We start from the raw sequence: 57671 nt of genomic DNA on the forward strand, positions 1-57671 counted from the left end.
CCGCCGCAGCCGGCCGGGGCCGTAGTAGTACATCCGCAGGCTGCGGGCGTCGCGCTCGCGTTCGCGTTCGGAGCGCTCGACGGCGAACAGCCGGTCCGGCGAGTGGTGCCAGTAGCCGCGCAACCGGCCGTCCAGAGCCCGGGAGGACCACAGGACCAGGAGTTCGCCGTCGACGTAGTGGTAGCCGGGGTTGTCGTAGGCGTCCTTGGCCGGGATGCGCAGGTCGTGGGTCAGGACCGGGCCGTCCGCGCCGAGCACCCGGACCTGCGTGGGACCCCCGACGATCAGGTGGGGCCAGGCGTCGGCGACGACCAGGTCCTCGACTTTCTTGGTCGAGGCCAGCTCGGCCGTCGCCTGCTCCCACGCCGGCCAGGAGAGCTCGTCCAGGAGCCCGGCGCGCAACGTGCGCACCAGCACCGGGGCCAGGTCGGTCCGCACCGCGGCCCGCACCTGCTCCTCCGCCAGCGCCAGCGCCTCGCCGGGCAGCCAGCTCAGCCGTCCCATCGCGGCCGGCAGCGCGGGCAGGCCGGTGGCCGCGAACTCACCGGCGACCGCCACGACCCAGTCGGTCAGCAGCACTCGGCCGCCCGGGGCGGCTATCAGCTTCTTGATGGCACGGCGGGTCGAGTCGTCGGCGCCGAAGGACTGCGTGCCCCGGGCGAACGCGGCGACGAAACGGCCGTCGGCTTCGAGCGCGACCAGGTCACGCTGGCCGTCGCCGGCTCCCCAGGCCTCCAGGGGCAGCGACAGGTGCTCAGCGGGGTCGGCGACCGGGATCTTGAGCGCCAGCAGCAGGTCCAGCAGGTCCAGGTCGCCCTGCGCGTCCAGCGTTCCGCCGCCGGCCTCCAACTCGTCGCGCAGCTGCGCCTGGCAGCGTTCGACCAAGGAGTAGAGCTCGGACATCCGCTCCCGCGCGCGCCATCCGGACCGCATCGACAGGAACCGCCGCAGCCACCCGGCGGCGCCGTCGTCGGGACGTACAGCGTCGGCCGGCGCGCCGTCGTAGAGCCCTTCGATCGCGCCGCTCTCGGTGAGGATGGCCAGCCACAGACCGGGCAGACCGGCGTCGCCGGCGGTGGGCATGACAGCCAGCAGCGCCCGCCGGATCTGCTCGTCCTCGCGCAGCAGCGTGACGATCGCCGCGCGGTGGCTCTTCCACCAGCCCTCCGGCGCGCGCAGCGTCGCGGACAGGGTGAGCAGGCCGGCCAGGTACTCGCGCTCGGCGGCTGCCGCGTCCGCGCCGGCCGCCTTCGCCAGCCGGCGCAGCTCAGTGGCCAGCTGCGCCGACGGGGTCAGCCCGCCGGCGGTGCGCCGCGAGCACAGGCGCGCGTACCGGTGCAGCGCCTCGTCGGCGGAGACCCGCGCCGACAGGGCCTTGCCGTAGTCGACCAGCGACTTCGCCGGCAGCGCGCCGGCCAGCGCGAACTCCAGGAAGACCTCGTCGAGCCGGTCCTCGTCCAGCTCCAGGCCGTGCGTGGACTCGGCGCGGCGGGCCTTGGTGAACATCTGCGAGGCGAAGGTGGCGCTCTCCGCGGCCAGGAACACCCGGCCGACCTGCTCGTAGTACGTCGGCAGGAAGTGCGGCAGCGCGGCGGCGAGCCGGTCGGCGATGCCCTGGTAGGCCTGAAGCGCCGTCTTCGGGCGGGACTTCGCCTGCTTCCCGGCGCGCTCCAGCTCCGGGAGCAGCGCCAGGGCCTGGTGCCCGTCCTCCGGGTGGTGCACCAGCACCCATTCGGGGAAGCCGAGCGAGGCCCGCAGGCCGAGGCCCACCTCGGCGGGCTCGCCGTCTGGCATCAGGCCGAGGAATCCGGCCGCGGCGTCCTCGGCCGCGCCCAGAACCCCCGGGGTGAGGCGGACCACGACGCGGTCGTCCAGGCCGGGATGCCGGTAGGTCCGCGCGGTCAGGGACACGGCGCGCTCCGAGCCGACGGCGGTGCCGGGCGGGAGGATCGCGCCGCCCGCCAGCAGATCCGCCGCCTCCTCTGGCGTCAGGGTGCTGCTTTCGGTGTTCGCGTCCTGATTCGTGTGCCGATTCGTGTGCTGCGAGCCGCTCACGCGTCCTTGCCCTCCTCGATCACGCGGCCCGCGTAGAGCGCCGCAGCCATCCGCATCCCCTCCGACCAGGCCACCGGGCCCACCTCGGACTGTCTCAGGGCTTTGCCTTCCTCGCCGTGCCAGGTGAGCGCGCCGGTCTCGCTGTCCTCGTCCCAGTAGGGCTCGCCGATCCACATCGAGGCCTCGACCGTACGGCCGCCGTCGCGCACCCGGCAGTTCGCGTAGCCGCCGCTGACCCGGTAGCCCAGCGACGTCGCGCGGGCGGCGAGCATGAAGCGGGACGGGAACCGGCCGCCGGCGAACTCGGTGACGCGCGCCGCCGCGGCCTTGGCCGCGTCGTCCTGTTCGGAGTCCTCCGGCTTGCGCCAGGTCGCCCGGTAGATCTGCTCGACCCGCTGCTCGACCCCGAGCTCCGCGGCGAACTCCCGCAGGTCGTCCAGGTCCGGCAGCAGCACCGGGTGCGGCAGCGTGACGGTCCGCGGGCTGAGCCGCACCGTCTCACCGTCCAGATTCACCACGCGCAGCCCGCCGTCCTCAGTGACGCCGCGCAGGAAGCCCGCCTCGTCCGGATCGTCGCCGACGAGGACCAGGTCCCGCAGCGCCGTCTGCCACGCCTCGTCCGGCCACACCCGCGCCACCAGCGCGGTGGGCACCGGCAGCGAGGAGACCATCCACGCGTCGACCTGCGCCACGCAACTCGCCGCGTGCCGGTCCAGCCATTCGGCCAGGCGCCGCAGCCGGTCCACCTCCGGATCGTCCCGGAGCGCCTTCGGCAGCGTCTTCAGCTGCCGGCCCGCACCGCGGCCCGCCGTGGCCCGCGCGGCCACACGCCCCTGGACCAGCGCTATCTCATATCCCTGTCCCGCGGCCAACCATGCCACCGGGCCCACCCCTCACTTGGTTCCGCCACCCGCATCCGGCGTGCTGATGGCGGACACGCTGTCAGTCGGCACCGACAGAGGGCAAAGCGTGAGGTCAATCACACATCAGCTCGATGCGAGCCACTCACCAGGGCCGGAAGATCGTGCTGAGCGCGAGGGCCAGCCCGGCGATCCCGATCCCGATCCCGGCGGCGGCGAGAGCCGCGGTACGGCGGCGCGTCGAATTCGCGCGCCGGCCTCTGGGCTTGCGCAACGGCGGATGCGGCTCTCCGCCGGTGATGGCCAGCGTGACGCCCGGGGCCGAGGGCAGGGCCCGGGCCGAGGGCAGGGCCGGCGGTTCCGAGATCAGCCACGGCGGGAGGTCGACGTCCTCCGGAGTCGCCGCGACCGGGTCGGCGTGCGCCCATCCGTCGGGCAGGATCAGCTCCCTGAGTCTCCAGGCCAGTTGTGCGGCACCGGCGGGCCGGGCCGCCGGATGCTTCGCCATGGCGGTCCGGATGACCGTCACGAGCGCGGGCAGCTCCGGGCAGTGCAGCACCGGCGGCGGCTCGTTCACGATGCGGAACAGCAAGGCGATGATCTCCGGGCTGTCCGCCCGGTAGAACGGCGGCTCGCCGGTCAACAGGTGGTGCAGCGTCGAGCCGAGCGAATAGACGTCGCCCGCCGCGGACGGCCTGGCTCCGGCCACCGTCTCGGGGGCCACGTGGACCGGGGTGAAGGCGTTCCCGCTGGTCATCCCGGACGAGGATCCGGGCGCCACCGCCACGCCGAAGTCGGCCAACGCCGGCTCACCGAAGCGCGATATCAGGATGTTGCTGGGCTTCACGTCGCGGTGCACGATGCCCAGGGTGTGCGCGTCGGCCAGCGCCCCGGCGATCTTCGCCCCGATGGCGGCGACCTCGACGGCCGGCAGCGGACCGGAGGCGTCCAGGCGGTCCTGCAGGGAGCCCTGCTCGTACAAGTCGGTGGCCATGAACGGCTGCCCCGCGGTCGTGGTACCGGCGTCAAGCGCCGTGACGACGTGCGGATGCCCGGTCAGCCGGCCGGTCAGCCGCATCTCCCGGACGAAGCGCCGCGAGGCGGTCTCGTCGAACTCCCCGGACAACACCTTGACCGCGACATAACGCTCGAATCTCGCCTGCCAAGCCCTGTACACGACACTCGTCCCGCCACGCCCGATCTCCACCAGGTCGCGGTATCCCGCTATCGACGCGCTCGGCTCATCCCCCACGGATGTCTCCCCCTTGTAGACCCCGGCGCCGGAGCCCCGACGCCGCACAGCGGGGAGCCTAGGATCGTGGCGGTATCTACTGCGGGGTAAACCAGAGTTTTGACTTACTTGTGATGCGGAGATTATGCCTGTTCACGCGTCGAATTCGCCGACCGCCACGCATGCGGGCCGAAAAGCAGTGGTCTTGAAATCAGCACCATGACTCAGACCCCCGCGACCGCGCTGGCGTGCAGGAACTCCTCTGGCGCCCAGGCAGCGCGGCCCGGCGAGACCAGTGACGGCCCGCGCCGCTATCCCGTTCTGCCGGAAAACCTCTTCGCCAGCTCCCGGAGCCGCTCCACGGCGTCGGCCACCTGGCCGTCGGTGACACTCATGCCGGGCCACGAACCGAGGCGTTCGAGCTGCTCAGCGAACGCCGAGTACTCCACGCATGCGTGCTCCCGACACGCGAGGCACGTCACGCTCTCCGGCCGAGAAGAGGTCATCGCATAGGGCACATCCAGCCCACAACCGGTGGCAACAACACTCGGCGCATCCGGCACCCGGCCCACCACCGACGACATCACGTTGCGGAAATCGGGCCCGCCCCTCAGCGCTCTCCGCTCGACGTGGATGTGCGGATCAATCTCGGCCATCCGTGAGCGCGCCTCCATCCATGTCGGTCCGATATGAGACTACTGACTGCGTCGGTCCGAAGTGCCACCGGCAGTAGCATGACGCGAGTGAACGACGTAGAGCGTCTCAGGGTCCTGTTGGACCAAGGACGCCACGCTGAGCTCGCGCGCGAGGCCGGGGAGGTCGCGGTCGGCTCGGCGGCCCGGGGCGAGGTCGATCTGTTGTGCGTGCGGAGCCGGTTCGAGCAGGGCTATGCCCGCGACGCTCACGAGATGGCGTGGGGGCTGCTCTCGGCTGGGGATGCGGGCTGCCGCCTCAGGTTGTGGGGCGAGTTCCTTGCCCTGTATGCCGAGCCGGATGCCGATGTGATGGCGCGGCTCGATGAGTTCGACCAGCTGTGCGCCGACTACGCCGCCAGCCCCGACGGCGCTGTGGCGGCGCTGACGGTCGACCTGAGCGCTCGGGCATGGACCGTGCGGCAGGTGCGGGCTGGTAAGGGTACTGACTCGCGGGTCGAGAGCATGCGCCGGATGGCGCGCGCCGCCGAGGTCTACGAGTCCGCCGGTCTGGTCCGGGATGCGGCCGACGCGTTGCGCCGTGCGGCGACGGTCGGGGCGGTCGGTCGGGCCGCTGAGCGCGCGGCCGCGTTGGATCTGTTGCGAGAGGCCGGGAGGTTGGCGGGCACCCACAGTCTGGACGTCGGTGCGGCCGAGGTTCGGCTCGCGGCGGCCACGCTCGCGTTCCGCGACTTCCTGGACGACCCCTCGGGGTCTGACGTCGCGCTGCTGATCGCCGAGTTCGACGGGGCCGAGGCCGACTTCACGGCGGCGGGGCACGCCTTCGGGGAGGCGAAGGTCGCCTCGGCAGTCGGACTGCTGCTTCTGACCTACGGGTCCGAGGAGGGGCTGGCGTTCGCCGAGACGGCGGCGCGGGGCTTCGCCGAGGCCGACGTCCCCCTGGGCGAGCAGCCGGTGTGGGCCGCGCTGAACACGTGGCACACGCTGCGCGGCGACCCCGCTGAGGCCCGGCGTGCGTCGGATCGGGCAACGACGCTGGCGCTGGCCAGCGGGGTCACGCTCGGGATCGAGGTGCGAGCCCTGGGCGAGGCGCACGACGCCCTGCGCGCCGGGGAGGCCGGGATCGCGCGGCCGCTGTTGGAGAACGGTAGTCGCGGCGGGAGAAGTGGCGACGGTGCGGGGGCGTTCCCGCTGGCGAGCCTGGTCCTGGCCGCGACGACGGCGAGCTCGGTCGGGCTGAAGGCCGAGGCGCTCGGGCACCTGGAGACGGTCGTGGCGACGCTTGCCGAGACCGGCGCGACGTTCGCCCTCACCGAAGCGCTGAGTGTGGCGGCCACATTGCTGACTACCCAGGGCCCTGATCGTGCCGCGAGGTTGCTCGCGCAGGCGGCTGACCTGGCCGAGGACGCGGAGACCTTCGCCGAACAGGCCCGTTATCTGGCGCAAGCCGCCTGGGACCGCGTGGTCGCCCGCCACGCCGCCGGGGCCGTGCCGCTCATCGACGACACGGTTCTCCGCGACTTCGACAAAGCCGAGGCGATCCTGTCTGCTCAGCGCACGCTGGCGGCGCGCAGCGAACTCGTCAACCTGTATCAGTTCCGCGGTCAGGCGGCGATGTTCGCCGCGGACTGGGACCAGTGCGGCCATTGGCTGACCGAGGCCGAACACGTCGCACGGATCTGCGGTCTGCTCCCTCAGCTCGCGGCGATCCTGTGCCACCAGGGTCTGACGCTCATCACGGTGGCGAGAAGGACCGGCCTCGAAACGTACGACCGCGCTGCGGGCCGGCTGGAGGAGTCCCTCGCGCTCTACCGGCAGACAGGGTTGCGTCCCTTCGTGTGGCAGGTGACGTTCCATCGCGCGCTGTGCGATATCGAGGCCCTGCGCTGGCCGCATCCGGACGGAGCGTCGCCGAGCCCTGAGGAACGTATCGCCCGGGCATCAGAGCTGCTGGAGGCGGCGTCGGAGGAGATCGACTACCTGCGCCGCTCCTCGGAACACGGCGCGGCCGGACGACGGCAGCAGGTCTGGTCGTCCTTCGCGGCCGACAAGCAGACGTTCTACGAGCAGGCGTTCCAGCTGGCCTGGGACGTACGCGGGGACGCCGCCGCCGCGTGGCTGTGGCTGGAGCGGGCGAAAGGACGCGCCCTGCTCGACGCGCTCGGCGAGCCGGCGCAGGCCGACGACAACAGTGACGGCAATGCCGCCGATGCCGCCGACGTCGCATCGACGAGCCCAGAAGTCCGCCGACTCGCCGCGAAGCGCTCGGCGCCCGCGGAGTTCAACGAAATCAGAGCCCTGTTGGCAGCGGAGGAAGCGGCGACCGGGCGCGGCATCGTGCTGGCCCAATACCTCTGCACGCGACAACGAACCCTGATGTTCGTGGCCACGACGCGGCACAGCCGGCCGCACGTCGTAGCCGTGCCGTTGGACCACGCCGCGTTGCGGAGCTTCGCGGGAGCCCACTTCCGCATTCCTGGCGGCGTGCGGATGATGGCGCAGGATCTGGCGGACGGCGGGCTGGCCGCATGGCACCGCTTCGCAGGGCTCGTCGAACCCCTGGCCGCCTTCGCCCGACCCGACGACGTCGTCTACCTCTCGCCGCACGGCGCGTTGAGCGACCTCCCGCTGCACACACTTCCGATCGACGGCGTGCCGCTGATCGAGCGCAACGCCGTGTGCTACATCCCGGCGGCCGCGGCCTTGCGTCACGCCCTGACCGGCGACCACGGGCCGGCGCGGACGGCGGCCGTCTTCGGTGACCCGCGCGGCACGCTTCCCAGCGCGCGCCGGGAGGCCGTGGACGTCGCATGGCAGCTCGGCGCGGAGCCCGTGCTGGGGCCGGACGTCGGCCGCGACCGGGTCCTGGCCGCACTCGCCAGCGCCGCCGTGGTCCACCTCGCCGGGCACGGCAGCGTCTCGGCCGCCGACGGATTCGACTCGTTCATGGAACTCGCCGACCAGGACACGCTGCGGGCCGCCGATCTGCTGCCGGTGCGCAGCGCCGCGCGGCTCGTGGTGCTGAGCGGATGTGAGACCGGGGTCAGCGAACAGCGGCCCGGCGAGGAGCAAGCCGGGTTCATCAGGGCCCTGCTGCTCACCGGAGTGACGACGATCCTCGCCAGCCAGTGGCGGGTCGCCGACGACTCGACCCGCGAGCTGCTCACCGCCTTCCACCGGCTGCGCACCGGCACGCCGGGGACGCCGGGGACCGCGAGCTCGCCGGGAACCGCTGGGACGCCGGGCCTCGGCCCGGCCGACGCGCTGCGCCGCGCGGTCCTCGACGTCCGGGCCCTGCCGGGCCGGAACCACCTTTACCATTGGGGCGCTTTCGTCCCCGTCGGCTCGTGGAGGTAGCCACCATGACTGAATCAGCGTTCGATGACGCGACCGAGCCCGGCGAGTCGGTCTGGGCCGATGTGCCCCTGGACGTCGACGAAGACGCGGTCGCCGAGCGCGCCGACTCGGCCTCCGTCGATGAGGAGCTGCGGCTGCTCGCCCGCTCGAACCGCCTGGCGCTGGTCCGGGAGAAGGCCACCCGGCACGCCGACGCGCACCAGGGGCTGGACGTCGTCGACGTGCCCCTGCGCTGCGTCGCCCACGCACACCCCTCGTGCCGCTTCCGCTGGGCCCGCGTCACGATCGACCTGTCCGGCACGGCCGGCGCGAAAGTCAGCGATCTGGTGCCGCGCGAGGAGATCAGCGACCACCCGGTGAAGATCACCACCACCTACCAGGGCGGCCTGTCCTTCAGCACCGCGCACCTGCCGGTCAAGTCGGACGCCGGCGGCACCCACACCACCGAGCGGGACGTGTACTACCCCACCGTCACCTCCTCCGGCATCGGCCTGACCCACGCGATCTGGGACTTCACCGCCCGCGACGGAAGCCCCCTGCACCTGGACCGCCAACTGCGCCTGCTGCTCACCCTCCCGGCGGCGGCCACGGCCATCGGCGCGGAGCTCAGCATGCGCGCGACGGTCGCGGTCAACGGCCTGATCGGGATCATCCCGCTGATCGGCAAGCACAAGGCCGCGATCCACCTGGACGACGTCATCGAGGCCTGAGGCCGCCCCGGGGGGCAGCACATCCGACGGCACCAAGGTCGACCAGTGGGCCGACTGATGTGGCGTGGCGGTTCGTGGTGGATCAAGGAAGATGAGAATAATTCAGCTCACCTCTTCCTACTTGCGGGTAGCTGGGATTACCCTTCCGGACACGGCTCGCTGTGACGACGGTCACAGTACCGGTTTTCTTCGCGGTTCTCCCCTGTCCCCAGGCTCGTCAGGAATCGATACCATGCGCAAATCAGTTCTCGTATTCGTCGCCGGCGCCGTATTGTGCGCCGCCGTCGCGGGGGTGATCCGGTTCAAGATGGTGCCGGACGCCGAGCGCGTCCAGAGCGACCAGAACACCGTCACCCACTACGCCGGGACGGCTTCGTACCTCGATCAGCACGCGGTGGCCGGCGGTGATCTGGCGCACGCGTTCGTGAAGGGCTCGCCGTTCACCGCGGTGGAGACCGTCAAGGCCATCGGGATGCACGGCGATGTCGCGGTGCTGTCGGACGTGACCGCTATCACCGGAGCCGGCGGGGTGCTCGGCAACCCGACCTCGACGTGGGCCGTGGATCGCAAAACATTGATGCCGGCGGCCGCGCCGACCGGCGTCACCGCCGACCCGCATCAGGGCCTGGCGGTGGGGTTCGCGTTCGCTCCCGGCAAGCACGACTACCCGTGGTGGGACGGCGCGACCGGTACCCAGGCCACGGCCAAGTACGTGCGCAGCGAGAACCATGTCGGGCGCTCCACGTATGTGTTCACCGTGGACGTCTCCGGGGCGTTGAAGGACCCTGGCACGCTGGCGCAGCTGCCGCAGGCGGTGCCGGTGTCGGTGCTCAAGGGGCTGGCCGCGACGATGGCGCCGGACATGCAGGGCGCGTTGGCGGCGTTGCTGCCGCCGGGCGGCGACAGCGTGATGGTGCCGCTGTCGTACACGTCCGCGACGAAGACCACGATGTGGGTGGACCAGCTGAGCGGGACCACGGTCGACGCCGACGCGCACCAGACGGTGACCGCGCAGATGGCGTCGAAGCTGGGGACGGTGCCGCTGACGGCGGTGCTGGACGTGGACACCAAGATGTCGCCGCAGGGAATCTCGGACGCGGTCAAGCAGTCGAAGGACGACGAGTCGAAGCTGCTGTGGGAGGGCACGGTGGCGCCGGCGGCGCTGGTGGTTCTCGCGCTGGCGCTGGTTGTCGCGGCGGTGATGACGGGGCGCCGGCGGAAGCCTGAGGTGGTCGGTTCGGACTCCGGCGCAGGTGCCGCGTCCGGCGGTGCTGGTGGCGCGGACGGTACTGGTGGCGCAGACGAAGGCACGCCGGAGTCGCTCGAACCATCCGCCACGGAGGAGTGAGTCGGCACTCGGCCGTCCTCGCGGCGGCGACGGCCACCATCGCGGTCAACCTCGGGCCGGCGGCCGCCGCCGGCTGACCGTTCGCCTCCGGCATGTCAGGCCACTGCGGTCGTCGGCACCGCTTGTCGGCGCGGTCTCATAGCATCCGGGAAACGGCGAACCTCAACGGTTGGATCTTGCGAAATGACTGATGGCGCAGTGACCGGCACGCCCGATGCGAGCGACTGGCAGCAGGTACTCTCCGACGGTTTCGGGGCCTTCCTGGGCCGTCCGCTGGACGAGCACGGTCCCGAAGCGGTGTACGGCGCGTACTACTGGGCCGGGAACTTCCTCGCCGACGTCGGTTTCGCCGACGACGCCGCCTGGGTGGACCCGGAAGCACTCGCCGGGCGCCTCACGGTCACCAACGAGGACATCGTCATGTACGACGAGGGCGAGGTCGCGCCGTGCTTCGACGCCGCCACGTCGATATTCGTGTTCGAAGACGAATCGGCCCTCCCGGCCGCATTCGCCGCCGACCTGAGCGCGGCGGCCTTCCCCTCCAGCGAGCCCGACAGCAGGCTGATACTCGGCCGGGACCTCGGCGCCCTGCTGGCCCGCCACGATGAGGTGGACCTCACCGACGAAGTGGCAGCCGGTACCTGGCACGTCCTCTACCCCCGCATCGCCTCGGACGGAACCCTGCGCGACGCACTGCGCGCGGCCACCAGCATCGGCGACGGCCCCGACAGCCTCATCGAGTTCCACGGCAAGCCCGAGGAACGGTGGCAGGCCGCCCTGTCCCGGGTGGCGCACCCGGGCCTGCGTGCCCATCTGAGCTTCGCCTGCCAGGAGATCGGCGCAGCGTCCCTGCACTACGTCGGCGAGGACGACCTCACCTTCTGGGGCCTGACCGGAGAGGGCTGCTCGGTCGTCGCCGCCTGGGACGAGACCGAGAACCAGGTCGAGGTGGCCGTGTTCCAGTTGGCCGGCGCGCTGTTGGCGAAGGGCTGAGAACCCCGGCCGGCACGACCAGGGTTCACTACTGGCTCGACGGAGGCCGTACCGGCGGAAGCCTGGTCGCACCGAACGAGAGCGATTTCAGCAGCCCAGGAGAACGGCCATGGCGACCAGGGGCAGCATCGGCAAGGGCCTGCTGGCGAAGGCGCTGAAGAGCACGATCAAGGAGATCGAGGCGCGCAACCAGCTGACCCGTGCCTGAGGCTGGTAGAGAGGTCAGGTAGTCCCGGGTCCGGCCAACGCGGTCGGAACCGGGAAGCTGCCGTCGAAAACCGGGGCGCGCAGCGGAACCTTGCCCCCGTCGTCGAGGAACCGCGCGACCGGCAGTGTCGCGGCGCCCCGGGCCACGGCGTCGCGGCCCAGGCGGCCGAGTTGGAGGCTGGTGCGGGAGAAGGGGTAGCGCAGCGAGTGGTCGCGGGCGACCTCGTGGACGCGTGGCAGGATCTCGTCGGCCAGGAGTAGGCCGGCCCAGCCGCCGACGATCACGCGCTCGGGGTTGAACAGGTTGATCAGGTTGCCGATGCCGACGCCGAGGTGTACGGCCGTTTCGTCGAGGACGGTTCGTGCGGCTCGGGCCCGCGGCGAGGTGGGGTCTTCGTGGGCGGCGGCCAGGATGTCCAGCAGCGCGGCCTCCTCGTCTGTCGGGGCGGGAGCGGCCGCGTGATCGGTAGCGGTGCCCGCCGCGGGTCCGGCGCCCGCCGCGGATCCAGTGCCGGCTGCGGTTCCAGTGCCCGCCGCGGATCCCGCGCCGGCCGAGCCGTACTCGTCGCCCACCACTTCGCAGAACCGCGCGATGATGGATTCGGCGCCGATGTAAGCCTCCAGACATCCCCGCGCACCGCAGCGGCACTGTCGGCCGCCGACCTCGGCGGTCACGTGGCCCCACTCCCCCGCGCTGGTCGTCGAGCCGCGGTAGGAGAGACCGCCGACGGTCATGGCGGATCCGATGCCTGAGCCGATCAGCAGGAACACTGTGTCGGCGGCGCCGAGGCCGGCGCCGAACCACATCTCGGCCTGTCCCATGGTGCTCACGCCGTTGTCGATGAGGACCGGCAGGTCTGTGACGTCGCGCATCAGGGCCGCCATCGGGACCGCGTCCCAGCCGATGGTCTGGCAGTGCACGACCGAGTCCGGGTGGCCGACGACGATGCCCGGCAGGCCGATGCCCACGCCCAGGACCGGGACGCCGAGGTCCGCGCCCGGCACGCCGACGGCGGCCAGCCCGGCCGCGATCTCGGCGACCACGGCCTCGGGCTCGTAGCGGCCCGCCACGACCGGGATCTCCGCCCGGGCCAGTTCGGTGAGGACCAGGTCGAAGCGCTCGACCCGGATGTGGGTCTCGCCGACGTCCACGCCGACCACCTGGAAACCGGGGGCGTTCACGTCCAGCAGGATGCGCGGCCGGCCGCCCTCCGACTCCACCGCGCCGGCCTCGACGACCTGGCCGCCCTCGATCAGCTCGGCGACCACGCTGCTCACCGAGGCGGTGCTCAGCCCGGTCGCGCGGCTCAGATCCAGCCTGCTGATCAGCCGGTGGAAGTACAGATGCCGTAACAGCAGGGACTTGTTCGACCTGCGGACGTCACGCACGTCGCGGACGTTCCTGCCGCCCTGGACCGCCATGAGCCTCCCTCGTCGTGCGCATCCCCGTCCCCTTGACGTCACCTTAAACCAGAAGTTAAATCGGAGCACGAACTTAGGCGTGAAAAAAGGCGGCCGGCCGCTCCCACGGCCTGTCGTACGGCACGAGGCCCGGTCCAACCCGCCACCTCCTTTGCACGACCGCACAGGGGGCGGGCACACCTCAGGAAGGTGTCCCAATGCACGGACTCGCTCATCGCCGCACCACCGCAACCATCACCGCAGCAGCTGTCGCCCTCCTGTTCACCGCGTGCGGCAGCGACACCAAACCGTCGACCACGACCACCGGCGGCTCTTCAGGCGCCCCGGCGTCCGGCCAGTCGATCACCTACTGGGCCAGCGACCAGGGCAGCTCCATCGCCGATGACGTCAAGGTCCTGACTCCCGAGCTCAAAGCCTTCACGGACAAGACCGGCATCAAGGTCAACCTGGAAGTCATCGGCTGGAACGACCTGCTCAACCGGATCCTGGCGGCCACCACCTCGGGCCAGGGTCCCGACGTGGTCAACATCGGCAACACCTGGTCCGCCTCGCTGCAGGCGACCGGGGCGTTCCTACCCGTCTCCGACGCCGTCATGACCCAGATCGGCGACACCGGGCGGTTCCTGCCCGGCGCGCTGGCCGCGACCGGCGCCACCGGGAAGCCGCCGGTGGGCGTGCCGATCTACTCCACCGCCTACGGGCTCTACTACAACAAGGCCGCGTTCGCCGCCGCCGGCATCGCCAGCCCGCCGGCGACCTGGGAGGACCTGGTCGCGGACGGCAAGAAGCTGAGCAACGGGACCAGTAAATGGGGCCTGACCCTGGAGGCCGGCCAGATCCCGGAGAACGCGCACGCCGCGTTCGTGTTCAGCGAACAGCAGGGCGGGTCGTGGTTCGACGACGCCGGCAAGCCGACGTTCACCACGCCGCAGAACGTCGCGGCGATCAAGCAGATCGTCGACTTCATGGGCGCCGACAAGATCGTTAACCCCAGCGACGCCGAGTCCTCCAACGGCACCGAGGCGCTCCAGGAGTTCGCCAGCGGCAAGGCCGCCATGCTCATGTGGCAGCCCGCCGGAGCCAACCTCGCCAAGTACGGCATGACCGCTGACCAGTACGGCGTCGCGCCGCTGCCGTTCCCGGCCAGCCCGCCGGCCGGCAGCAAGCACATCGACTCCATGGTCGGCGGCATCAACCTGGCGGTGTTCGCGAACACCAAGCACAAGGACGCCGCGCTGCAGTTCGTGAAGTTCCTGACGAGCCAGCCCGAGGAGATCACGCTCAACAAGGCCTACGGCTCGCTGCCGTCGGTGTCCGACGCCTACTCCGACCCGGCGTTCAAGAGCACCGACGACACGGTGTTGCAGAACGTCCTGGCCTCCTCGGCGACCGCGATGCCGGAGATCGTCCAGGAGAGCCAGTTCGAGACCACCGTGGGCACGGCCATGAAGACCCTGTTCGCCAACGCGGCCGGCGGCCAGGCGATCACCGACTCCATGGTCAGCGACGCGCTCAACCAGGCCCAGCAGAAGATGGAAGCAGGGGGCTGACCTACCGCGATACGGCGGCCGGACCGCGCCCCGTCTCCACGGGGGCGCGGGACCGGCCGCCGCGACCGGTCGGCGGTACCCCGTGTCCGGAACGGAAGGAAACCCGCTCACGATGACCGTAGCCACCGACAGCGATCGATCCCTGCGTCGGCTGGCGGCGGCCGATCGCCGCCGGTCGACGCGGCACAAAGCGCTGCCGTACCTGTTACTGCTCCCCGCGATCTGCTTCGAGCTGCTGGTGCACGTGATCCCCATGCTCGTCGGCGTCTGGATCAGCTTCAAGCAGCTCACCATCTACTTCATCCGCAACTGGACGGGCGCCCCGAGCGCGGGCCTGAACAACTATCGATTCGCGCTGAACTTCAACAACGCGGTCGGCAAAGCCCTGCTGCACTCGTTCTTCGTGACGCTGGGTTTCACGGTGCTGGTGGTCGCGATCTCATGGCTGATCGGGACCGGCGCCGCCGTCTTGATGCAGAACCCTTTCCGAGGCCGTGGTCTGCTGCGCACGTACTTCCTGATCCCGTATGCGTTGCCGGCCTTCAGCGCCACCATCACCTGGGAGTTCATGTTCCAGCGCGACCACGGGCTGGTGAACCAGGTCATCGTGCACGATCTGCATCTGACCTCGCACGCGCCGTTCTGGCTGATCGGGAACAACGCGTTCGTGTCCCTGGTCGTCACGGCCGTGTGGCGAACGTGGCCGTTCGCGTTCCTGGTGGTGACCGCGGGGATGCAGAGCATTCCCACCGACCTGTATGAGGCCGCTGTCATGGACGGCGCCGGGGTCTGGCAGCGCCTTCGGAAGATCACCCTGCCCTCGTTGCGGCCGGTGAACCTGGTGCTGGTCCTGGTGCTGTTCCTGTGGAACTTCAACGACTTCAACACGCCGTTCGTGCTGTTCGGGAACGTACCCGCGCCGCAGGCGAACCTGCTGTCGCTGCAGATCTATGACACGTCGTTCCAGAACTGGAACTTCGGGTCGGGTTCGGCGATGTCCGTGCTGTTGCTGCTGTTCCTGCTGGTCGTGACCGTGGTCTACCTGGCCGCCACCAGCCGGGGAAGGAAGGCTGCTGATGTCTAGCGCTCCCGGTCCGGCGAGCTCCCCCGGTCCCGCGAAGTACCGCTCCCCACTGGCTCCGCCGAAGTCGTTCCTCTGGACGCGGCGGATCGCCTTGACGCTGCTGGGGTTGTTCACTGCCACGCCGCTGTTCGTGATGATCAGCAGCTCGGTGAAGCCGTTGGTCGATGTGCAGGGGTCGTTCGACTGGGTGCCCTCACACCTGACGTTCCAGCCGTACGTGGAGATGTGGAGCACGGTTCCGCTGGCCCGGTACTTCGTGAACAGCACGGTCGTGGCGGCGTGTTCGACGGTGATCTCGGTGGTGATCGCGATCTTCGCGGCCTACGCGGTGAGCCGCTATCGCTTCCGAGGGCGGCAGGTGTTCCGCGTGACGGTGCTGTCCACGCAGATGTTTCCGGGGATCTTGTTCCTGCTGCCGCTGTACTTGATCTACGTGAACATCGGGAACGACACGGGCATCACGCTGTCGAACACCCGGCTGGGGCTGATCGTCACGTATCTGACGTTCACGCTGCCCTTCTCCATCTGGCTGCTGGCAGGGTACTTCGATTCGATTCCGCGGGAACTGGACGAGGCCGCGGCGGTCGACGGCAGCGGGCCGTTGGGGACATTGCTGCGGATCGTGGTGCCGGCGGCCCGGCCGGGGATCATCACCGTGGGGGTCTATTCGTTCATGACGGCTTGGGGCGAAGTCCTGTTCGCCTCGGTCATGACGGACGACAGCACTCGGACCCTCGCGGTGGGGCTGCGGAACTACGCCTCGGAGAACGACGTCTACTGGAATCAGATCATGGCGGCTTCGCTGGTGGTGAGCGTGCCGGTGGTGGTCGCGTTCCTGGCCTTGCAGCGATATCTGATCGCCGGTTTGACGGCGGGGTCGGTGAAGTAGGGGCATGTATGCTCGTGTCCTCCCGCCTTCGCCCAACCCGCGCCCCGGTCGGGAGCGACCCTTCAGCCAAGCTTTGAAACAACGAGGAGCCGATGCAGGGCCGGAGAAGCGGAACACTCAGGGATCTGCGACGCGAGAACCGGTCGGCGGTGCTGTGGTCGCTGTATTTCGACCGGCCTCGCAGCCGTCAGGACCTGGGTGCCGCGACCGGTCTGAGCCCCGCGTCCGTGACCAACGTGGTGCGCGAGTTGCTCGACGAGGGCATCGTCACCGAGGTCGGGTCGCAGGACTCTGACGGCGGGCGGCCGCGCCGGCTGCTGGACGTCTGCGCCGAGCACGGGTTCGTGATCGGCGTCGACGTCGGCGAAACGCGGGTGCGCACCACGTTGTACGACCTGACACTGGTCGAGCGTGCGAAGGCCGATCTGTCGTACGGTCCGGGCGAGTACGACATGGACGTGGTGGTACGGGCCGTCGCGGACAGCCTGCACGCCGTCCTCGCCGACGCCGCGGTGGATCCCGCGTCGGTTCTCGGCGTCGGCATAGGGGTGCCGGGCATCGTGGAGCAGGGTCCTGAGGCTGTGGTGCACGGCCAGAGCGTCCACTGGGACGCCGTGCCGCTGGAGCGGCTGCTCCGCGCCCACACCGACCTGCCGCTGCGGCTGGAGAACTGCGCCAAGACGACGGGCCAGGCCGAACTGTGGTTCGGTGCCGGACGCGGCGCGCGCACCGCGGCGGTGGCGTTGATCGGGACCGGCGTCGGAGCGTCGCTCGTCTCCGGCGGCAGCATCTACCGGGGCGTCAACTCCAGCGCGGGCGAGTGGGGGCACACGACGATCATCGCCGACGGCCGCCGGTGCCGGTGCGGCTCTTACGGCTGCCTGGAGGCCTACGTCGGTGCCGAGGCGATCCTGGACCGTTTCACCGGACCGGCGTCCGCGTCCGATTCCACGTCCACGTCCGAATCCACGTCCGCCGGAGACGAGGAGTCGGCGCTCGCGGCCCTGGTCGCCATGGACGACTCGCCCGCCGCACAGGCCCTGCTGGCCCAGACCGCGGAATACCTCGGCATCGGGATCGCGAACCTGATCAACCTGTTCAACCCGGAGCGGGTCATCCTGTGCGGCTGGGCGGGCCTACTCCTCGGCGGGAAGCTGCTGCCGGCGATCCGCTCGGCCGCGGAACGCTACTCGCTCCGACACCCGTTCGCGGCCACGACGGTCGAACTCGGCCGGCTCGGCCCGGAATCGGTCGTGCTCGGCGCGGCGACGCTGCCCCTGGAGGGCTTCCTCAACGGCGCCATCGGTCATCGGCCGTAGGCGGTTGTGCCCACAGCCGATGACCGGTGATCGATAGCCGGTGACGGGTAAATCAGCTCCCGTACACCTGGAACTCCCAGAGCGAGTACCCGTATCCGGTGGCCCGCTGCGTGCCGTACATCCGCACATAGCGGCCCGTGCCGGTCACAGCGAGGTTCTGCGTGCCTCCGGTCCCGGTCGTGGTCGAGTAGACCGTCGTCCAGGTGGTCCCGTCGTTCGAGGTCTGGATCTGGAAGGCCTTGGCGTACGCGCTCTCCCAGTACAGAACCACCTGCTTGATCGTGTGCACGGCCCCGAGGTCGACCATCAGCCACTGCGGGTCGGAGGCGGCGCTGGACCACCGGCTGTTGAACGACCCGTCCGTCGCGGCCGCGGCCGGAGTGCCGTTGCCCTCGATCGACGAGGCGTAGGCGTCGGCGTTCAGCGCGAGGTTCGTCCCGCTGAAGGAAGCCTCTCCCGGACTCGTGTAGACCTCGTTCGAGTCCGGCGAGACGCCGGTGGCGTTGTTCGCGGCGACGAAGTAGAAGTACGTCGTGCCGTTCTTCAAGCCGGTGTCGGTGAAGGTCGTACTCGTACCGGCGACCGTGGCGACCTGCGTGGTGGCCTCCCCGTCGGAGATGGTCGAGCCGCGGTAGACGCCGTAGGACGCCGCGCCGCCGCCGGCCGTCCAGTTCAGCGTGACGGACCCGCTGCCGGCGGAGGCCGTCAGGTTGCTCGGGCCGCCCGGTGCCGAGGCCGTAGCCGGGCTCACGGTCAGCTCGTCGACGCGCGAGACCCCGTGGCCGTTGGTGGCGCCCAGGGTGATCGAGTTCTTACCCGCGTTCAGATGGACCTGCAGCGCAGAGTGCTGATACACGTCGAAGCTGCCGGTCACGGGGAAGTGCTCGGTCGAGGTGATGACGGCGCCGTTCACCACGAGCTGCATGTCCCGGAAGTTCACCCCGGGGAACAGCCCTTGCGCGAAGGCGTACCGCCAGTCCAGCGTGTACAGCCCGGCGGTCGGCACCACGACGTCGTTGAACGTCATCGTGCCCTCCGCCGCGTAGGCCATGTCGACGACCTGGCCGCCCGGCGTGAGCGCGCCGGAGGAGCCGAGCAGCTGCGGGAACCAGCCGCTCAGCGTCGGGAACCAGTCGAAGCCGCCGAGCAGCGCGTCCTTGCCGTAGTAGACCAGCGAGCCGCCCGAGCCCGTGCCGGGCGTGTTCCCGCCGGTCCCGATCGGCGGCGGGGTCCGGGAGGAGTCCTCGGCCGACTTCGGCGACTCACCGCCGGCGTTAATCGCGGTGATCACGTAGAAGTAGTCCAGCGTGGTGCTCAGGTGGGTGTCGTTGTAGCTGGGGACGGTCGTCGTCGCGATCGGCGTGGCCGCCTCGCCGCCTGCCGCGGTACCGCGGTAGACGTGGTACGACGTCGCACCCGGCGTCTGATCCCAGCTCAACGAGAGCGAGGAGTCGGGGTTGGCGGTGATGCCCAGGTTGAGTGGCGCCGGCGGCGGCGTCCCGGCCGCGAACGCGGGGACCTGCGTCAGCCCCGCCGCGGCCAGGGCGCAGGCCGCGGCCAGGACCAGCAGACGGCGCAGCGACGTGCCCGCCGCGCGAGAGATTGTCTTCATGGCAGCTCCACGATCACTTGTGTCGTGCTCTGCGATGCCCCGGCCGACTGGCAGCCGTGTCGCACGGTATTGACGGCGAGGAGTTTCGTCAAGCTTTGAAACAAGTCGTGACCGCCGGACCCGGCCCGGACGCCCACGTCGGCCCGGAACCGGTACCGAAATCGGTTACGGAACCGGGTCCGGGATTGACACCGCGGAAACACCGGCGCAACATCAGCCACCAAGGGTGCCCTCCCGACTGGTGCACGAAGACTGATTCCCTCGCGACGCACGGAGCGCCGCCTCCTCGTGTACTGGAGAGAGCTTTGTCCTCAGCATCCATCGCCCGGGCCGCCCGCAGACCCCGCAACCGACCCCGTAGCAGACCCCTGACCATCGTCCTGGCGGTCCTGGCCCTCGTCGCCGGGTTGGCGCTGAGCCAGTCCGGCACGCCGAAAGCGGCGGCGGCCACCTGCAACACCGGCACCGATCTGGCGCTGAACCACCCCGCCACCGCCTCCTCGCAGGAGAACGCCAGCTTCCCGGCGGCCGGCGCGTTCGACGGGAACCTGAACACCCGCTGGTCCTCGCAGTTCTCCGACCCGCAGTGGGTCCAGGTGGACCTCGGCTCGGTGCAGTCACTGTGCCAGGTCGCCCTGCACTGGGAGACCGCCTACGGCAAGGCGTTCCAGATCCAGACCTCCACCGACGCGGCGACCTGGACGTCGATCTACTCGACCACGACCGGCACCGGCGGCACGCAGACGCTGACCGTCTCGGGCAGCGGCCGCTACGTCCGCATGTACGGCACCGCCCGCGGCACCCAGTGGGGCTACTCCCTGTGGGAGTTCCAGGTGTTCGGCAGCGGCAGCGGCACCGGCGACACCGTGACGGTGACTGATCCGGGCAATCAGAGCACTGCCACCGGCAGCTCGGTCAGCCTGCAGATCCAGGCCACCGACTCGGCCGCCGGCCAGACGCTGAGCTACAGCGCCACGGGCCTGCCGGCCGGGCTGTCCATCAGCAGCGCCGGACTGATCACCGGCACGGCGACGACGGCGGGCAGCTCCACGGTGACGGTCACCGCCAAGGACACCACCGGAGCCTCGGGGACCACGACGTTCAGCTGGACCGTGGGCACCAGCGGTACCGGCGGCGCTCCGCCGCCGGCGTTCTGGGGTAACACGTCGGCCATTCCGCCGGCGACCCACGTGCTGGAACTGTCGATCGTCAACCAGACCAACGGCCAGTACCCCGACAGCCAGGTCTACTGGAGCTTCAACGGCCAGACCAAGTCGATCGCCCAGCAGCCGTACGTCGACATGCCCGCGAACTCGGCCGGCCGGATGTACTTCTACCTCGGCACGCCGAACGGCCCGTACTACGACTTCATCGAGTTCACCGTCGGCACGACCTTCATCAACGTGGACACCACCCGCGTCGACCGGTTCGGCCTGAAGCTGGCCCTGCTGCTGCACGGCCACGACGGCTCCAACCAGCAGGTCGGCGAGAACTACGCCACGTTCCAGGAGTCCAGGGCGGCGACCTTCAGCCGGTTCCAGAGCTCGGTGCCCACCGAGTTCAAGGAGCTGGCGACCGACCAGGCGCCGTACGGCATCCCGTCGCCGGGCAACGACAAGGCGTTCCAGACCGGCGGCGCCTACGCGAACTACTTCCAGAGCTACGCCGCGGCCAACGGCGACACCAGCGATTCCACCGCGCAGATCTTCGGGTGCGGCGGCACGCTCTCGGCCAACCCCCAGCTGTGCGCCGGCCTGAACCGGCACGTGGCGCAGCTTCCGACGGCGCAGCAGTCGAACCCGGCGAACTTCTACCAGGCCGCGCCGGCCAACTACTACGCGCAGTTCTGGCACCAGAACGCCATCAACGGCGTCCAGTACGGCTTCCCGTACGACGACGACGCGGGTCAGTCCTCTGATATCTCGGTGACCAACCCGCAGTACATGGTGGTCGCGGTCGGCTGGTAGCCGCCGCACGGACGGCGGGCTCCCCCTCGTCGCGGCCGGGGAGCCCGCCCACCCAGGCGAGTTCCCCGGCCGCGGCCCTGTCTAAGGGGCATGTCAGATGCGAGCTTTCGTCCTGCCCGCGCCATCGGCCACACGACCGCGGCGGCGCTCCGTCCTCCTGAGTTGGTTCACCGCGCTGTTGGTGGTCGCGCAAACGCTGATCACCGTGAACCTGAGCGCCACGCCCGCCCACGCAGCGGCGGCGAACACCGCCGTCACCACGCTGCGCGACGACAACGCGCACAGCGGCCAGTATCCGAACGAGACCGTCCTCAACACCTCGAACGTCACCTCGTCCCAGTTCGGCAAGCGGGTCTCCTATCCGGTGGACGGCCAGCTCTACGCTCAGCCGCTCTACCTGCCGAACCTCACCATCAGCGGCGCGACGCACAACGTCGTGTTCGCGGCGACAGAGAACGACAGCGTCTACGCGTTCGACGCCGACGCTTTCACGACGACTGCCCCGGCTCCGTTGTGGAAGGTGAGCCTGCTGCCGGCCGGCGCGCAAGCGGTGCCGAGCTCCTTCCAGGCCTGCGGTGATCTGCAACCGATCATCGGCATCACCAGCACGCCGGTCATCGACCCGACCACGAACACGATGTTCGTCGTAGCCTACGACCAGGAGAACGGCAAGGAGGTCTACCGCCTGCACGCCCTGGACGTCACCACCGGCGCGGACAAGTGGCCGGCCGTCGTCATCCAGGGCTCGGCGCCGGGTACGGGCACCGGCAGCGTCGGCGGGACGATCGCCTTCGACCCCAGCGTCGAACGGCAGCGGTCCGCGCTCGTGCTCGCCAACGGCCGGCTCTACGTGAGTTTCACCTCGTTCTGCGACATCGGTGACTATCACGGCTGGATCTTCGGCTACAGCTACTCGAACAACGCCCTCACGGTCGCGTACCTTTACAACGACACCGCCAACGGTTCCCAGGCCGGGATCTGGGGCGGCGGCGCCGGGCTGGCGGCCGACCCCGCCGGCAACCTCTACTTCATGAGCGGGAACGGCACGTTCGACGCCGACAGCGGCGGCGTCGACATGGGCCAGAGCTTCGTGCGCCTGAACTCCTCGCTCCAGCGGCAGGACTACTTCGCGCCGTTCACCGCGAAGTGCGGTGGGGACAACGACCTCGGCGCCGGCGGCCCGCTGCTGATCCCGTCGGCGAACGAGGTGATCGGCGCGGGCAAGGAAGGGCGGCCCTATGTGGTGAGCACCACGAACATGGGCGGCTTCACGGCCGATCCCAACCTCGTCTGCGGCGGCACCGACTACAACCGCACGGACATCGACAAGATCGTCCAGGAGCTGCCGGTCGGAAGCGTCGGGTCGCTGTTCAGCACGCCAGGGTTCTACAACGGTCCGAACGGGCAGTACGTGTACTTCTCGGAGTCGGGCGGGCCGACCGTGGCCTACTCGTTCAGCGGCGGCAAGCTGTCGGCGACCCCGACCTCGAAGACGCCCGAGTCGTTCGGCGGCACCGGCGGCGACGCGGTGGTCTCCAGCAACGGGACCGCGGCGGGCAGCGGTGTCCTGTGGACCGAGGGCGGTGACTCGGTGCTGCGCGCCTACGACGCCACGAACCTCGGGAACGAGCTCTACAACAGCAGTCAGAACCAGGCCCGGGACGGCATCTCAGGGTACGTGAAGTTCACGTCGCCGGTGGTGACCAACGGCCAGGTCTTCGTGGGCCTGTCCGCCAGTCTCGCCATCTTCGGCATCGTCGCGAACCAGCCACCGCCGCCACCGCCGCTGCCGAACGGCGTGAAGATCAACGCCGGCGGCCCGGCGGTGTCCCCGTTCGTCGCCGACCAGTACTTCACCGGCGGGGCGACTTCGGGCAGCGGCAACGCGATCGACCTGAGCGGCGCGAACAACCCGGCGCCCGCAGCGGTCTACCAGACCAACCGCTATGGCAACTTCAGCTACAACGTCGGCGGGCTGCCGACGAGCGGCACGTACACGGTGCGGCTGCACTTCGCTGAGACGTACTGGAAGACGGCAGGCGCGCGCCTGTTCAACGTGACGGTCAACGGAACGCAGGCACTGAACTCCTTCGACATCCTGGCCACGGCCGGCGCCGCGAACAAGGCGGTCGTCGAGCAATTCACCGTCACCGCCAACAGCTCCGGAAGACTCACCATCCAGTTCGCCTCCGTCAAGGACAACGCACAGGTCAACGGGATCGAGATCAACCCGTCGTCCTCGACGCCACCACCACCGCCGCCCACGGCGGTCCAGATCAACGCCGGCGGCCCGGCCGCGTCACCGTTCGCCGCGGACGAGTACTTCACCGGCGGCGCGACGGCAGGCACCGGCAACACGATCGACGTGAGCGGAGTAGCGAACCCGGCGCCGACGGCCGTCTACCAGACCAACCGCTACGGCAACTTCACGTACACCATCCCCGGCTTCACCCCCGGCTCGACCCACACCGTGCGCCTGCACTTCGCGGAGACGTACTGGACGACGCCAGGCGCGCGCCTGTTCAACGTGCTGATCAACGGAGCGCAGGCACTGAACTCCTTCGACATCCTGGCCACGGCCGGCGCCGCGAACAAGGCAGTCGTCGAACAGTTCACGACTGCCGCCGACAGCGGCGGCCACATCACGGTTCAGTTCGTCACCGTCAAGGACAACGCGCAGGTCAACGGTATCGAAGTGTTGTGAGGCGCGAAGTACTAGAGAAGTCATCGATCGACTCGCCGAAGGCGGAACTGTTCAGCCAGTCGCCGCCTTCGGCCTGACGCTGGCCGGGACGCTGGGCTTGCTCGTCGCCGCACATCCGCGCCCGGGCGCGGCCGTGCCGTGGCGGGGCGGGAACTGGGTCCCGACCGCTTGTCAGCCGGTGGCCTTGGCGGCCCGGACGATCAGATCCTCAGTCTGGTCGGGGTGGGAGACCATGACCGCGTGCGAGGCGCCGGGGATGACGACCGTGTGCGCGCCGGCGCGCTCGGCCATGTACTTCTCGGTCGCGGCCGGGATCGCCTGGTCTGCTCCGGCGACCAGGTACCACGACGGGATGGTCTTCCAGGCCGGCGCGCCGCTGGCGCCCTGGAGGGCGGCCAGCGCCACTGGGCGCTGTTCGGCCGCCATCAGGTCGGCTGTCGCCGCCGGGAGGTCCGCGGCGAACACGGCGTGGAACTTCGTCTGGTCGACGTACCCGTCCTCGCCACCGCCTCCGCTGGCGTCTGTGTACGGCCGGATCAGCAGCGCCCCGCCGAGCTGGCTGCCGGGGTTCATCCCGGTGAGCTGCAATGCGCTCTCGCCCTGGTCCGGGGCGAAGGCCGCGATGTAGACCAGGGCTTTGACGTTCGCGTGGCCGACGGCGGCGTCGGTGATGACCTCGCCGCCGTAGGAGTGACCGACCAGGATGACCGGCCCCGGGATGGTGCTCAGGATGCTGGAGACGTAGGCCGCGTCGTTGTCCAGGCCGCGCAGCGGGTTGGCCGCGGCGATGACCGGATAGCCGTCGTGTTCCAGGCGGGTGATGACACCGTTCCAACTGGAGGAGTCGGCGAAGGCACCGTGGACGAGGACGACGGTGGGCTTGGGCCCGTGGTGCGTCGATACAGCGCCGGCGGCAGCGGGAGCCGGCGCGGCTGATGCCGCGGCGATGGCCGGTACGGCGAGGACGACTGCGGCGAGCACAGCCGGGATCGTCGCGCGCTTCCGGGTCACCTGGTGCGTACGCGTCCGATACGGGTTTCGGAGCATGGACAGACCTTTCTCGTGAGGCGGTTCTCGGACGAGGGCGAATCAAGCCGTCGGCGGCGGACCGGCGACCTTGACGTGGAAGTCGTCTGCGGAAGCGAGGATGCTCTCGATGTCGAAAGCCGCCGGCGCCTCGTCGAGCCGGCCGGCGGGGGTGCCGTTGGCGCTGAACCACTGCTCCACGCGCGACGGGCCGAAGACGACCGCCAGGCGTGCGCTCTCCGAACGGACCAGGTAGCTGTGCGGCACGCCGCGCGGCCCGTGCGCGATCTGTCCGGCGTGCAGGTCCAAGCGCTTGTCGGCGACGAAGAAGGAGACCTCACCGTCCAGAACGAGCCAGACCTCGTCCTCGTCGTCGTGGATGTGGCGCGGCGGCGCGTGGCCGGCCGTGTCGAGGAACTCCATGACGCTCAGCGTTCCGCCGGTCCGGCTGCCGGGCACCAGGATCCGGGCCCGTCCGCCGAGGAACCAGAAGGGCTCCGACTCGGCACCGGGAAAGGTGTCGTCGGGGAACGGCTGGATCATGATTTCCTCCCCAGGAAGTCGAGCAGGATGTGGGCCATCTCGGCGGGGTGTTCCTCGTACATCCAGTGGCCGGAGTCCGGGACCACGACGCCGGTGACGTGCTTGGCGTACTTGCGGACCTGGTCGGGCACGAAGCTGCCGAGGCTCCCCGAGGCCCCGATCGCCAGCACCGGCATGGCGAGCTTGGTCTTCTGGTACACGGCGTCGTTGACCATGTCCTGCGGCAGGGTGCGGAACCACTGGAAGCTCGCCTCCAGGTGCGCCGGGTCCTTCAGATAGCCGGCGAACACCGCGATGTCGTTCGGCGTGACGGCGCTCTTGACGACTTCGAGGTCGTCGATGAACTTGCCCGTCCACAGCTCTTCCCGGCCGCTGATGAGCTCTTCGGGCAGGCCGTTGGTGAGCGCGAAGAACCCGAAGTGCCAGGCACCGGGGCCGTCGGCGGTCAGCGACGCGAACGAGTAGATGCTCGGGTCCGGGATCGGCGCCTCGCTGAGCACGAGCTTGGTGACGTCCCGCGGATAGGCGGCGGCGTAGGAGTAGGCCACCATAGTTCCGATGTCGTGGCCGACCAGCCGGATGTCCTTGTCGTGCCCGATCTCGGCGAGCAGACCGTGGATGTCGGCCGCGAGGTCCACCTTGTCGTAGCCGGTGGCGGGGGCGTCGCTGCGGCCCGCGCCCGGAAGGTCGGGGGCGATGACGGTGTAGTGCTGGGCGAGGGTCGGCATGACCTCCCGCCACTCGTACCAGGTCTGCGGATAGCCGTGCAGCAGAACCAGGGTCGGGCCGTGGCCGCCGATCACGTAGTCGATGCCGATCGCACCGACCTTGGTCTTGTGCTCGCTGAATCCGGCCGGCAGCTGCTCGGCGGGAGCGGCGGTGGGAGACGACGCCGTCGTGGCGTGCGCCGCCCCGGGGGTGATCGTGGCGGCCGCGAGTCCGAAGGCCGAGGCCACGGCGAAGGCGAGCATGGCGCCCGGCCGGAAAACGGCAGGAGGTGTCGCACAAGGGGCTCCAGGGGTGTGAGACGTGCCCTACAGGGTGGTGACCAGGCCGCCGTCGATGACGAAGTCGGACCCGGTGATGTTGGCGGCGCGGTCGCTCGCCAGGAACAGGACGAGGTCCGCGACCTCCTCGGGGTGCGTGAAGCGGCCCGTCGGGGCGTCGCCCGCGGCCTGTGCGGCGACGTCCCGGGCGGTGGCGCCGGTGGCTTGCGCGACCTTGGCCGCGACGCCGTCGTCGGCCAGCCACAACCCGGTGGTGACGGGTCCGGGACTGACGGTGTTGACCCGGATTCCGCGCGGCCCGACCTGCTTGGACAGCGACTTGCAGAAGTTGGACAGCGCGGCCTTGGCGGCGCTGTAGTCGATGACGAGCGGGTCGGGCAGGAAAGCGTTGACGGAGCTCACGGTGACGACGCTTCCCGCGCGGCGCTCCAGCAGGTGGGGAAGTGCGGCCCGAGTGGTGCGCACGGCGGCGAGGAAGTTGACCGCCAGCGTCGCGTCCCAGTCCTCGTCGGTCACCGCCAGGAAGCCGTCCGTCCGCGGATGGACCGCTCCGACGTTGTTGACCAGGATGTCCAGGCCGCCGTGGGCGCGGACGGCGGCGGCGACGAGCAGGGCCGGGCCGTCCGGCGTGGTCAGGTCTGTCTCGACTGCCAGGACGGGCTCGCCGCCGGCGGCGAGCGCTTTCAGTTCAGGGGTGATCTCCCGTGCGCCGGCGACGACCCGCGCGCCTTCGGCCACCAGAGCCCGGGTGACGGCCAGTCCGATGCCGCGGCTGGCTCCGGTGACGACCGCGGTCTTGCCGGTCAGGTGCATGTCCATGTCAGGACCTTCCGCTCGCAGGGCCTTCTCCTCACAGAGTTCCGCTCACAGGTCCTGCTGCCGCAGCCACCGCAGCGCCGTGTCGGCGACCTCGCGCCAGCCGCTGTCGATGGTCAGCGAGTGCCCACGATCGGGGAAGTCGGTGAGGTCGGTGACCGCCTCCGAGTGCCGGTACTGCTTGAGCGTGGCCCGGGTGACGGCCTCGGGCACGGTGTGGTCCTTGCCGCCGGTCATCAGCAGCAGCGGCCCGCGATTCTCGTTGGCGGTGTCCACCTTGGCCGGCGAGTGCGGGTTGAAGTTGGCGGCGGCGGCCTCGAACAGCGGCTTGCCGGGCGCGGGGATGGACCACCGCTCGTACAGCGTGTTCGACTCCTCCGGGGAGACGGCGTTGCCGAACGCGAAGCGGAACTGCTCGGCGGTGAGGGAGACCGCCTTGTGCTTGTTGCCGGGGTTCTTGAACACCGGCAGCGTCGCGCGCAGCGCGGACAACGGCAGCGGGAGCACGCCCTTGATCTGGGCGGCGTCGATCGCCACGGCGGCCGCGGCCAGGTTCTGGCCGAGCAGCTTCTGGGCGATCATGCCCCCGAACGAGTGGCCGATCAGGATGGGCGGGACCGGCAGTTCCCTGATGATCGCCGCGTAGTGCTCGACGACGTCGTCGATGCCGTGGTCGGCGATGCTCTCGGGGTTGGCGCGGGCCTCCTCGACGGTGTCGGGGTCGCCCGGCCAGCCGGGCGCGGACGGGGCGTACCCCTCGTGCTGGAACAGTTCGGTCCAGAGCTCCCAGGACGTGGCGTGCAGCCACAGTCCGTGGATGAAGATGACGGGAGTCGGTGTCGTCATGGCAACCTCTCGATGCGGCTGGCGCTGGCGCTGTCCGGTGGTGCCGGGCGGATGTCCGGTGCCGGACCAGCTCAACACGCGGGTGGGGGTCTTCGTACTGGGGAAGGACCCCAGTCCTGACGGAGAGCGGCGCCTGTACCCCGAGTGGTCGAAGCGACAGGCGGCGGCTTCACGCGGTGGATTCGAGTCCTGTCTCGCCCAGCACGGACTCGATCTGCTTCCGTGAGGAGATGTCCAGCTTGCGGAACACCTTGTTGAGATGGAACTCGACAGTCGAGGTCGTGACGAACAGCCGGGACGCGATCTCGGTGTTGGTCAGGCCTGACGCGGCCAGCGACGCGACCCGCTGTTCTTGCGGAGTGAGGTCCAGCCGGGTCTCGACGGTGCGCTTGCGCGCCTTCTCGCCGGTGGCGAGCAGTTCGGCCCGTGCTCGCTCAGCGAACGGCACCGCTCCGCAGGTTTCGAAGGACTCGTAGGCGGCGCGCAGCTGGACTCGCGCCTCGGAGCGGCGCCTGCGGCGCCGCAGCCACTCGCCGAAGAGCAGACGCGACCAGGCGAGCTCCACCGCTACCGGAGCCTTTCCGAGCAGATCGATCGACTCCCGGTAGGACTCTTCGGCATCGTCGCTGTCGGCCATCAGGGCTCGGCAGCGGGCCAGCGACCCCAGCGCCCACGGCGTTCCGGCCAGCGTCGCACGCTCCTCCATACGTTCCAGGGCCACCGCCGCCACGGCCCGGTCACCGGTCCGGACACCGGCCTCGACGACGAGGGGCAGCAGGAAGTTGCAGTACGGCGGGGCGTCTTCGGCGAACGGCGGCAGCAGCTGGCCGAGCGCCTCTCGATGGCGGCCGCGGCCGATTTCGAAGACTGCCAGGGCGTGGGCCGCGAGGCGGTTCTGGGATCCCAGCCCGCAGCTCTCGGCCAGCTCGCGCATGACACCGGTCGCGGCGAGCAGTTTGTGCTCCTGACCCGTCCAGGCGTACAGCAGTGTCCTGGTGATCTCCCCGCCGCCGGCGAAGCCGGTCGCGGCGGAGTAGTCGTCCGCCTCCGCGTAGTACGCCTCGGCCGCGGCGAACCGGCCCTCGGACATCTCGGTGGTCGCGAGAACCATCAATGCCAGGGTGAGTCCGTAGAGTGCGCCCGCACTCCGGTCGACGGTCGCGAGCCGCCCGACGATCTCGCGCTTGGCTTCGATGTCCCACAGTTCGTCGGCCGCCATGGTGACGATCACGCTGAAGGGGCTGTTCAGCTCCCTGAGCTCAGCGGAGTCACGCAGCCGCCGCAGCCCGTCGCGAATGGCCGGGACACCCAGCGGGTGGCCGAAGGCGATCAAGCGCGCCAGCCCCAGCATCAGGGGGGCCGGGCTCCAGGACGGCGGGGCCGGATCACGCCGGGCGCCCAGGATCGCCTCGGCGACCTGCTTGCGGGTCGTGCCGACGAGGAGGTTTCCCCCCACCAGCGCAGCGTGCGTCGCTTCGTGCAGCAGCTCCCAGCTCATCGCGGGCTCGGTGTCGCCCAGCTCGGCCACCGCGTCCAGGAGCAGAGCCGGCACGGTGGCGACGCGGATGTGAAGCATCTCCACGGACGCCCGGATGCGCGTCGCCCGGGCGCGCGCCGAGCCGGTGAGATCGGGGGTGGCGAGATCGAGCAGGGACTGCGTCGCCGCGACGTCGCCGGACGTGAGGCTGGCGGCCGCCGCGCTGAGCAAGCGTTCGGCGCGTCGGGCGGGGTCCGTGGTGAGTTCGGCGGCGCGGGACAGGAACAACGCCTGCTCGGAATGCCCGCCTCGGGATCGGGCTCGCTCGGACGCGGCCTCCAGGTCCGCGGCCACCTCGTCGTCGGTGCCGTCGGCTGCTTCCGCGCGATGCCAGGCGCGGCGGTCGGGCGCGCTCGTGGACGCGAGGACGGCGTGGATCCTCCGGCGCTCGGCGGAAGATGCCGCCGAGTAGACGGCGGAGCGGATCAAAGGATGCCGGAACTCGGCGGTCCTGGCATGGTCCAAGACCCCCGCGGCCACCGCGGGCACGGCAGCCCGGAACGACAGCCCGAGGGCACCCGCGGCCCGCCACAGCGTCGCTCGGTCGTCGGCGGGCGTCGTGGCCACCAGCAGCAGCAGGCTGCGGGTGTCGTCGGGCAGGGCCATGATCGACCGCTGGAAGTGCCGCTCCAGCATCGAGTTCACCGGCAGGGGTTCCGGCAGCGGGGCCACGCCGGCCAGTTGCTCGGTGCCCAGTTGCGCGGCGAGTTCCAGCAGGGCCAGCGGATTGCCGCCGGTCCCGGCGACGATCTGGTCGGTGACCGCCTGATTCAGGAACCCCTCGACGGCGGAGGCGAGCAAGGTCCCCGCTTCCTCGGCGGGCAGCCCTCGGACGGGCACGGTCGTGAGGGCTTCGAGCAGAACGAGCTGTGCGGCGCCGTCGCGGGCGGCGAAGACCAGGCCGAGGGCGTCCGCGTGCAGTCGGCGGGCGACGAACGCGAGCGTCTCGGCCGACTCCCGGTCCAGCCAGTGCACATCGTCGACGAGGCACAGCATCGGCCGCTCGGAGGCGACGTCGGCCAGCAGCGTCAACGCCGCCAGCCCGACCAGGTAGCGGTCGGAGGGCACCGCCTCGGCCACGCCGAACGCCCCGTTCAGCGCGTCGCGCTGGCGTTGCGGCAGAACACTGAGTCTGGTCAGGAAGGGGCGGAGCAGGCGATGGAGCGCGCCATAGGCCAGCCGGGTCTCCGATTCCACACCGACCAGCCGGACGGCCGAGACATCGCCGGCCGCCCCCGCCGCCTCGGCCGCGTAGTCCAGCAGCCGGGTCTTGCCGACCCCGGGCTCGCCGGTCAGGACCAGGACTCCGCTCAGGCCTTCGCGGACCGCTTCCAGCAGCCGGCCTATCGCTTCCCGTTCACCGTGCCGGCCGACCATCGGCCGCTCGAAAGTGGGCTGGGCAGGCCGCCACACCATGGGATCCGTCCCCCTCCACGACGTTGCCTCCGCGACGTTGCTACGCGGGAAACGCTAGGTCGCGTGGGGCGGCGGGGGCGAGCGTCACGTGACGGTGGTCAAACAGGCGAGCGAGCGTCACGTGACGGTGTTCATCGCCGGGGCGCCGACCACGGTTCGCAGTTCGGCGCGGGAGACGACGCCGAGTTTGGGGAAGATGCGATGCAGGTGCGAGCTGACCGTGCGGTGCGACAGGTACAGCCGTTGTCCGATCTCGCGGTTGGTGAGGCCTTCGGCCGCCAGCTGGACTATCTGCAGTTCGTGGGGCGTCAGCCGGTCGCGGGCGTCCGGGTCCCGGCGGCGGCTGGTCTCGCCGGCCGCGCGCAGCTCGCGGCGGGCCTTCTCGCCCCAGGGGATCGCGCCGAGCGCGTCGAACATGTCGCGGGCGGTGCGCAGGTGCTCCCGGGAGTCCACGCTGCGGCGCCGGCGTCGCAGCCACTCCCCGTAAGCCAGGTGGGTTCGTGCCCTGATCAACGGCCACGCGGCGAGATCGGCGCGCAGCGCGGCCTCGAACAGGGCCCCGGCGGCGGCGTCGTCGGCCAGCAGCGCGCGGGCCAGGCGCAGGTCGGCGTGCAGGACCGGCGCCGGGGTCACGTCCGCCACCACCTCCAGCCGCGCCACGATCGGCGTGACGTCCGCGGCCCGGCCGCAGTGCGTCGCCGCGTCGACGAGGTCGCCGACACCGGTCAGCCGCAGCGCGATCTGATAGGCGGGATCGGCCGGATCGTGCAGCCTGCGCAAGTGGCCGAAAGCCTCCTCGAACTTGCCCGCGCCCAGCGCGGCCAGGCCGCGCGCGGCGATCGCGGTCGCGAGCACCGGCCGCGCGCCGACCGGCAGGCCGATCCGCTCGGCCTCGTCGGCCAGGCGCTGGGACTCCTCCGCCTCGCCGCGCAGCGCGGCGAGCTTCGCCGCGGTCGCCGTCATCAGCGCGTACATCATCGTCTGCCCCGTCTCGCGCGCGAGGCGGCGCGACTCCTCGGTCGCCGAGATCGCCGCGCCGAGGTCTCCGACGACGATCGCGCTCCACGCGTCCGCGCCGACCGTTCGGGCGAGCAGGCCGAGCCGGCCCTGGGAGCGCAGCTGCGCACTGCCGACCGCCGCGAAGGCGCGCGCCAGGTCGAACCCGCCGACCAGCAGCATCGCGGTGCTGAGCATCCGGTAGGCGCGGCCGTCGTCGCCCGGGCCGGGCGCCACTCGGCTCGCGCGGTCCAGGACGAACGCCCCGCGCTCGATCGGCGCGGCGTAGGCGCAGATGGCCAGGCGCCACGGATCGAGCTCGTCGAGTTCCAGCCGCTCGACCGCTTCCAGAACCCTTCGGCGTCCTTCCGTTCCGGGGTCGGACCAGAAGCACGATTGCGCCGCGCTCCACAGGATTCGAAGGGCCAGCGTCGGATCGTCGGCGGCCACTTCCAGCGCCAGTGCCGTCAGCGACGCGGCGCCGGAGGAGTGTCCGCGCAGTCCTTCGTCGAAGCTGTCCCGAAGCCATACCGCGGTGGCGTGCTGCCGGGACGACAACGGCCCGGTCACGGCTTGCTCCAGCAGCCGGTCCACGGTCTGCGGCCGGCCGAGTTCCACCGCGAAATCCGCGGCGCGCAGCAGCCGTTCGGCGCGGTGCCCGGGGTCCTCACTGAGCGCGGCGGCTTGTTCGAGCGCGGTGACCGCGGCCGAGACGGCGCCGCGACGGACGGCCCGGTCCGCGGCGTCCTGCAGGGCGGCGGCGACGGTTTCGTCCGGGGCGGTCATCGCGGCGGCCAGGTGCCGCACCCGGCGGTCCGGCTGGCCGTCCAGCACCTTCGCGAGCGCCTCGTGCGCGGCCTGGCGCCGGGCGGCCGGCATGACCTGTCGGATCGCCGAGCGCATCAGCGGATGCCCGAATCGCAGCTCGGACCCCGCCACGGTGATCAGCTGGGCCCGGACCGCGGGTTCCAGATCGGCGGGCCCGACGGCGGCTCCGGTGAGCAGCAGTGTCGCGCCGAAGATCTCCGGCAGGGACGACCCCTCGTCGAGGGCTGCGACCTGGAGCAGGCACTCGGTGTTCGCCGGCAGGGTCCTGAGGCGGCCGGTGAACGCGCGCTCAAGCCGCTCGGTGAGCGGCAGCCGGGCGTCGTGCGGGTCAGCGGTGACCGCGACGGCGCGCGACAGTTCGGTCAGGGCCAGGGGGTTGCCGGCGGCCTCGCTGAGCACGTGCAGGCGGGCAGCCGGTGACAGGTCCGGACCCGCGGCGGAGAGCAGCTCGGCCGCGTCGGCGTCCGGTAGCGGGTCGAGGACCAGCGTGGTGACTTCGTCCGGACTCAGCTGCGCTCCGTAGCCGTCCCGCGCGGCACCCACCATCATCACCGGCTCGGCCGCCACGCGCCGCGCCACGAAAGCCAGGGTGCTGACGGTGGCGTCGTCGAGCCACTGCACGTCGTCGGCCAGCACCAGGACCGGCGCGGCGACCGCGGCTTCGGCGACGAGGTCGAGGGTCGCAAGGCCCACCAGAAAGACGTCCGGCACCTTGGCCTCCTCCTGGCCGAGCGCGGCCCGCAACGCCGAGCGCTGCGGTGCGGCCAGGTGGGCCATCTCCGGGATGAGCGGACGCAGCAGCTGCTGAAGGCCCGCGTACGGAAGGCCGTTCTCGACTTCGACGCCGACCGTTCGCAGCACCCGGAATCCCAGTTCTTCGGCGGCGACGGCGGCTTCGGCCAGCAGCGCGGATTTGCCGATGCCCGGCGCACCGCGCACCAGGACCGCGCTTCCCCGGGTCCTGGTGTCAGCCAGCATGCCGCGCAGCAGTCCGAGCTGTTCGCCCCGGCCGACGAGCTCCACGCGCCCTCCCCTTCGACCGGGTCCACCGGACCGGCGTGCCTGGAAGTCAAAGGTACTCCAGCCTCTCGCGGGAAGATCACGAAAAGCCGCCGGGCAACCGCCGATCGACTGGGGTGTTCCCCCGGTGCGATCGGTCGGGGACGGGTCATCAGTTACGACCGACGCGGATTCGGCTGCTCCAGCCAACCCGTTGTCGGATACGACTACGACACCTTCGCCGCCGGCCGGGCTACTCTGCTCGCGTGACTCTCCTCGATGACGTGGCCGAACGCGACGGCTGGCGATGCTGGGTATGCGACGAACCGGTCGACCCCGACATGTCGGTGAACGACCCGCGGGGGCCCAGCGTCGACAGCCGGACCGCCGATCGGAAGGCCAAGGTCACCGAGCGTCTCGCGCACCGCGCATGCAACACCCGCAAGGGCGCGGTCCAGGTGGTCATCCCCTGGCCGGACAGCCTGTACGTGGTCGAGCCCGCGCCGCTGATCGCCGTCGCCGAGAGGCTGGAGCGCAAAGGAGGCCGCGAGGTGGTGGGTCGCTGCCCGACCAAGCAGGATGCCCAGGACGCGGCGGATTGGCTGGCGGACCGGTTCTCCCGACTGGTACCGGGAATGCCGGTGACCGCGGCCGTCGAGCCGGGCGGCGGCCAGTTCCTCGTCGTCCTGGCCGCCAGCCGCCGCTAAGCGGCGCGCACGCTTCTTCACAGGTACGCGGCAGAGGTCGATCTAGCGCCGGACGACCGCCTGGCACCCTCCATCGCCGCGGACGCCGAGCCGACCCGGGCTCGCGGTTGAGCCGCCGACCGGGATCAGGGGACTTCGACTCCCGGCAGCGCCGACGAGGCGGCGTTCGGGAGGCTCGCCGCGCGCTGACCGCGTCCGCCGATGCCGCCGTCGTTGGACGACCGGCTCCCTGGACGAGCGAGCAGCCCCGCCAACGGGCTGTCGCCGAGCGTGGCGAGGATGAAGCGTTGGCGCGGCGGGTCGGACGCGAGCGGCCGCCATGCCATCCCCGCGTCCGCTGTGATGCCGTTCCGGGCTCGCAGCGTGACCAGGTTCTGGCTGTTGCGCAGGTGGTGGCGGTACAGGGCTTGACTGTGCGCGTCGACGACATGCAGGCGTGGCGACCAGCCGTGGCCGGCGAGATGGGCCAGGACATAGTCGGCGAAGCGCGGGTTGCGCCTGGCGGGGAACCACAGGAGTTCTTGGTCTGCGAGGTCGGCCCAGGTCAGGACGGTGTGGTCGGCCAGCGGGTGGTCGGAGCGGAGCAGTACGCCCAGCGACTCGTCAGCAAGGGTCAGCGTGGCCAGTCCCTCGACCGCGTGGAAGACCCGCATCACCCCGAAGGCCAGGGTGCCGGTCCGTAGCAGGTCGAGTTGCTCCTGGGAGTCCGCCTCGGCGAACTCGACGTCCAGGGTTCCGTCGTCGGCGAAGATCCGCTCGACCTGCGCCAGCAGGTGCTCCGGAACGCTGCCGCAGACTCCCACCTGGACCAAGCGGCGTGCGTCGCGCGCCTGGACCAGCGAGGACTCGATCTCGGCCAGGGCACGGCTGGCGCTCGCGTACAGGATCCGGCCGCCCTCGGTCAGCTCCATCCCCGTGGACCTGCGGCGGAACAACGGGGCCCCGACCCGCCGTTCCAGAGCGCTGATCTGCTGGCTCAGACTGGGCTGCGCGATCCGCAGCACGCGCGCGGCCTCCGTCATCGTGCCCTCCTCGGCGACGGTGACGAAGTAGCGGAGATGGCGAAGTTCGACGCCCCGGTGGTCGTACACGGCCGCTCCTTACTCTCGCGATAGGCCCGAGCCTATGTCCTGGCCTCACGGGGCTATTGGCGCGGCCCGGACCCCGTGGGCTTTCCTGGAGCTGAGCCGCCGATCAGGTGCTGCCGAACGGACTTCGTCGCACTCGCGACCTCTCATCCCCGGCCAAGGAGCCCGCCATGTATCAGTTCGCCGTCAGCTTCACCGTCCCCGCCGACCGCCGCGAGGACTTCATCACCGAAGCCCTGCGGGACGCCAGGGGCTCGCTGGCCGACGAGCCGGGCTGCCTGCGCTTCGACCTCCTCGCCGACCCCGACGACCCGCTGGTGTTCCACCTCAACGAGGCGTACACGGACGAGGCGGCCGTAGAGCTCCACAGAGCCGGAGAGAACTTCCAGCGGTTCATCAAGGCCGTCTCGGAGTACGCCGACGGTCCGACGCGGCGCTTCACCGGGACGACCGTGGAAGACCCGGCTGCGGAGTGAGCGCAAATCCCTGGTCAGCAGGTTGGACGACACAGGGCGCCGGGCTCAGCCGCCATGACCTGCGGCCGAGCCCGGCTTCGCGAGAGGCGGTGGCAACGCGGTCGGGGTGCTGAACCAGCTGGCGGCGGCCGCCAGGGCTGCGGTCTGGTAGCGCAGGACGGCGGTGGCGGTGATCAGTTCGGCGGTGGCGCGGCGCAGTGCGTACAGGTTGTCGGGTGTGGGGTTGGCGCTGGCCGCGCCGGCGGCTACGGTCACGGCGCGGCCGACGGCGGTGAGGGTGTTCGTGGCGTGCGACAGGTGGGGTGCGTACTGGTAGATCTCGGCGGGCAGGTGCTGGCAGGCCAGAACTGTGTCGGTGTGGGAAAGGGTGGCTTCGTGGGCCTCGCGGGAGGCGTGGACGGCCGCCTCCAGCGCGGGCAGCAGATGATGGCGGCTGCTCATGGTGGGGACGGCGACCATTGACACGGTCATGGTGGTCACGGGAGTGGTTCGCGGCTGAGCGTGGGGCTGGTGGTTGAGCGGCTGGTGCGGCCCGTTGGTCGGGTGGGCCGCACCGCGTGCGTGCTGTGGCCGTAGGTGTCGCTACACCGTGTGGGCCAGGCGGTCGGTGAGCAGTTTCGCGAAGCGGGCGGGGTCGGGCAGGTCGCCGCCTTCGGCGAGTAGTGCGGTGCCCAGGATGATCTCGGCGAGTTCGGGCAGGGCCGGGTCGTCGGGGTTCTTGGTGTGGGCGTCGCGCAGGCCGGTGATCAGCGGGTGTTTGGGGTTGATCTCCAGGATGCGTTTGACGGGCTGGATCTGCTGGTTCATGGCCCGGTACATCTTCTCCAGCTGCGGGGTGATGTCGTGGTCGTCGCCGACGACGCAGGCCGCTGAGGTGGTGAGGCGGGAGGACAGCCGGGCCTGCTTGACCTGGGTGGACAGGGTGGCCGCGAGCCAGGGCAGCAGTGTGGCGAACTCGGCCTCGCGTTGGGCTTTCTCGTTGTCGTCGCCGCTGTCGTCCTGGTCGTCGAGGTCGACTTGGCCCTTGGCGATGGATTGGAAGCGGTGGCCGTCGAACTCGCTGATCTGGTCGACCCAGACCTCGTCGACCGGGTCGGTGAGGATCAGGACCTCGTAGCCCTTGGCCGCGAAGGCTTCCATGTGCGGGGAGTTCTCCACCGCGGCACGAGTGGCGCCGGTGAGGTAGTAGATGGCGTCCTGGCCGTCCTTCATCCGCTCCACGTACTCGCGCAGCGTGGTCGGCGCCTCGGCATCGTGGGTGGAGGCGGCCGAGATGACCTCCAGCAGCGCCTCGGTGTTGTCCGGGTCCTCGATCAGGCCTTCCTTCAGAACCCGGCCGAACTGGTCCCACAGCTTGGCGTAGCCCTCAGCGTTGTTCGCCTGCATGTCCTTGACGGTGCCGAGGACCTTCTTGACCAGGCGCTTGCGCACGCCGCGAATGTGCCGATCGTGCTGCAGGATCTCGCGGGAGATGTTCAGCGACAGGTCGTGGGCGTCCACGACGCCCTTGACGAAGCGCAGGTAGTTCGGCACCAGCGCTTCGCAGTCATCCATGATGAACACCCGCTTGACGTACAGCTGCACGCCGCGCTTGGTCTGGTGCGAGAACAGGTCGAAGGGGGCTTGGGAGGGGATGAACAGCAGCGCGTCGTACGCGAAGGTGCCCTCCGACCGCATGTGGATGATCTCGGCGGGGTCGGTCCAGTCGTGGCTGATCTGCTTGTAGAACTCGTGGTACTCCTCCTCGGACACCTCGGCGCGGGCCCTGGCCCACAGCGCCTTCATCGAGTTCAGCGTCTGCATCTCGGTGACGGACACGCCATCTTCCTGGCCGCGCTCGACCGCCATCCGAATGGGCCAGCGGATGAAGTCCGAGTACTGCTTCACAATCGAGCGGATCTTCCACTCAGCCAGATAGTCAGCCAGGCCGTCCTCACCGTCCGCTGGCTTCAGGTGCAGCGTCACCTCGGTACCCACCGGCAGGCCCTCAACAGTGGAGATGTCGTAGGTGCCCTCGCCGTCGGACTCCCACAAGGTGCCCTCGGCGGTGCCGACGCGGCGGGTACGCAGCGTGACCTTGTCAGCGACCATGAACGCCGAATAAAACCCGACACCGAACTGCCCGATCAGACTCTGCGCCGCCTCAGCATCCTTAGCGGCCTTCACCTTCTCCAACAGGCTCGCGGTGCCGGACTTGGCGATGGTGCCGATCAGCTCCACCACCTCCTCACGAGCCATACCAACCCCGTTGTCACGCACAGTCAGCGTCCGCGCGTCCCTATCGACCTCCAGCACAATGTGCAGGTCGGAGGTGTCGGCGTCGAGGTCGGAGTCGACCAGCGACTCCAGGCGGAGCTTGTCCAGGGCATCGGAGGCGTTGGAGATCAACTCGCGCAGGAAGATGTCCTTGTTCGAGTAGATCGAATGGATCACCAACTGCAACAACTGACGGGTCTCGGCCTGGAACTCCAGGGTCTGGACGCTGCTTTCCACCGGCGGGTTTCCTCTCGGGGCTAGATCTGATCAACAGAGTGGGGCTGGCGGGCCAGCCGTTGGTGGGTTCAGGCGGTGTCGGCGGGTTCGGGCATACCGAACAGTGGCGGCCAGTCCGCGGGGAGTTGCAGCAGCACCTGGGTCATCAGGTCGGGACCCGCGATGTCGGCCACCACCGACAGCACCGCGCCGATGTCCCACAGCGCCGTGGCCTCGGTGGCACCTTCGATCCAGGCGGCGGTGGCGCGCACGAAACGCTCGGCGTTCAGCGGCTGGGCGGCCGGCAGCGGGTTGAGCAGGATCAACGCGAACGTCTCCGGCAGCGACGCGGCCAGCTGCGCGCGGGTGCGGCCGATCAGGTGCGCGCCCAGCAGTGCCAGCACCACCCGGGCGGCTCGGTCCGCCTCATCAGGGCTGCGGTATTCACCGCGATCGATCACCTGCTCCATGAACGACTCGAAACGCACCATGATCAACCCTCCTGTCATAGACGCGACTGCCATAGACGTGACTTTCCGCGTGGCGCTTACGTGCCGGGCCGGCGGCTGCGGTCGGAGGCGGCGCGGACTTCGGCGATGCTGGCGTCCAGGGCCCCGACCTGCTCGGCCAGGCCCGGATGGCCGGAGGCCAGGTGGCCTCGGGTGTCGGCCAGCGGCCCCAAAAGGTCCGCGGCGTCGTCGCGGCCCAGGGCGGTGTGCAGCGCGGCGAGGTCTTCGTCGGCGCGCTCGCCCAGGTCCGTCAGGGCGCCGATCTGCCCGGCCAGCTGGCGGAGCCCGGCGGCGTTGTCCCGGGCCCACCCGGCGACGGCCTTGTCACCGGCCCGCCGGTCCCGCTCGGCGGCGACCCGCTGGTCTCCGGTGCCTTCCGCTCCGTCAGCGGCGGGGCGCAGCCGTAGGTAGCGTCGTTCGGCGGCCTGCCGGCTGGCGACGCCCAGGGCCGGGGCCAGATCGGCCCAGCTGGTGTTCAACGCCCGGGCGGCTTCGATCAGCTGCGGTTCCCAGCCGGCTATCTCCGTGCGCAGCTCGCGCAGCAGCGTTAAGGCGCCCAGCACCTGGTTCGCGCTCAACGCCGCCGGCGGCGGGGCTCCCAGAAGACCGGCCGGGGCGTGCATCGCGTGCATCGCCGCGGTGATCTGTCCCAGGGCGGCGCCGGTGTCGAACTCGGCGGCACCGGGCGTGGCCTGGCTGTTCGGTGATTCCTTCATCGCGTCATCTCCTCGGCGACGCCATCACTTGTCGTCGTTCCGATGACATGCTATACCGGTGTGTGTCAGCGAGTCGACCCCCATGGTCGACCACTCACCTGGAGGTGACCCCCATGTTGATGCGCACCGACCCGTTCCGTGACCTGGACCGCATCGCCCAGCAGCTCCTCGGGACCACCGCCGCGGGCACCTGGTCCCGCCCGAACCCGATGCCCCTGGACGCCTGGCGCGAGGGCGACGAGTTCGTGGTCTGCTTCGACCTGCCCGGCGTGTCCCTGGACGCCATCGACGTCGACGTCGAGCGCAACGTACTCACCGTCAAGGCCGAGCGCCGTCCCACCGCGGTGGGCGAGGCCAAGGTGGAGATCTCCGAACGGCCCCTGGGCGCGTTCTCCCGCCAGCTGTTCCTCGGCGACACCCTCGACACCGAGAGCATCAAGGCCGACTACGACGCCGGCGTGCTGACCCTGCGCATCCCGGTCGCCGAGAAGGCCAAGCCCCGCAAGGTCGAGATCACCACCTCCGGGGAGAAGAAGGCGATCAACGCCTGATCCGAGCGGCGTGCCGAACGACACGCCATCCCACGTCTGGCGGTGGCCGCCCCCTCCCTCTCCGGCGGCCACCGGTAGACCGGCCGGAGCGATGATGGACCCCGACTTCTACGCGATCCTCGGCGTCGCCGCCGACGCCGACGCCGAACAGATCAAGGCCGCCTTCCGGCAGCTGGCCCGCGCCCTGCACCCGGACGCCGCCACGGCGCACGCGACCGGGCGCGAGTCCAGCCCCGAACGCCTGACGCAGGTCGTGACCGCCTGGCGGATCCTGCACGACCCAGCCAAACGCGCCGCCTACGACCGCACCCGCGCCCAGGCGACACCCGACACCGCCGCCTGGCCCAGCCCGGGCGCGCACGAACACACCAACAGCGGATCCGAACACGGCCAGGCCCCGCTCATCGCCGGGCCGACCGTCATCCACACCCGGACCCCGCCATCAACCGGCCCGCACATCCGCGTCGGGCCGACGATCCGCCTGCACGACTGACCCCGCGTCCCGCCAGCGCCCGGGGTGTCTCGACAGGAATGAGCCAGGAGAAAGGAGCGCGGCGTCATGGCAGACACGCCGGCCCCGGAGATCCCTGACGACCTCATCGAGCTCAAGTACCGCTTCCTGGTTCTGGACGCCCAACAGGCTCAATTCGTCAAGACGCTGCCGGGCTCGATGGACATCGCTACAGGGAAGATGCAGCTGACCGACGAGCAGCGTGCCACCCTCACCGCGATGCAGGCCGAGCTGACCGAACTGGCCGTACAGATCCAAAGGCACCCGTTCCTGGTCGCCCTGACGCCAGCGCCAGTGGACCGGTATGCGGCAGATCGGGCGGCGACGAAGGCTGCCAGGGCATGCACCGAACGGAGCACACCTCACCCGACCGCTCGCGAAAATCTATAGCCGCCGGTGTAGACATTCGCGATCCGTGTGGGTATGGTTTCTCTCGTAAGCACAGCAAGCAGTCGATAGGCGCGACAGACACGAACTGGCGCGAGCAAGACGGCAATGGGGTTCCGAAGCCAGCAGTACAGGCGCAGGAACCGACAGCCGGGACGAGCCCGGAGCTGCCGAGCAGTACCGCATGTGTAGTACCCGGTCAGTAAAACCCGTAGAGAACAGGAGGAAACACCATCATCAGGATCGCCCGGACGGCACATCGTGTCCGGGTGGGCAGTTCAGGCCCCGGATTGGAAGGTGGTCCCCGGTCAGCAGTCCGAGATCCCCGCGCCACGGCATAAGCCCCGCGCGGAAAAGTAAGCCGACGTCATGTCGGTAGGCAGATGGTGTTAAGTCCCTCAGGGCCCGGTGCCGTACGGCACCGGGCCCCTTACCGCGTTCCGGCGCAGATGAGGTGCAAGTGACAGACAGTATCGACCCGACCCCGGCCGACCGGCTGGACGACGACGACTACCCGGCCTACACCATGGGCCGAGCCGCCGAGATGATCGGCACCACCCCCGCCTTCCTGCGAGCCCTGGGCGAAGCCAAACTGTTCGTCCCGCTGCGCTCTGAAGGCGGCCACCGCCGCTACTCCCGCTACCAGCTGCGCCTGGCCGCCCGCGCCCGCGAACTCGTCGATACCGGAACCCCCATCGACGCCGCCTGCCGCATCATCGTTCTAGAAGACCAACTGCAGGAAGCCCACCGGCTCAACGAGCAACTCCGCCAAGGCACCCAAGCAGGTCCCGCGTAGTGCCACAGCAGAAGACGTTCGCCCTGTTTGGCCGCCGACGCCGGGATGTCCTCTCTCTGGCTGAACAACCGTCACCTGAGCGAGCAGAAGCGTCGGCTAGGCCAACGGCGTCCGGTCGAGCCCGTCGAGCAGCTCACCGATCGAGGCGAACACCGCGGCAGCCCCGGCCTCACGCAGCTCCTGCTCCGAGAAACCGCCGGTCAGCAGCGCGACCGACGCGACACCCGCCCGGCGGGCGGCCTCACAGTCCCAGGTCGAGTCGCCGATCATCACCGGCCGCTCGGCATCCGGAACCTTCTCCAGCGCCGCGCAGATGATGTCCGGCTCCGGCTTGGCGGCCTCGACGTCGGCACTCGACGTCGCCCCGGCCAACAGGTCGTCCACCTCCAGCATCGAGCGGAAGTGCTCCAGGTCCTCCTTGCCGGCCGAGCTGGCCAGGACGACCGGGGTACCCCGGTCGTGCAGCACCCGCACCAGACGCCGCGCGTCGGGCATCAGCTCGACCTCGCCGATGAGCTCGTGGAAGTGGCGGCTGTGGTCCTTGCGTACCTCCTCGCCCAAGTCACGCTCGGCGTCCTCCCCCGCCACCGCCGCGACGAACTGGTCGCCGCCCATGCCGATGTGCCGGTGCAGGCGCCAGATCGGCAGCACGATCCCGTGGTCGTGGAACGCCCGGAACCAGGCGATCGCGTGCTGGTAGTTGGTGTCGACGAGGGTTCCGTCGAGATCGAGGAGCGCGGCCGTGGCCGTGGCCGTCTTCGAAGCAGATGTCATAGCCGCCTCACAGCTCGCGCAATGCTGGGATCAGTGTCTTCTCGGCCCAGTCCAGGAAGGGCTGCTGGGCGTCGCCTCCGACCTGCACCAGCGCCACCTCCGTGAAGCCGGCCTCGGCGTACGGCCGCACCGCCTCGACGAAGTCCTCCACCGAGTCCCCGCACGGGATCGACTCGGCGACGTCCTCGGGGCGGACGAACCGGCTGGCCGCGGCGAACCCCGCGGTCCCGGGCAGCTCGGCGTTCACCTTCCAGCCGCCGCCGAACCAGCGGAACTGCTCGTGCGCGCGGGCCACGGCCCGGTCCCGGTCGGTGTCGTAGCACACGGGGAGCTGGCCGACCTTCGGCTTGCCCCGGCCGCCCTCGGCCTCGAACATCGATACCAGGTCGGGCTTCGGCTCCACCGCGATCATCACATCCGCCAGCCGGCCGGCCAGCTCACAGGAGTCGCGCCCGGACACGGCCAGGCCGATCGGCGGCGGGGTGTCAGGACGGTCCCACAGTTTCGCGGCCTCGACCTGGAAATGCTCGCCGTGGTGCGTCACGTAGCCGCCGTCGAACAACCGCCGGATGATCTGGACCGCCTCGGTCAGCATCTCCTGGCGTACGCTCGCCGCCGGCCAGCCGCGCCCCACCACGTGCTCGTTCAGGTTCTCCCCCGAACCCAGCCCCAGGCGGAAACGCCCCTGCGACAACAACTGCACCGTCGCCGCCTTCTGCGCCACCACCACCGGGTGGTACCGGAAGGTCGGACACGTCACATACGTCATCAGCGGGATCCGCGAGGTGGCCTGCGCCGCGGCGCCCAGCACACTCCACACGTAAGGCGCGTGCCCCTGCTCGTCCAGCCAGGGGAAGTAGTGGTCGGACGCGACGGAGAAGTCGAAGCCCGCCCTTTCGGCGCCGACGAGGTCCTCGACCAGCTGTCGAGGGCCGGCTTGTTCGGTCATCATCGTGTAGCCGATCTTGATCATGCGCTCGCTGATGCCCCGGATAAGACGGAGGAAACGGTCGAGTCGAACACGGCGCGACAGCAGCGCTGACGTGCTGACACGCTTCGGGCTCGGTCGCCCCCGCTGCGGGGGCGACCGAGCCCGAAGGTTTCTCCATGTGCCGCTACCGGAGACAGATCACATCGGGTCGCGTCCGGTCGAGCCGTGCTGTGTCTGCGGGCCGACCTCGCCGCGCCAGGCACCGGTTTCGGTGTTGCGGTCCTCGATGAAGTCCTTGAACCTCTGGGCGTCGGCCTTCACCTGGTGGGTGTCCAGTCCGACGGCGCTGCCGGCCTTCTCGGCCAGTCCCGTCGGCTCCCACCCCAGCTGGATGGTGACGCGGGTGTGGGTGTCGTCCATGCGCTCGAAGCTGACGTTGCCGGCCTGCTGGACGTCGCCGGCCACGGTCTTCCAGCTGATGCGCTCGTCCGGCCGCTGCTCGGTGATCTCGGTCTCGAACTCGCGCGTGACACCGCCGACCTTGACCACCCAGTGGTTGTGCAGGTCGTCCAACTGGCGGACCCGCTCCACCCCGTTCATGAAATGCGGGAAGGACTCGAACTGGGTCCACTGGTTGTAGGCGGTGTCGATCGGGACGGCGACTTCCACAGACGCTTCAACGGTACTCACAGGTCACACTCCTTCTCTTCGCCGATGACGGTGGCCTCAGTACGAGACCGCCGAGGGCAACGAGGGCTCCGCGTGCCCGATCACCGCTGCCTCAAACGACTGCGATGAGACAGGCGGTCCCGGGCGCAGAGAGCTGCACAGTCAGCTCACCTGTTCCCGGGCTCCAATCGATCACGCTCTTCGTGTCCTGCGGAAACAGGACGCTGACGTCCAGATCGCGGCCCTTGAAGTGCGGCATCAGGAGCACCTGCTCGGCAGCGGACTCCTCGCCCGGACGGCGCCACACCGTCACGTACGTCCTCGCCCTACCACGCAACCCCAGCGCGATCCAGGGATCGGTCCAGCCCGGCAACCCCAGCGGCCAGAAGGGCACCGCGGCCGGGATGTCCGCGCGGATCCGCTTGTAGACGGCGATCGCGTCGGCGACCAGAGCACGCTGCTCCGGCGCCATCCGATCCAGATTCCCGGAAAGGTGGACGCGGCCGAGCAGCGCGTTGCACAGCGCGAACGCGTTCTCGTCGGCGCCGAACTCAGGCTGCGGATACGTCCAGCTCGCGGCCTGCTCCGGAGCTATGGCGGCCGGCGCGGCGGCGGCTATCGCCGGGTAGCGATAGTGCTCCTGCTGGTCACTCGTCGACTGCAGTTGCAGACGCGACAGCATCGCGTAGTCGCTGCGCATGCCCCCGGAGGCGCAGTTCTCCAGCGTCAGGCCCGGATGACGGTCGAGGACCCCGTCGAGCCAGTCCAGCAGCGCCCGCTCGTGGCCCAGCAGGCCCACACCGGCGCTGCCACCGAGGTCAGTGCCCGGCCCCGGGTTCACGTTGTAGTCCAGCTTGAAGTACCCGACGCCGTAGTCGGCCACGAGCCGGTCGACGACGGCGTCCAGGTGCTCGACGGCCGCCGGATGCCGCAGGTCGAGGTGATACCGGCCGTTGTCGACGACGCGCTCGCCGTCGCGCTGGAAGAAGGCGGCCCGCGGAAGGCTGCCGGCCGGCCCACTGCGCACGCCGATCACCTCGGGTTCCAGCCACAACCCGGGAACCATCCCGCGATCCCGGATCCGGTCGACGACCTCGCTGAGCCCCGCCGGGAAGCGGGTCGCCGACTCCTCCCACGCGCCGACCAGGTCCCACCACCCCTCCTCGCCGGCGTACCAGCCGGCGTCGATGACGAAGCACTCCGCGCCGACCTCCGCGGCAGCGTCGATCAAGGGCAGCAGGCGCTCGGTGGTCGGGTCGCCCATGACCGTGTTCATGAAGTCGTTGAAGATGACCGGCAAGCCCTCAGCGTCGGGGTGCGGACGCCGCAGAGCTCTGCGGTAGACGGTCATGGCCGCGACCGCTTCACTGAATCCCCCTGTGCCGTCACCACCACCACCCGGCGCGGCACCGATGGCGACCGCGGCCGGAACGGTCGTGAACGCCTCGCCCGGATCGAGCGCCTGCCGCCACTGATGGTCCCGGTCCGTCGGACCGAGCAGCGCCACGTAAGCCGCTTCGGCGAATTCGCCGACCTCCCAGCGCCATCCTCCGGGATTCTCCAGCTGCCACAGCAGAGTGCGGCTGTCGTCGCGGGCAGTGATCGCTCCCATCGGCAGGTGCCGTCCGGTCGACCACGTACCTTGACTCGCACGCCAGGCGCTGCTGCGTCCTTCCTGCCGGTGCCGGCCGTGGTTCATGTCGACGAGCACCTCGCGCAACGCACGCCGTTGCCAGCGTCCTTCGGCGAGCCATTCGTTTTCGGCGGACCACAAGTCCAGCCCTGCCACGTGGCCGCCGCTGTCCACGATGCCGCCGAGCGTGAAGCTGGTGACGGCGTCCAGGGTCAGCCGGTGTTCACCCCGATTGGTCAGGCGGCTCCAGGTCTGGACGGCGCCGACGCCGACGAGCGTCCGGAAGAAGGCCTCGGCGGCCAGACCGGACTCCGGATCGGCCAGGTCGACCCGCAACACCAGCCATCCGTCCTCGTGGTATTCCTCGTGGCCCTGATACGCCAGACGCTCTCCGACCACGGTCTGGATGAAGCGCTCATTGGCCAGCCACCGCCCGTACCCCGTCACGTGTACTTCGATCAGCGGAAGCCCCGCAGACCTGGGCAACTCCGCGCGTGCCGGGTCGTCGGCAGGCGCGGCCGGCGAACCGACCGGGGCGTCGGGGCCCAGGCCGACGATGCGCACCCGACGGGCGGAATCGACGAGGAACTCGACGCGCAGCGCCGCGTGGCCCCAGGAGAACGTTGATATCTCGGTCACGGTCGATTCTGACCGATCCCCACCTTCAGCGTCAAGAAAGTTTCTCCGAGATCTGGTCGCCGCTTTCTAACAACTCACAGGCATGCAGAGCCACCGTAAAACCTGATAAATCTCCCTCCATCCGGCTGCGGGACTGACACTCTAGCGCCGTCGACGAGCTACATCCTTGACCGACTTCCCGCCGGTCGCTAGCTTCGAGCTAAGAAACATTCGTGACATGTTGGCGAAACTTCCGCCGCCCGTCGCGCCACACCAATCCGAATCCCGTCCCCTTGGAGAGGCCATGCCCAGACCTGTCCGCACCAGATTCCTCCGCCTCGCCGCCGCCCTTGTGCTGACCTCGGCGGGCGCGGTAGCGGCGGTGACGCCACCGGCGTCCGCCGCCACCGATGCCGTGTCCGTCACGGTGAACGCCGGCCAGGCGCTGGCGACCATCCCGTCAGCAGGCGTCGGAACGAACGCAGCGGTCTACGACGCGAACATGAACGGCTCGGCGACCCCCGGACTGTTGAGCTCCGCGGGCATGAACGCCGTTCGATATCCGGGCGGCAGCTACTCCGACATCTACCACTGGCAGACCGGCACCGCCGAAGGCGGCGCCTTCATCGCCCCGAACACCGGCTTCGACGCGTACATGGCCACCGTGCGCGCCGCCGGGGCTCAGCCGATCATCACCGCGAACTACGGCTCCGGCACCCCGGACGAAGCCGCGGCCTGGGTGAGATACGCGAACGTCACCAAGGGCTACGGCGTGAAGTACTGGGAGATCGGCAACGAGATCCCCGGCAACGGCGAATACGGTGCCCAATGGGAGACCGACCTCCACGCCAGCCACAGTGCGACGACCTACGCCACCAACCTGTTGCAGTTCATCTCGGCGATGAAGGCCGTCGATCCGACCATCAAGATCGGCGCCGTGCTCATTCCGCCCGGGTCCTGGCCGGACGGCATCGTCGGCCCCGGCGACACCCAGGACTGGAACCAGACCGTCATGTCGATCGCCGGCCCGAAGATCGACTTCGTGATCGTCCACATCTACCCCAGCAGCACGAGCGAAGCCGACATGCTCACGAAACCCCAGTCCGTGGACCCGCCGACGATGAACGCCGTGCACTCGCTCATCACGCAGTACGCCGGAGCCAACGCACCCAACGTCGGCATCGCCGTGACCGAGACCAACGGCGGCCCCCACTACAGCGACACCGCCCCTCAGGGTCTGTTCGCACCCGACCAGTACCTCACCCTCATGGAGAACGGCGCCTTCACCATCGACTGGTGGGACCTCCACAACGGCACAGACTGCACCAACCTCACGACGGTCGACGGCGCCACCGACTACAACGACGGCGGCGTGGTCTCCAGCGGCGCCTCCTGCGAGCCGGCGTTGAACACCCCTTTCCCGACCTACTTCGGCACCGAGATGATCTCCAAGCTCGGCTCACCGGGTGACACCCTGGTGTCCGCGGGCAGCTCGACACCGTTGCTGTCCGTGCACGCGGTGAAGCGTGCCGACGGCGACGTGGACGTGATGCTCATCAACAAGGACCCGAACAACGCCGCCAAGGTGAAGCTCGACTACCACGGTTTCATCCCGAGCTCGTGCACGCCGACCGTGTACACGTACCTGAAGAACGGCACTTCGATCACATCGGCGGCCGGCGGCCGCGCCACCAGCCAGACGGTGCCGGCCTACTCGGTCGTGGTCGTGCAAGTGCGCCCCTGAGCTCCCGGCTTGAAAGAACCGCACCCGACCCCGTTCGTGTATGAATAGGGCGTGGCGGACGAGGAGAGGCAAGTGACGGACCTGGGAGGACAGCGCGAGCGGGGCTCCGTGACCATCGCGCACATCGCGGAGACGGCGGGCGTGTCAGTGCCGACCGTGTCCAAGGTCCTCAACGGCCGGTCAGGAGTGTCCGACCAGACCCGGGCACGCATCGAGGAACTGATCGAAAGCTCGGGCTACCGCAAACCGCCGGCCAAAGGCAACGACATCCTGGAGCTGGTGTTCCACGAACTGGCCGGGATGCAGGCGGTCGAGGTCATCCGCGGCGTCGAGCAGGTCGCACGCAAGCACCGGTTCGGCGTCGTGATCTCCGAGTCCGGGCCGGCCGCCGCCACCACCACCGCCGCCACCGCCGTGGACGACCTCGTCGAGCGCCGCCCGCGGGCCGTGCTGGCGGTGGCCCGGCTGTCCAAGGCCGAGCGCGACCTGCTCACAACCCGCGGTATACCGTTCCTGGTCCTGGACCCGGCCACCGAGCTGCCGGACGACGTCCCGTTCGTCGGCGCCACGGACTGGCGCGGCGGCCAGACCGCGACCAAGCACCTCATCCAGCTCGGCCACCGGCACATCGCCGTCATCAGCTCGGACCAACTGCCCTGCCGCGCGCGCCTGGCCGGCTTCCACTCCGCGATGCAAGCCGCCGGCCTTCCCACGGATCCGGACCTCGTAGTCGACGCCCCGCTCACCCGCGAGGGCGGCCACGCCGCCGCGCTCGGCCTCCTGGCGCGCGCCGACCGGCCCGCCGCGATCTTCGCCTCCAACGATCTGCAGGCACTGGGCGTCTACCGCGCCGCTCGCGAAGCCGGGCTGCGCATCCCGGAGGACCTGAGCGTCATCGGGTTCGACGACCTACCGGTCGGAGCATGGGTGGAACCGCCGCTGACCACTGTGCACCGGCCGCTGGCCGAAATGGCCGCAGCCGCCGCCGAGCTCGCACTCAGCCTGGGACGCGGCGAACAGCCAACGCAGACAGGCGTGGAGATGGCGACCACGCTCGCGGTCAGGGAGAGCACCGCGCCGCCGGCAACAACAGCCTGATGCCCACACTGGAATCGCTCGCCGAGGCATCAGCGGCACCGAATACACGACCACTGTCTCGGCCGGAGATCAGCGTCTATCCGTCCAACGGGCACGAAGGCGGAGGCGGGACCACGTCCCCGTGGTGTCCGCCTTCACTGCGCGCGTTATACAGCCGCCAGTGCGGCTGACCTGATCTCGACCGTTCCCTTGCCGTGATCGAGTACGAACACGAACTCCCCGCGCCGCACCGCCTCGACCCCCTCCGGGAGGCCGGGTAGAACCGATTCGACGCCCGCCTGTTCGCAGGCCAGCTCCAGCAGCCGCGCCATCACGCGCTCCTCGGGCAGCGTCGCCACGTACCAAGCCGTGCCCGCACCGTAGGCGTTGCGCACGATGGCGGGGATGCCGGCCAGCGGCCCGGAGGCGATCTCGGCGACCGCCGTCCCCGCGCCGGCGGTCAGCCACTCGGCCCACGACTGCGCGCTGAAGTCGCCGAACAGCTCCGAGCGCAGCGTCAGCGGCTCGTCGTCCGGCAGCGGCCAGTACTCCTCGATCCGCAGTCCCAGCAGGTCGCGGAACGGCGCCGGGTAGCCGCCGAGCCGGATGCGCTCATCGGGGTCCGACACGCCCGAGAACGGGCCGAGCACCAGATGCCCGCCGCCGCGGACGTAGCCGGTCACGTTCTCGGCGGCCGTGTCAGAAACCTGATACAGGTTCGGCGCCACGACGAGCTTGTAGCGGCTCAGATCCGCCTCGGGATGCACGAAGTCGACGGTCACGTTCGTCTTCCACAGCGGCGTGTAGTACTCGCGGATGCGGTCGACGTAGCGGAATCCGCTGTGCGGCTGGTGGTCCAGCTCGACGCCGCGCCAGGAGTCCCAGTCCAGCAGGATCGCGACCTCGGCGGCGACCGCGGTGCCCGGCACGTCGGTCAGGTCGCCCAGCTCCTTGCCCAGGTCGCACACCTCGCGGAAGATCCGCGAGTCCGGGCCGGCGTGCGGCAGCATCGCGCCGTGGGTGCGTTCGGCCCCCTGCTTGGAGGCGCGCCACTGGAAGTGCAGGATCCCGTCGGCGCCGCGCGCCACAGCTTGCAGCGACCACAGGCGGTTCAGGCCGGGCCGCTTCGGGGTCGCGACGTGCCGGAATCCGGCGCGGCCGGGGGTCTGCTCCATCATCAGCCACGGCTTGCCGCCGCCGACCGAGCGGATGAGGTCCTGGGCCATCGCGCCGTCGCACGCGGCCTGCGGGCTGTTGGGGTCGGGGTAGGAGTCCAGCGCCGTGAAGTCCTCTTCGGCACCCCAGGCCCACAGGTCCGCCGCCTTGAAGAAGGGCATGGAGTTGGTCGTCACCGGGACCGCGGGGTTGGCGCCGCGCACGATGTCCCGCTCCGCGTTGAAGCGCTCCAGCAGCAGGTCGGAGGCGAAGCGTTGGTAGTCGAGGTCCTGCGTGGGGTTGATGACGTACTGGACCTGGCGCGGCGGGATGACCTCGTCCCACTCGCAGTAGCGCTGCGACCAGAACGCGGTCCCCCAGGCCTCGTTCAGGGCGTCGAGGTCCCCGTACCTGGCCTGCAGCCAGTGCCGGAAGCGCTCAGCACACTGATCGCAATAGCACACCGTCCCGAACTCGTTGCCGATGTGCCACATCCGCAGCGCCGGGTGGTGCGCGTAGACGGAGGCCAGATCGGCGCTGATCGCGTCCGCGAAGGCCCGGTACACCGGGGACGACGGACAGTAGGCGTTGCGCGAGCCGTAGGTCCGGACCGTCCCGTCGGGGTTGCGCGGCAGCGTCTCGGGCCAGCGGTGGCCCATCCACGGCGGCGTGGAGGCGGTCGGCGTGGCCAGCCCCACGCCGATGCCGTTGGCGTGCAGCAGGTCCAGCACGTCGGTGAGCCAGCCGAAGTCGCGCTCGCCGGGCCGGGGTTCGAGCAGCGCCCAGGAGAACACGCCGACCGTGGCCAGGTTGACGCCGGCCTCGCGCATCAGCCGCACGTCCTCCTCCCAGACGTCGCGCGGCCACTGTTCGGGGTTGTAGTCGCCGCCGAACAGGATCCGGCCGCCGGTGGCGTCGCCGAGCGATGGCATGGTGATCGTTCCTTTCACGCAGCCCGTGGCCGGGCGTCGTCCAGCAGTTTGGCGGTTCGGCAATTCGGCGGTTCGGCGGTTCAGCCCTTGATGGCGCCGGTGAGCATGCCCTTGGTGAAGTGCTTCTGCAGGAAGGGGTAGACGACCAGGATCGGGATGAGCGTGAGCACGACCACGGCCATGGAGATGGCGAACGGCGCGGCCGCCTGGTGCTGGATGTCGGCCCCGGAGCCGCCGGAGTCCATGCCGGGCATCTTCGCGCCGAGGTTGACGTATTCGTAGAGCACGTACGACAGCGGCCACTTGTTGTTGTCGAACGGCGTGTACAGCAGGGTGTTGAACCACGAGCCCCAATACCCGACCGCGTAGAACAGGGTCATCACCGCGGTCACCGCCTTGGTCGTCGGCAGCACCACCGACCACAGGATGCGCCACTCCCCCGCGCCGTCGATCCGGGCCGCGTCGATCAGGTCCCGTGCGGTGGCCTGGTAGAAACCGCGCATGATCAAGATGTTGAAGACCGAGATGCAGCTGGGCAGGATCAACGCCCAGTACTGGTCGTAGCCGTGCAGCTGCGTGACCACGAGGAAACCGGGGATCAGGCCGCCGCTGAAGAACATGGTGAAGATCATCGCGCCCAGGAAGAACCGGTGCCCGACCGAGCGGGCCCGGGACAGGCCGTAGGCGCACAGGATGCTGAGCACCATCGACACCACCGTGCCGACGACCGTGATCCCCACGCTGACCAGCACCGCGCGGGTGACCACACCGTTGGAGAAGATCTCCCGGTACGCCGACAGGCTCAACCCGTCGGGCACCAACACCAGACTGCCGCCGGCGCGGGTGATCGCGCCCTCGCTGGACACGCTCGTCAGAACGATGGCGTAGAGCGGCAGGACGACCGCCAGTACCACGACGGTCAGGACCGCGCCCTTGCCGAACTGGCCGATGAAGCTCGGCTGCTCCTCCCAGACGGCGCGACCCTTGGCGCGCTTGCGGGGGACGCCGGCGCCCGGCTTGGTGCGGCGGCTGATCAGGGGTTCGAGTGTGCTCATTTCCGGTACAACCCGTCCTCACCGAGCTTGTGCGCCATCTTGTTGGCCGCGAAGATCAGAATCAGGGAGATGACGCCCTTGAACAGGCCGGCCGCCGCTCCGTAGCCGAAGTTGTTGCCGGTGATGCCGTAGTAGTAGGCGAAGGTGTCCAGGACCTCGGCGTGCTGCGGTCCGACCGCCTGGCGCTGGATGAGCATCTGCTCGAACCCGACGTTGAGCGCGTTGCCCAACCGCAGGACCAGCATCAGGATGACCATGCCGCGCATCCCGGGCAGCGTGATGTGCCACATCCGGCGCCAGCGGCCCGCCCCGTCCACCGCGGCCGACTCGTACAGCGCCGTGTCGATGGCGGCCAGCGCGGCCAGGAAGACGATGATCCCCCAGCCCGCTTCCTTCCACACCGCCTGGGCGGTGATCAGGTACTTGAACGCCGCACCGTTGGTCATGATGTCCCAGGTCGCCATGTGGTGCTGGCGCAGGAACTGGTTGAGCAGACCCGCGCCGCCGAGCATCTGGTTGAAGATGGTGATGACCAGTACCCAGGAGAAGAAGTGCGGCAGGTACACCACGGCCTGGATGAAGGACCGGAGCTTGGTGCTGATCACGGTGTTCAGCAGCACCGCCAACGCGATCGGGATCGGGAAGTACAGCACCAGCTGCACCAGGCTCAGCACCAGGGTGTTCTCGAACGCGTGCCAGAACGCCGAGTCGCCGAACAGCTGGGTGAAGTTCTGCAGACCGATGAAGTTGCTGTGGAAGAACCCGTAGATGGGGTCGTAGTACTCGAACGCCGAGACGCTCCCGAACATCGGCAGATAGTTGAAGACCAGCAGCACCAGCATGGTCGGGACGATCATGATCAGCAGGGACCTGTCCCGCCTGAGCCGCACTCGCAGGCTGATCTGCCGCCGCTTCGCCGGCACCGGTCCGCCGTGCTCGCGGTCCCGGGGCGGCGCCTCCGGCTCGGGCCTCGCTTCCCCGCCGGACATCGCGCCGTCCGCTATCACCGCCATCTGCCGACTCCTTCTCGTCTCGTCTGATCCGTCTGCCGTCACGCGGGGCCCGGCCGCCGCGACGACGCTCCCTCAAGCGCGCCTGGCGACCGGGCCCAAGGCCGGAGCCCGTCTAGCTCAGGCCCTTGTCGACGACGTTCTGCTGGTACCAGGTGGCCAGTGCGTCCCCGCCGCTCTTCTTCCATGTGGCGACAGCGTCCTGGTAGTGGGACATCGGCTGCTTGCCGTGCGCCACCGCCTGCGCCGCGTCCTCCACTTCGGTGCCGGCGGCGATCTTCGAGTACTGGTCCGGCACGGTGATGTTCAGGTTCCGGAACAGCACCGGGTACGCGTACTTGACGACGTCGGCGTACCAGGCCGCGTTGGCCTTGGTGACGTCCGGGTATCCGGCGTTGTAGAGCGTTTGCTGCGCGCTGCCGAAGAAGTTGTAGATCTGGTCGGCGGCGGTGTTGGAGCCCTCGGCGGTGCGCACCGGGCCGTCCGGGCTCATCGTGTAGTGCACGCCTTCGACACCGAAGTTGATGAGGTTGTACTCGTACGATCCGAACGGCGCGGCGAAGTAGTTCGCGATGCGCAGGCATTCCTTGATCTGGTCCGGGCTCAGGTTCTTGTTCAGGTAGCTGACCCAGCCGGAGGACCCGACCAGACCGATGGTGGGGGTCGACCCGTCATTGGAGAACAGCGGGAACGCCTGCCGCTGGTATCCCGGCTTCCCCGCGATGCCCTGCTTGGCGTCGCCGTCGTTCCAAGCACCCAGCCCGCCGCCTTCGATCAGCGTCTTGCCGGCCTCGAACCGGCTGGGGCTGGCGCTGACACCGGCCAGCGCGTCGGGGTGGACCAGCCCGGCCTTCGCCAACTGCGCGCAGTAGTCCAGGCACTCCAGCAGCTGCGGGTGGTCGTAGGCGGTCGCGACCTTTCCGTTGTTCATGTACCAGTTGTTCAACGGCACCTTGAACACCTGGTACAGGTACACCCGCATCTCGTCGAAGGCCCACACGCCGCCCTTGGGGTCGTTGAGCTCCTGGCCCAGCGCCTTGAAGTCGTCCGCGGTCTTCACCGCGGGAGTGATCCCCTTGGCGTCCAACAGATCCTTGCGGTAGAACAACGCGCCGGCGGTGCCCATGCCGTCGGTGTGGCACGGGATGCCGTAGAGCCGGTTGTTCCACACCCCGCACTGCCAGCCGCCGGTGGGGATCGCGGCCAGGTTGGGGTACTCCAGGACGGCGTCGCCGCCGAGGTAGGGCGTGAGGTCGGCGAGCCTGGTCCCGACCAGGCCGCCGATGTTGAACGTGGAGACCATCCAGCCGGGGACCTGCAGCCAGTCCGGCAGCTTGTTCGCCGCGATCAGCGGCGGGATGATCGTGTTGTAGGTGTTGCCGTTGCCCGGCTCCGGCTTGAAGGTCGCGCCCAGGGCCTTGTTGACGGCGTCGTAGTAGGAGTTGCCGGACGGCGGGATCGGGTTCCAGGACGGTGCGACCCCGGTGTAGGTGCCGCCGGAGCCGACCTGGCCGGTCACGGTCTTCGGCAGGGAGGTCGGGTACTTCAGGAAGCCGGGGTTGGTGAGAGCCCCGTTGGCTCCTTGCACCGACGGGAAGTCCGGCGTGACCCCGTTGGTCAGCGGCCTGAACGTCGGAAGTACCGCCTGGATGCCGGCCTTGGTGCTCGCCCCGCCCTTGCCGGCGTTGTTGCCGCAGGCGGCCAGCAGGGGCGAGGCAGCTATCGCGCCGCCGACGGCGGCGGAGGCCGAGAGGAAGCCGCGTCGAGTGAACGCGTTGGTGCTCGACATGGGAATCTCCAGTCAACGAGATGATTCGCGACCCTTGACACACGCCGGTGGAAGTCGGCCCGGTGTCCGGTCCGCGGATACGAGTAGTCGGGCTGTCGCTGTGCGGGCTGTACGCCGAAGTGCAACTGCGAGGACTGACTGTCGAAGCGCTTCAATATTGCGATGAGGTTAAGTCAGCATGATGAGTGACGCAAGGGTTGATGGTCACGTTTCGGTATCGGTGGCGGCCCTATACATCCCATCTCTCTGTCACGATCTTCAAAGAAGGGCAGGGAAGCGACCTGGTCTAAACCACACTGAGCTGCCAATACATTACGGACTTCCAGCCCTTCAGGGTTGACAGGGGTGGCGACAGGTGGGACTTTCGAAGCGCTTCGACTCGCCGGCGGCTCGGCATCTCGGCCCTCCGCGCGGGCCGAAGCTGTGTAACGTTCCCCCGCCGGTGCTCGCACCGCCGCCGACGAAAAGGTCGTCCCGTGACTGAAGTCCCCGACGCCGCCGCGAAGGCCGCCGCCTTGCTCGCGCGACTGTCCGTGACCGAGAAGATCGCGCTCCTCCACCAGCAGCAGCCCGCGATCGAGCGCCTCGGCCTGGCCGCGTTCCGCACCGGCTGCGAAGCCCTGCACGGGGTGGCCTGGATCGGGCGCGCCACCGTGTTCCCGCAGGCGATCGGCCTCGGCGCCACCTGGGACCGGGCCCTGATTCGCCGCGTCGGAGAGGCCGTCTCCACGGAGGTGCGGGCTTTCCGTCAGGACACCGGGAACGCCTTCCAGTCCAGCAGCATGGCCGAGAAGCCCCCGATGATCTCGCTCAACGTCTGGGCCCCGGTGGTGAACCTGCTGCGCGACCCCCGGTGGGGCCGCAACGAGGAGGGCTACAGCGAGGACCCGCTCGCCACCGCCGAACTGGCCACCGCCTACTGCCGCGGGCTGCGCGGCGACCACCCGGCGATCTGGCGCACCACCCCGGTGCTCAAGCACTTCCTGGCGTACAACGTCGAGACCGACCGGGACATCATCGACATCGAGGTGCCCCCGCGCGTCCTGCACGAGTACGAACTCCCCGCCTTCCGCGGCCCGATCGAGGCCGGGGTCGCCGCCGGGGTGATGCCCGGGTACAACCTCACCAACGGCATCCCCAACCATGTCCACCCCCTGATCAACACGGCCCTGCGCGCGTGGAACCCGGAGCTGGTCGTCTGCTCCGACGCCCAGGCCCCGTCGAACCTGGTCGATCGCGAGAAATACTTCGCCACCCATGAGGAGTCCCACGCGGCCGCGCTCAAAGCCGGTGTGGACAGCTTCACCGACGGCCCGGACTCGCGGTTGACCATCGAGCGGTTCACCGCCGCCCTGGAGAAGGGCCTGATCACCGAGGCTGACATCGACGCGGCCGTCTCCAGGGTGCTGGCGATGCGGGCTGCGACCGGTGAGTTCGACCCTGAGACAGACCCCTATGCGGGAATCCGTGCCGACGTCATCAGCAGCCCGGCCCACAACGCGCTGGCACTGGAGGCTGCTCGCGCCGCGATCGTCCTGCTCAAGAACGAGGGCGGGGCGCCGCCGTTGACCCAGCCCGGTCCGGAACCGGATGACGGGAGAGCGGCAGTCGCAGTCATCGGGCACCTGGGAAACAGGGTGCTGACCGACTGGTACAGCGGCTCCCTCCCCTATGCGGTCAGCATCGCCGACGGCTTGCGGACAGCGTTCGGCGACCGGGCCGTGACCGCGGTGGACGGCGGCGACGTCGTCTCCCTGCGGGTCGGCGAGACGGTGTTCGGGCCGTTCTGCCACCAGGACTGGGGCACGAGCGTCCAGTGCCCGGTCCCGGTGCGCACCCTGCAGGCGGTGGAGAACGGCAAGTACCTGACGCTCACCGGCGACGGCGACACCGAGGTACTGGCCGACGCCGCGACGCCGGACGGCTGGGTGGTCAAGGAGCTGTGGGAGTTCCACCCCGCCACCCACGGACAGACCTTCGTGCGCTCGAACGCCAGCGGCCGCTACCTGCGCGTCGGGGACGACGGCCGCCTCGTCGCGGACGCCGCCACCGCCGAGGACGCGACGGCATTCTTGATCGAGACCCTCACCTCCGGT

General features: G+C 69.8%; 45 protein-coding genes and 1 pseudogene (2 of these 46 only partly in view). 20 read left to right on the forward strand and 26 right to left on the reverse strand.

The window, feature by feature from the left end:
* From ABH935_RS12980 to ABH935_RS12995, 4 genes are all read right to left on the reverse strand, one after another.
* On the reverse strand, nucleotides 1-2055 hold the beginning of the coding sequence (locus ABH935_RS12980; protein WP_370378107.1) for a DNA-binding protein. Its footprint begins 2934 nt before the window's first position; the window shows 2055 of its 4989 coding nt (coding positions 1-2055); the start codon lies at nucleotides 2053-2055; the stop codon falls past the left edge of the window.
* Entirely contained in the window at nucleotides 2052-2936 is an 885-nt protein-coding gene (locus tag ABH935_RS12985; protein WP_370378108.1) for a DUF4132 domain-containing protein, read from the reverse strand. The genes ABH935_RS12980 and ABH935_RS12985 overlap by 4 nt, the downstream gene beginning before the upstream one ends.
* Before the next feature lie 124 nt (nucleotides 2937-3060).
* Complete coding sequence (locus ABH935_RS12990) at nucleotides 3061-4167, reverse strand: serine/threonine-protein kinase (protein ID WP_370378109.1); 1107 nt, start codon at nucleotides 4165-4167, stop codon at nucleotides 3061-3063.
* Nucleotides 4168-4457: 290 nt separating this feature from the next.
* On the reverse strand, nucleotides 4458-4802 hold the full coding sequence (locus ABH935_RS12995) for a hypothetical protein (protein WP_370378110.1): 345 nt from the start codon (nucleotides 4800-4802) through the stop codon (nucleotides 4458-4460).
* Nucleotides 4803-4889: 87 nt separating this feature from the next.
* Here ABH935_RS12995 and ABH935_RS13000 point away from each other — a divergent pair, with 87 nt between their 5' ends.
* The 4 genes from ABH935_RS13000 to ABH935_RS13015 all read left to right on the forward strand — a co-directional run bounded on the left by ABH935_RS13000 (nucleotide 4890) and on the right by ABH935_RS13015 (nucleotide 11207).
* Nucleotides 4890-8156, forward strand: coding sequence for a CHAT domain-containing protein (locus tag ABH935_RS13000; RefSeq protein WP_370378111.1), 3267 nt, complete (start codon nucleotides 4890-4892; stop codon nucleotides 8154-8156).
* Nucleotides 8157-8161: 5 nt separating this feature from the next.
* Nucleotides 8162-8866, forward strand: a complete 705-nt coding sequence (locus tag ABH935_RS13005; RefSeq protein WP_370378112.1) for a hypothetical protein — start codon at nucleotides 8162-8164, stop codon at nucleotides 8864-8866.
* A 232-nt stretch (nucleotides 8867-9098) separates the two neighbouring features.
* A complete protein-coding gene (locus ABH935_RS13010; RefSeq protein ID WP_370378113.1) occupies nucleotides 9099-10214 on the forward strand; it encodes a porin PorA family protein in 1116 nt (371 codons plus the stop codon).
* A gap of 183 nt (nucleotides 10215-10397) precedes the next feature.
* Nucleotides 10398-11207: a hypothetical protein gene (locus ABH935_RS13015; RefSeq protein WP_370378114.1), complete on the forward strand. Its 810-nt coding sequence runs from the start codon at nucleotides 10398-10400 to the stop codon at nucleotides 11205-11207.
* A 222-nt stretch (nucleotides 11208-11429) separates the two neighbouring features.
* Here the strand turns inward: ABH935_RS13015 and ABH935_RS13020 are convergent, their stop codons facing one another.
* Nucleotides 11430-12836 carry an ROK family protein gene (locus tag ABH935_RS13020; protein WP_370378115.1) on the reverse strand — a complete coding sequence of 469 codons (1407 nt, stop codon included), beginning with the start codon at nucleotides 12834-12836 and terminating at the stop codon, nucleotides 11430-11432.
* Between the two features lie 197 nt (nucleotides 12837-13033).
* Between ABH935_RS13020 and ABH935_RS13025 the strand changes: the two genes are divergently transcribed.
* The 4 genes from ABH935_RS13025 to ABH935_RS13040 all read left to right on the forward strand — a co-directional run bounded on the left by ABH935_RS13025 (nucleotide 13034) and on the right by ABH935_RS13040 (nucleotide 17678).
* The gene (locus tag ABH935_RS13025; RefSeq protein WP_370378116.1) at nucleotides 13034-14386 is read left to right on the forward strand and encodes a sugar ABC transporter substrate-binding protein; all 1353 of its coding nucleotides are present in this window, start codon (nucleotides 13034-13036) and stop codon (nucleotides 14384-14386) included.
* Between the two features lie 112 nt (nucleotides 14387-14498).
* Nucleotides 14499-15470 (forward strand): carbohydrate ABC transporter permease, encoded by a 972-nt coding sequence (locus ABH935_RS13030; protein ID WP_370378117.1) that lies wholly within the window; start codon nucleotides 14499-14501, stop codon nucleotides 15468-15470.
* Nucleotides 15463-16359, forward strand: coding sequence for a carbohydrate ABC transporter permease (locus ABH935_RS13035; RefSeq protein ID WP_370378118.1), 897 nt, complete (start codon nucleotides 15463-15465; stop codon nucleotides 16357-16359). Before ABH935_RS13030 ends, ABH935_RS13035 begins: the two co-directional genes overlap by 8 nt.
* A gap of 92 nt (nucleotides 16360-16451) precedes the next feature.
* On the forward strand, nucleotides 16452-17678 hold the full coding sequence (locus ABH935_RS13040) for an ROK family protein (RefSeq protein ID WP_370378119.1): 1227 nt from the start codon (nucleotides 16452-16454) through the stop codon (nucleotides 17676-17678).
* A gap of 52 nt (nucleotides 17679-17730) precedes the next feature.
* Here the strand turns inward: ABH935_RS13040 and ABH935_RS13045 are convergent, their stop codons facing one another.
* Nucleotides 17731-19290 carry a discoidin domain-containing protein gene (locus ABH935_RS13045; protein ID WP_370378120.1) on the reverse strand — a complete coding sequence of 520 codons (1560 nt, stop codon included), beginning with the start codon at nucleotides 19288-19290 and terminating at the stop codon, nucleotides 17731-17733.
* A 305-nt stretch (nucleotides 19291-19595) separates the two neighbouring features.
* Here ABH935_RS13045 and ABH935_RS13050 point away from each other — a divergent pair, with 305 nt between their 5' ends.
* Together ABH935_RS13050 and ABH935_RS13055 are read left to right on the forward strand one after the other, a co-directional pair.
* A complete protein-coding gene (locus ABH935_RS13050) occupies nucleotides 19596-21257 on the forward strand; it encodes a beta-1,3-glucanase family protein (RefSeq protein WP_370378121.1) in 1662 nt (553 codons plus the stop codon).
* Nucleotides 21258-21354: 97 nt separating this feature from the next.
* Nucleotides 21355-23961, forward strand: a complete 2607-nt coding sequence (locus tag ABH935_RS13055; RefSeq protein ID WP_370378122.1) for a malectin domain-containing carbohydrate-binding protein — start codon at nucleotides 21355-21357, stop codon at nucleotides 23959-23961.
* 171 nt (nucleotides 23962-24132) lie between these two features.
* Here ABH935_RS13055 and ABH935_RS13060 read toward each other — a convergent pair whose 3' ends face one another.
* The 7 genes from ABH935_RS13060 to ABH935_RS13090 form a co-directional block, all read right to left on the reverse strand.
* Nucleotides 24133-25008, reverse strand: coding sequence for an alpha/beta fold hydrolase (locus ABH935_RS13060; protein ID WP_370378123.1), 876 nt, complete (start codon nucleotides 25006-25008; stop codon nucleotides 24133-24135).
* Between the two features lie 42 nt (nucleotides 25009-25050).
* The gene (locus ABH935_RS13065; protein WP_370378124.1) at nucleotides 25051-25530 is read right to left on the reverse strand and encodes a cupin domain-containing protein; all 480 of its coding nucleotides are present in this window, start codon (nucleotides 25528-25530) and stop codon (nucleotides 25051-25053) included.
* Complete coding sequence (locus ABH935_RS13070; protein ID WP_370378125.1) at nucleotides 25527-26501, reverse strand: alpha/beta fold hydrolase; 975 nt, start codon at nucleotides 26499-26501, stop codon at nucleotides 25527-25529. Before ABH935_RS13070 ends, ABH935_RS13065 begins: the two co-directional genes overlap by 4 nt.
* Before the next feature lie 63 nt (nucleotides 26502-26564).
* Nucleotides 26565-27356, reverse strand: a complete 792-nt coding sequence (locus tag ABH935_RS13075) for an oxidoreductase (protein ID WP_370378126.1) — start codon at nucleotides 27354-27356, stop codon at nucleotides 26565-26567.
* 45 nt (nucleotides 27357-27401) lie between these two features.
* Nucleotides 27402-28199, reverse strand: coding sequence for an alpha/beta hydrolase (locus ABH935_RS13080; protein WP_370378127.1), 798 nt, complete (start codon nucleotides 28197-28199; stop codon nucleotides 27402-27404).
* Between the two features lie 169 nt (nucleotides 28200-28368).
* Nucleotides 28369-31152, reverse strand: a complete 2784-nt coding sequence (locus tag ABH935_RS13085; RefSeq protein ID WP_370378128.1) for an AAA family ATPase — start codon at nucleotides 31150-31152, stop codon at nucleotides 28369-28371.
* A 117-nt stretch (nucleotides 31153-31269) separates the two neighbouring features.
* Nucleotides 31270-33999 (reverse strand): AAA family ATPase, encoded by a 2730-nt coding sequence (locus ABH935_RS13090; protein ID WP_370378129.1) that lies wholly within the window; start codon nucleotides 33997-33999, stop codon nucleotides 31270-31272.
* Between the two features lie 141 nt (nucleotides 34000-34140).
* On the opposite strand from ABH935_RS13090, the pseudogene ABH935_RS13095 reads away from it, so the two are divergent.
* Together ABH935_RS13095 and ABH935_RS13100 are read left to right on the forward strand one after the other, a co-directional pair.
* Nucleotides 34141-34239 (forward strand): annotated as a pseudogene (locus tag ABH935_RS13095) (alpha/beta fold hydrolase); the annotation flags it as partial.
* A 2-nt stretch (nucleotides 34240-34241) separates the two neighbouring features.
* Entirely contained in the window at nucleotides 34242-34682 is a 441-nt protein-coding gene (locus ABH935_RS13100) for a hypothetical protein (protein WP_370378130.1), read from the forward strand.
* Between the two features lie 125 nt (nucleotides 34683-34807).
* Here ABH935_RS13100 and ABH935_RS13105 read toward each other — a convergent pair whose 3' ends face one another.
* Entirely contained in the window at nucleotides 34808-35773 is a 966-nt protein-coding gene (locus ABH935_RS13105) for a LysR family transcriptional regulator (RefSeq protein ID WP_370378131.1), read from the reverse strand.
* Between the two features lie 167 nt (nucleotides 35774-35940).
* Between ABH935_RS13105 and ABH935_RS13110 the strand changes: the two genes are divergently transcribed.
* Nucleotides 35941-36246: a putative quinol monooxygenase gene (locus ABH935_RS13110; protein WP_370378132.1), complete on the forward strand. Its 306-nt coding sequence runs from the start codon at nucleotides 35941-35943 to the stop codon at nucleotides 36244-36246.
* Nucleotides 36247-36291: 45 nt separating this feature from the next.
* Here the strand turns inward: ABH935_RS13110 and ABH935_RS13115 are convergent, their stop codons facing one another.
* The 4 genes from ABH935_RS13115 to ABH935_RS13130 all read right to left on the reverse strand — a co-directional run bounded on the left by ABH935_RS13115 (nucleotide 36292) and on the right by ABH935_RS13130 (nucleotide 39943).
* Nucleotides 36292-36717, reverse strand: a complete 426-nt coding sequence (locus tag ABH935_RS13115; RefSeq protein ID WP_370378133.1) for a hypothetical protein — start codon at nucleotides 36715-36717, stop codon at nucleotides 36292-36294.
* A 111-nt stretch (nucleotides 36718-36828) separates the two neighbouring features.
* Nucleotides 36829-38739, reverse strand: a complete 1911-nt coding sequence (htpG, locus tag ABH935_RS13120; RefSeq protein WP_370378134.1) for a molecular chaperone HtpG — start codon at nucleotides 38737-38739, stop codon at nucleotides 36829-36831.
* A gap of 68 nt (nucleotides 38740-38807) precedes the next feature.
* Nucleotides 38808-39212: a DUF2267 domain-containing protein gene (locus ABH935_RS13125; RefSeq protein WP_370378221.1), complete on the reverse strand. Its 405-nt coding sequence runs from the start codon at nucleotides 39210-39212 to the stop codon at nucleotides 38808-38810.
* A gap of 53 nt (nucleotides 39213-39265) precedes the next feature.
* The gene (locus tag ABH935_RS13130; protein WP_370378135.1) at nucleotides 39266-39943 is read right to left on the reverse strand and encodes an HSP18 transcriptional regulator; all 678 of its coding nucleotides are present in this window, start codon (nucleotides 39941-39943) and stop codon (nucleotides 39266-39268) included.
* Nucleotides 39944-40056: 113 nt separating this feature from the next.
* On the opposite strand from ABH935_RS13130, the gene ABH935_RS13135 reads away from it, so the two are divergent.
* The 4 genes from ABH935_RS13135 to ABH935_RS13150 all read left to right on the forward strand — a co-directional run bounded on the left by ABH935_RS13135 (nucleotide 40057) and on the right by ABH935_RS13150 (nucleotide 42188).
* Nucleotides 40057-40494: an Hsp20/alpha crystallin family protein gene (locus tag ABH935_RS13135; protein ID WP_370378136.1), complete on the forward strand. Its 438-nt coding sequence runs from the start codon at nucleotides 40057-40059 to the stop codon at nucleotides 40492-40494.
* Nucleotides 40495-40585: 91 nt separating this feature from the next.
* The gene (locus ABH935_RS13140) at nucleotides 40586-40987 is read left to right on the forward strand and encodes a J domain-containing protein (RefSeq protein ID WP_370378137.1); all 402 of its coding nucleotides are present in this window, start codon (nucleotides 40586-40588) and stop codon (nucleotides 40985-40987) included.
* A gap of 66 nt (nucleotides 40988-41053) precedes the next feature.
* Nucleotides 41054-41395: a hypothetical protein gene (locus ABH935_RS13145; RefSeq protein WP_370378138.1), complete on the forward strand. Its 342-nt coding sequence runs from the start codon at nucleotides 41054-41056 to the stop codon at nucleotides 41393-41395.
* A 523-nt stretch (nucleotides 41396-41918) separates the two neighbouring features.
* Nucleotides 41919-42188: a MerR family transcriptional regulator gene (locus ABH935_RS13150; RefSeq protein WP_370378222.1), complete on the forward strand. Its 270-nt coding sequence runs from the start codon at nucleotides 41919-41921 to the stop codon at nucleotides 42186-42188.
* Nucleotides 42189-42284: 96 nt separating this feature from the next.
* Here ABH935_RS13150 and ABH935_RS13155 read toward each other — a convergent pair whose 3' ends face one another.
* From ABH935_RS13155 to ABH935_RS13170, 4 genes are all read right to left on the reverse strand, one after another.
* Nucleotides 42285-42962 carry an HAD family hydrolase gene (locus ABH935_RS13155; protein WP_370378139.1) on the reverse strand — a complete coding sequence of 226 codons (678 nt, stop codon included), beginning with the start codon at nucleotides 42960-42962 and terminating at the stop codon, nucleotides 42285-42287.
* Nucleotides 42963-42969: 7 nt separating this feature from the next.
* A complete protein-coding gene (locus ABH935_RS13160; RefSeq protein WP_370378140.1) occupies nucleotides 42970-43935 on the reverse strand; it encodes an LLM class F420-dependent oxidoreductase in 966 nt (321 codons plus the stop codon).
* A 156-nt stretch (nucleotides 43936-44091) separates the two neighbouring features.
* Nucleotides 44092-44583, reverse strand: a complete 492-nt coding sequence (locus ABH935_RS13165) for an SRPBCC family protein (protein WP_370378141.1) — start codon at nucleotides 44581-44583, stop codon at nucleotides 44092-44094.
* Between the two features lie 91 nt (nucleotides 44584-44674).
* On the reverse strand, nucleotides 44675-46834 hold the full coding sequence (locus tag ABH935_RS13170) for a glycoside hydrolase family 36 protein (RefSeq protein WP_370378142.1): 2160 nt from the start codon (nucleotides 46832-46834) through the stop codon (nucleotides 44675-44677).
* Between the two features lie 283 nt (nucleotides 46835-47117).
* Here ABH935_RS13170 and ABH935_RS13175 point away from each other — a divergent pair, with 283 nt between their 5' ends.
* Nucleotides 47118-48557 carry an alpha-L-arabinofuranosidase gene (locus ABH935_RS13175; protein ID WP_370378143.1) on the forward strand — a complete coding sequence of 480 codons (1440 nt, stop codon included), beginning with the start codon at nucleotides 47118-47120 and terminating at the stop codon, nucleotides 48555-48557.
* Between the two features lie 81 nt (nucleotides 48558-48638).
* Complete coding sequence (locus tag ABH935_RS13180) at nucleotides 48639-49655, forward strand: LacI family DNA-binding transcriptional regulator (protein ID WP_370378223.1); 1017 nt, start codon at nucleotides 48639-48641, stop codon at nucleotides 49653-49655.
* Nucleotides 49656-49801: 146 nt separating this feature from the next.
* On the opposite strand, the gene ABH935_RS13185 is transcribed toward ABH935_RS13180, so the two are convergent.
* From ABH935_RS13185 to ABH935_RS13200, 4 genes are all read right to left on the reverse strand, one after another.
* Nucleotides 49802-51721, reverse strand: a complete 1920-nt coding sequence (locus tag ABH935_RS13185) for a beta-galactosidase (protein WP_370378144.1) — start codon at nucleotides 51719-51721, stop codon at nucleotides 49802-49804.
* Between the two features lie 80 nt (nucleotides 51722-51801).
* Complete coding sequence (locus ABH935_RS13190; protein ID WP_370378145.1) at nucleotides 51802-52776, reverse strand: carbohydrate ABC transporter permease; 975 nt, start codon at nucleotides 52774-52776, stop codon at nucleotides 51802-51804.
* On the reverse strand, nucleotides 52773-53789 hold the full coding sequence (locus ABH935_RS13195; protein WP_370378146.1) for an ABC transporter permease: 1017 nt from the start codon (nucleotides 53787-53789) through the stop codon (nucleotides 52773-52775). Before ABH935_RS13195 ends, ABH935_RS13190 begins: the two co-directional genes overlap by 4 nt.
* 112 nt (nucleotides 53790-53901) lie before the next feature.
* Nucleotides 53902-55575, reverse strand: a complete 1674-nt coding sequence (locus ABH935_RS13200; RefSeq protein ID WP_370378147.1) for a hypothetical protein — start codon at nucleotides 55573-55575, stop codon at nucleotides 53902-53904.
* Nucleotides 55576-56051: 476 nt separating this feature from the next.
* Between ABH935_RS13200 and ABH935_RS13205 the strand changes: the two genes are divergently transcribed.
* Nucleotides 56052-57671: the 5' portion of a beta-glucosidase gene (locus ABH935_RS13205; RefSeq protein WP_370378148.1), read on the forward strand. Its footprint extends 840 nt past the window's final position; 1620 of the gene's 2460 nt are visible here — the first part of the coding sequence; the start codon lies at nucleotides 56052-56054; the stop codon falls past the right edge of the window.

Source organism: Catenulispora sp. GAS73, assembly GCF_041262085.1.
GTDB lineage: Bacteria > Actinomycetota > Actinomycetes > Streptomycetales > Catenulisporaceae > Catenulispora.

Coding starts and splice junctions, on each gene's coding strand:
- ABH935_RS13140 (WP_370378137.1), top strand. CDS start 40,586: ATGATGGACCCCGACTTCTACGCGATCCTCGGCGTCGCCGCCGACGCC.
- ABH935_RS13080 (WP_370378127.1), bottom strand. CDS start 28,199: ATGACGACACCGACTCCCGTCATCTTCATCCACGGACTGTGGCTGCAC.
- ABH935_RS13110 (WP_370378132.1), top strand. CDS start 35,941: ATGTATCAGTTCGCCGTCAGCTTCACCGTCCCCGCCGACCGCCGCGAG.
- ABH935_RS13045 (WP_370378120.1), bottom strand. CDS start 19,290: ATGAAGACAATCTCTCGCGCGGCGGGCACGTCGCTGCGCCGTCTGCTG.
- ABH935_RS13025 (WP_370378116.1), top strand. CDS start 13,034: ATGCACGGACTCGCTCATCGCCGCACCACCGCAACCATCACCGCAGCA.
- ABH935_RS12995 (WP_370378110.1), bottom strand. CDS start 4,802: ATGGCCGAGATTGATCCGCACATCCACGTCGAGCGGAGAGCGCTGAGG.
- ABH935_RS13075 (WP_370378126.1), bottom strand. CDS start 27,356: ATGGACATGCACCTGACCGGCAAGACCGCGGTCGTCACCGGAGCCAGC.
- ABH935_RS13190 (WP_370378145.1), bottom strand. CDS start 52,776: ATGAGCACACTCGAACCCCTGATCAGCCGCCGCACCAAGCCGGGCGCC.
- ABH935_RS13130 (WP_370378135.1), bottom strand. CDS start 39,943: ATGAAGGAATCACCGAACAGCCAGGCCACGCCCGGTGCCGCCGAGTTC.
- ABH935_RS13160 (WP_370378140.1), bottom strand. CDS start 43,935: ATGATCAAGATCGGCTACACGATGATGACCGAACAAGCCGGCCCTCGA.
- ABH935_RS13040 (WP_370378119.1), top strand. CDS start 16,452: ATGCAGGGCCGGAGAAGCGGAACACTCAGGGATCTGCGACGCGAGAAC.
- ABH935_RS13195 (WP_370378146.1), bottom strand. CDS start 53,789: ATGGCGGTGATAGCGGACGGCGCGATGTCCGGCGGGGAAGCGAGGCCC.
- ABH935_RS13030 (WP_370378117.1), top strand. CDS start 14,499: ATGACCGTAGCCACCGACAGCGATCGATCCCTGCGTCGGCTGGCGGCG.
- ABH935_RS13070 (WP_370378125.1), bottom strand. CDS start 26,501: ATGCTCGCCTTCGCCGTGGCCTCGGCCTTCGGACTCGCGGCCGCCACG.
- ABH935_RS13015 (WP_370378114.1), top strand. CDS start 10,398: ATGACTGATGGCGCAGTGACCGGCACGCCCGATGCGAGCGACTGGCAG.
- ABH935_RS13185 (WP_370378144.1), bottom strand. CDS start 51,721: ATGCCATCGCTCGGCGACGCCACCGGCGGCCGGATCCTGTTCGGCGGC.
- ABH935_RS13175 (WP_370378143.1), top strand. CDS start 47,118: ATGCCCAGACCTGTCCGCACCAGATTCCTCCGCCTCGCCGCCGCCCTT.
- ABH935_RS13055 (WP_370378122.1), top strand. CDS start 21,355: ATGCGAGCTTTCGTCCTGCCCGCGCCATCGGCCACACGACCGCGGCGG.
- ABH935_RS13065 (WP_370378124.1), bottom strand. CDS start 25,530: ATGATCCAGCCGTTCCCCGACGACACCTTTCCCGGTGCCGAGTCGGAG.
- ABH935_RS13010 (WP_370378113.1), top strand. CDS start 9,099: ATGCGCAAATCAGTTCTCGTATTCGTCGCCGGCGCCGTATTGTGCGCC.
- ABH935_RS13155 (WP_370378139.1), bottom strand. CDS start 42,962: ATGACATCTGCTTCGAAGACGGCCACGGCCACGGCCGCGCTCCTCGAT.
- ABH935_RS13060 (WP_370378123.1), bottom strand. CDS start 25,008: ATGCTCCGAAACCCGTATCGGACGCGTACGCACCAGGTGACCCGGAAG.
- ABH935_RS13035 (WP_370378118.1), top strand. CDS start 15,463: ATGTCTAGCGCTCCCGGTCCGGCGAGCTCCCCCGGTCCCGCGAAGTAC.
- ABH935_RS13135 (WP_370378136.1), top strand. CDS start 40,057: ATGTTGATGCGCACCGACCCGTTCCGTGACCTGGACCGCATCGCCCAG.
- ABH935_RS13115 (WP_370378133.1), bottom strand. CDS start 36,717: ATGACCGTGTCAATGGTCGCCGTCCCCACCATGAGCAGCCGCCATCAT.
- ABH935_RS13020 (WP_370378115.1), bottom strand. CDS start 12,836: ATGGCGGTCCAGGGCGGCAGGAACGTCCGCGACGTGCGTGACGTCCGC.
- ABH935_RS13085 (WP_370378128.1), bottom strand. CDS start 31,152: ATGGTGTGGCGGCCTGCCCAGCCCACTTTCGAGCGGCCGATGGTCGGC.
- ABH935_RS13145 (WP_370378138.1), top strand. CDS start 41,054: ATGGCAGACACGCCGGCCCCGGAGATCCCTGACGACCTCATCGAGCTC.
- ABH935_RS13200 (WP_370378147.1), bottom strand. CDS start 55,575: ATGTCGAGCACCAACGCGTTCACTCGACGCGGCTTCCTCTCGGCCTCC.
- ABH935_RS13150 (WP_370378222.1), top strand. CDS start 41,919: ATGGGCCGAGCCGCCGAGATGATCGGCACCACCCCCGCCTTCCTGCGA.
- ABH935_RS13005 (WP_370378112.1), top strand. CDS start 8,162: ATGACTGAATCAGCGTTCGATGACGCGACCGAGCCCGGCGAGTCGGTC.